Here is a 57,671-nt window from a genome sequence, read left to right as displayed (position 1 = left end):
GCAAGTCCGGACCGGGGGTGGATCAGGGCAACGTAGCCGAATGGCAGGGCGATGGCCACACCGGTGGGCACCAGTGCGCGCTCACCGGGCGCGAGCTCGACGTCGACGCGGGCGCGCAGGTCAGCGCCGGCATCCCCTGGGTGGGCGTAGGACGGCGCCTCGAGTCCGTCGTCGAGCATTTTCAGCTGGACTTTCACACTGGGTCCTGCATGCTGCACAGCTGTCTCCGGGATCTTTGTGGAACTGTTTCTTCATGGCTTACGGCCTCTGCGGCCAAAGACCAGCAGCGCCTTGATTACTTTAGCGCGTGCCGCATACGCTTCCACGCCCGGCGCGCGGGCTCCCCCGGCGGACCGGCGAGATGAAATGGTGCGGGAAAGATGGGAAGCTGGGGGTATGTCAACACCCGCTGCACAGAGCCCTGCCCAGACCGTTCTTTACTCGGAAAGGCTGCTGCCGGCGTTTTGGATCTGGCTCGTTGTTGCCGGTGTCGCGGGGACCTTCGTCCTTGCCTTCATTCCCATTAGCCTGATGGTCGGCATCCTGGTTGCACTGGTTGCCGCTGCGGCACTGACGGTGCTGCTGCTGATGTCGACGCCGGTCATCCGCGTGACGGAGCAGACCGTGCAGGTGGGCCGCGCCCAGATTGAACGCAAGTGGATCGGCGAGGTAGAGGCCTACCGCGGTGAGGACGCCACCCAGCAGCGCGGCCCGGCGCTGAACGCCACTGCGTACCTGTGCATCCGCGGCTGGATTGGTCCGGTCGTCAAGATGGAAATCACCGATCCCGCTGACCGGACCCCTTACTGGCTCACCTCCACCCGCCACCCTGAAAAGCTCGCCGCAGTGCTTTCACCTGCGGACAGCTAGTCACCTGCGGGCAGGCAGGCACCTGCAGGCATTGCGCCCGGCTTAGCCTTCGCAGTCGATGCAGTAGTAAAGCCCGTCCTTCTCCTTGGCGATCTGTGACCTGTGGCGTACCAGGAAACAGGAGGCACAGGTGAATTCGTCCTGCTGGGCAGGAAGCACCCGCACCATCAGTTCTTCGCCGGACAGGTCTGCTCCCGGCAGCTCGAAGCTGTCCGCTGCTTCGGCTTCATCTTCATCCACGACGGCGGACTGGGTGTTGGTCCGCCGCGTCTTCAGTTCTTCGATTGATTCTTCGCTGGCGTCCTCGTCGGCCTTGCGCGGCGCGTCGTAGTCTGTCGCCATAATTTTCATCCCACCATCGGTGTCGGTACTGCACGGGTAATTCCGGGCACGTACTGCCGGCCCCGGCCCCCTGGCCCGGAACCGCAGCGCGGCTCGGAGTAGTCAACGCAGCGGACCCTGCATTTGTGCCCGCAGAAGAGAGATTTTTGTCCGCCCTGAACGAAATAGCCACGCCCGCGCCGCGGGGATCAGGTTTAGGGGACAAGATTCATGCCGCCCGCGGGCCGTGGATCCGCGCCACACCGGGCCAAACGGTAGGAATTTGATGGACCGGATGGCATTGTTTCAAGAAGGAGTTGCTATCGATAGCGAGGATTTTTTCATGCAGGATCTACGGCTCGTGGGTGTCCATGAGGGCGGCGAACATCTGCTGCTGAGCGGACGGGGCGGCGAAACGTTCCGGCTCCGCATCGATGAAGCCCTGCGCGTTGCCGCTTCCCGCACCGCGCGGCGCGGCGGCTCGTCCGCCGAGCCCGAGACCGGGCCAACCATGACTCCCCGGGACATCCAGGCCCGGATCCGTGCCGGAGCCAGCGCCGAGGAAGTCGCTGAACTCTCCGGACACGATCTGGCCCATATCCGCCGGTATGAGGGCCCCGTGCTGGCAGAACGCGAATACATTGCCCGCCAGGCACAGTCCGTGGAAGTTGCCGCTCCCATGAGCGCAGCACAGGACAGCCACCGTTCAGCCTTCGGTGATTCACCGGTGAATCTGGGCGAAATGGTGGCCCACCGCCTGCGTGCCTTCGGCGTCGATCCGGAAACCGTCACCTGGGACTCCTGGCGCCGCCCTGAAGGGTCCTGGGACGTGGTTGCCAGCTTCAGCCTTGGTGAGAACTCCCGGGTCTCCGTGGGCGAAGAACCGCCTGCCCGCTGGACGTACAACCCGCTGCGCAGGCAGGTAACCAACGCCAACCGCTGGGCCCAGCTGCTTAGTGAACTCGCTCCGGTGGACTCCCCTGTTCCGGCCCGGCGCCTCTCGGCGGTCGCCGACCGTGTCTTCGACTTCGAAACGGACACCGCTCCCGAAGAGCCCGTTACGGTCAGCGATGCGGAAACCGATGAGCTGCTGAACGTCCTCCGGTCCCGGCGCGGCCAGCGTCTGGGAACCGATGAAGAGGGCGACGATGCCCTGGCTGCCCTGCTGGTCAAGGGGAGCATCCCCGCAGCCCACCCGCGTGAGGGCCAGGCTGAACTTGAAGACGAATCAGCCGCCCGCCCCCGCACCGGGCGACTGAGCCTGGCGCCGGTGGTGCCCGGCGAGCCGGAGCCCGGCACGGATTCCGCGGAGCCCGAACCCGCCGCTGATCCCCTGCGCCTGGACGAGGGCGTGAGCACCACAACAACGGAAATCAGCATTCTGGCCCGGCCGCTGCGCGGTTCGCGGGTACCGGAAACCAGTAAGCCTGCGGCGGAGCCGGAGGAACCGGCTGAGACTCCTGAGCCCAAGGAATCGACGACGGAGCGCCGTATCAAGCCAAAGCGTTCCTCCGTGCCCAGCTGGGACGAGATCGTCTTTGGAACCAAGGGCGACTAACTCGGGCTAGCTCAGACCGATCAGGTGTCCGGCTAGCTGCGTCGTTCCCCGGAGGGGCAGCCCCTTTCAGGGACAACGCGGGTGCACAGCGCAGACATCCAGGTCTGCAGCGGCCCCGGCAGCTCCCTCGGCGATCGCCTGGGCCTTGTGGGCCGTTACCCGGCGCATGTAATGGCGGCGGCACAGCGTTTCGTAACCGACCACGGGCGCAGCCACCACCGCGTCGGCGGCGAAGAGCGGTTCCTCCGTGGGAGCTTCAGCAGCACCGGGCGTTCCTGCGGCCGGAGCATGTTTACCAACGTCTCCTACTACCACCTGGTCCCCTTCCACCACCATGACCCCGTCCACGGTCCGGGCATTGTGGGTGGCGCGGCGGCCGCACCAGCACAGTGCGCGGACCTGCAGTACTTCCATGCGGTCTGCCAGCTCGATCAGGCGCTGCGAGCCAGGGAAGAGCCGGGTCCGGAAATCCGAGGTGATGCCGAAGGCGAAGACGTCAACGCACAGTTCATCCACGACCCGTGCCAGCTGCTCCACCTGGTTCGCTGAGTAAAACTGTGCTTCGTCGCAGATGAGGTAATCAACGGTCCGCCCGGCTCGCCGGCGGTCCGTGACTTCATTCCAGAAGTCGGTGGAATCGCTGACTTCCACAGCCGGTGTGCGGAGGCCCAGGCGGGAGGAAATCATCGACTCCCCCGCACGGTCGTTGCGGCTGAACAGAATTCCTCCGCGCCCGCGGGCGCTGTGGTTGTAGTCCATCTGCAGCGCCAGGGTGGACTTTCCGCAGTCCATGGTCCCGGAGAAGAAAACAAGCTCAGCCATAACCTACTTCCGCCCGCCCTTTGCCGGCCGAGCCAGCGTCAGGAGCGGGACTTCACGCTCAGCACGGGTCAGCGAGCCGTGCTGGCCCACCATCTGCAGGGCCGACGCGCTGGCCCGCCGGGAATCAAAGAGAGCAATCGGTTCACGGGCCGCGATCAGCAGGTCGCCGATGCGGGGCAGGACCTCCTCCCGGACGGGCCCGAACAACCCAGCCGAGACTGCCTGTTCCCGGGTCAGAATCCAGGTTTTGGTGCCCAGCGCCTGCTGCCAGGCCGCGGTGAGCCGTTCCAGCGTCCCCGCCGGAGCGTCCGGTTCCAGATAGAGCTGCACCATGCGCGGGTCGCCGGCGGTGTGGCGGACGCCGTCCACCAGTTCCGGGCTTGCCGAGTAGTCGATCCGGTCCGCCGGAGCGGTATCCACCATGCCGTGGTCTGCGGTGAGCAGGACCAGGGTGTCCTGCGGAAGCTTGGCGGTGAACCGCTTCATCGCCGAGTCCAGTTCCTCCAGGGCGCCGCCCCACTCCGGTGACTGTGCTCCGTAGCGGTGCCCGGTTTTGTCCAGCTCGTTGAAGTAGAAGTACATCAGCATGCGCTTCTCGGAGGCGAGGGACTCCGCGGCGGCCTGGACGCGGGCATGGATCCCCGTACCGGAGACGTGGGTTCCGCCGCGCAGGGCGGCCCTGGTCATGGCTGAGTCGGCGAACCTGGGGAGGCTGACCGTGGTGACGGGAACGTGCTCGGCGGCCTGTTCCAGCACCGTGGGGAAAGGCTGCCAGCGGTTCGGGTCTACGCCGGGATCCCAGTTGCCCAGCATGTTGACGACCTTGTCCTGTGCCGGGTCAAGGACGTCGTAGCCCACCATGCCGTGCTGTCCCGGCGGCAGGCCGGTGCCGAGCGAGGCCAGGGATGCCGCCGTCGTGGTGGGGAAAGCCGCGGTCAGGGTGCGTCCGCTGTCCTGCAGGGACCTCAGGTAGGGTGCGTGTCCGGAGCGCTGCTTGAGCAGGCTGCGTCCCAGGCCGTCCACCATGACCACACAGACCCGGCGGGCGGCGGGCAGTTCAAGGGTGTTTGCGAAGCCGGGAACCTGAAGGGCTGCGGCTGCGCTGGTGAGCACTTCGGCTACGGAACTGCGGCCGTAACCCGGTGCCTGGGGCAGGGGTTCGGAGGCGGGTGCTGCTTCCATGCCCCTTACCGCTGGTGGTGGCCGCGGTTGAACCGGCCGCCGATGCCGGGCATACGCTGCCGGTCGAGGGCGGGGTCCATGGCCCGGACATTCATGGTGTCCGTGTTGACCTTGCGCAGCGCCCGGGCGAAGGCCTTGGCGTTCTGGACGGCCTGGATGCCGTCTGCCTCAGCTGAGACCCGCAGGACGATGTCTTCCTGGGCGATGGTTCCGGTGTAGCCGTGGTCGGCTTCGCACTGGGGATCCGCACAGCCGGCCGGACCCATGTCCAGACGCTGGCCGCCGGACCAGGCGATAGCCAGCGTGAGTTCGCGGGCCTGGTCCGAAGGCTTGTAGTTCTGCGGCTGGGAGTACATGTAACCCAGCACCACGGAACGGATCTGCGTGACAGGCACGGACTCGGTGGAGACCTGCGCCATCATCTGCTCACCGGCTTCATCGAGCTGCTGGTCGTCAACGTGGGTGATCACCAGCATGTCCTCGGTCAGCACCAGGACGGTGATGTGCCGGTGCACTTCAGTCCGGTCAAAGTGCGTTTCCAGATGGATCAGATGGGAAAGCGGTTCGCGCCCGTCCAGGGCGTCATGAACAACGTCTGCCAGCAGCGTGGGGTAGAAGCCTGCGCGCTCCATGGAGGCGTCGAGGCTGCGGCGTTCAGCGGAAAGTAGCGGCGACATGCAACCAGTTTCCCCCAGATCCGCCCCGAGCACCTAAAAAGGCGCGCTGGGTGTGCATAAGTGAGGCAGGACGGCGGCGCCGGGCGCTAGTCGCGCAGGGCACGGCGGGCACTGTCGGTGCGCTGCTGCGGGTTGCCCAGCCGGACGTCGGCGCTCAGGACGGTAACGCCCTGAACCGAGACCAGCACCGGGTTGATTTCCAGCAGCGCTATTTCCGGGTGCTCGTCCTTCAGCAGCGCCACCCGGGCAATCAGGTCCTCAAGGGCCGCAACGTCCACCTTGGGCAGGCCCTGGTAGCCAAACAGCCTGCGCGAAGTACGCGGTGCCCTCACCAGATCCGCGATATCGACGCTGGTCAGCGGCGGAATGCCATGGGCCCAGTCATCCAGCAGGTTTACGGCGTCACCGGCGATTCCAAAGGACAGCACCGGCCCCAGCAGCGGGTCCTCAATGGCCCGCAGCACACATCCCTGGCCGGAGGGAGCCATGGACTGCACCTCGAGCTCAAAGCGGCCGTAGGGTTCCAGTGCGGTCCGCATTTCGGAGATGTTGCTGCGCAGGGACTGCTCGGAGGAAATGTTCAGCCGCACCCCGCCCAGGTCCAGGCGGTGCCGCAGATGTTCGTCCATGGTCTTGAGCACGACGGGCCAGCCCAGCTCATTGGCCGCCTGCACGGCTTCATCCTCGGTGCGGAAAGGCAGGGACGGAAGAACGCTGATCCCGTAGAAGCCGAGCAGCCGGGCCGTTTCGGCAGGGCCCAGCCGGAGCAGTTCGGTATTGGCCACCCGGGCCATCTGCTCGTCGATGTACGTCTGTGCACCTTCCGTGTCGACGCCGGCCGGTTCGGTGAAGTGGCCGTGTTCCCGGCCAGCCCATTCCGTGTACCGGACCAGCGCGGCCAGCGCGGTGACGGCTGCGCCCGGACTGGCAAAGCAGGGCAGGCCGGCTGGAAGCTCTGCACCGGCGGTGCTCTGCTCCCCGTCCGTCTCAGCCGGCACAGCCGGATCCCGGTTTGCCAGCACCCCTTCGCTGAGCTGGCTGGGATCCATAATCCCGGTAAACACAGCTACCACCGGTTTCCCGGCTTCGAGGGAGCAGTCGAGCAGTGTCTCGGCAATTGCGTCGTTGTGCAGTCCCGGCGCCGGAAGCAGGGTCACCACGGCGGAGTGCACCGCCTCGTCGGCAAGTGCCTTCGCTACGGCTTCCCGCAGCGCCGGCAGCGCCACGCTCTGGCCGCGGTCCAGGTCAAGGTCGGTGCACAGGTGCACCGCGTCCAGCTCGAGCGGAACGGCTGCATCCGCCAGGACCCGTCCCAGGGCAGCGGAGTTGCTCAGCACCGCCAGTCCCCTGCCGCGGGGCAGCGGCTGGCTGCAGGCGATCTGGGCAACGTCCATCAGCTGCTCGTTGGTGGGCACCCGGATGACGCCGGACTGGCGCAGCATCGCATCCAGAGCTCCCTGCGGCGCCTGGGTGAGGCGGACGGAATGCCCCGGCGGGAGCTGAAGGCCCGTGACGTCGGACTTGGCGACGATCACGGGCTTGCCGGTGGCCAGGCGGCGGGCAATGCGGGAGAACTTACGCGGGTTGCCTACAGATTCCAGGTACAGGCCCACAACCTTGGTGTCGGCGTCGTCCTCCCAGTACTGCATCACGTCATTGCCGGAGACGTCCGCGCGGTTGCCGGCTGAGATGGTGGAGGACAGTCCCAGCCGGCGGCGCTGGGCAGCGGCGTAGAGCAGGACGCCGATCGCGGCAGACTGGCTGAACAGGCCCAGTCCCCCGCGGCGGGGCAGGGCGGGCGCCATGGAGGCGTTGAGTGAGACTTCGGGGCGGGTGTTGATCAGGCCAAGGGACGCCGGCCCCAGCACGCGCATGCCGTTGGCCCGGGCGTAGCGCACCAGGCGGCGCTGGCGCGCCAGGCCTGCTTCGCCGTCGTCGAACCCTGCACTGACCACCAGCAGGTGCTTCACTCCGGCCGCAGCGCATTCCTCGGCCACGCACTGCACCTGGTCGTACGGGACGGCGATGACAGCCAGGGAGACCGGTTCCGGGATCTCGGAGATCTTGCCGTAGGAGACCATGCCCGCCAGCTCAAAGGCCTCGGGATTCACGGCGTAGACGCCGCCGGTGAAGCCGCCCTCAACGATGTGTTCCATCAGCTGGTAGCCAACGCTGCCCCACTCCCGGCTGGCACCAATCACGGCAATGGACGACGGCGCCAGCAGGTCCGCGACGCTGCGCGCCTCGGCGCGGTGTTCGCGGGACTCCATCACGGCGCGGGACTTCTCGGTGGGGTCGATGTCGAAGTCCAGGGCAATCACGCCGTCGTCGAACGCCCGGCGCACCTCATAGCCGGCATCCGCGAACACACTGAGCATCTTCCGGTTTTCCGGCAGCACTTCGGCGCTGAAGCGGCGGATCCCGTTCTCCCGCGCGGCGGCGGCGAGGTGTTCGAGCAGAATTGAACCGATTCCGCGGCCCTGGTGGTCATCGGAGATATTGAAGGCGACTTCAGCCTCGGTGGGGTCATCCAGGCGGTCGTACCGGCCGATGCCCACGATCTCGGAGCCGAGTGTGATGACAAACGCAACCCTGTCCCGGTAGTCCACGTTCGTAAAGCGCTTCAGCTCGCGGCCGCTCAGTTTAGCCTTGTAAGTAAAGAAGCGAAGATAGATGGAGCTTTGGGACTGGCGCATGTGGAATGCCTGCAACGCCTCGGCGTCGGACGGGGAAACGGGCCGCAGATGGCCTGTCCGCCCGTCCCGCAAAACGACATCAGCTTCCCAATATTCGGGGTATTGTCCCTGCTCCGCCATAGACTCAGAGTAGTGGGCATTTTTTGGAACCCGCCACCGAACCGCCACAAGGCACCGAAACCGACCCGTCACCACAACCTCAAGGACGCAAGAACTACATGGCCCGGCGCTCCGCCTCCGCACCCCCTCCCGGCGAACCCATCGCTGAGAACATCATCGACATTGATGTCACCACCGAGATGGAGGGGTCCTTCCTCGAGTACGCCTACTCGGTGATCTACTCACGCGCCCTGCCGGACGCCCGGGACGGCCTGAAACCGGTCCAGCGGCGCATCCTCTACATGATGGCGGAGATGGGACTTCGCCCGGACCGCGGGCACGTCAAGAGTGCACGCGTCGTGGGCGAGGTCATGGGCAAGCTGCATCCGCACGGCGACTCGGCCATTTACGACGCCATGGTCCGCATGGCCCAGGACTGGGCGCTGCGTCTGCCCCTGATCGACGGCCACGGCAACTTCGGCTCGCTCGACGACGGCCCCGCGGCATCGCGTTACACCGAAGCGCGGCTGGCCGCGGCGGCACTAACCCTGACGGACCACCTCGACGAAGACGTCGTGGACTTCGTTCCGAACTACGACAACCAGCTCATGCAGCCCGAAGTGCTGCCGGCCGCGTTCCCCAATCTGCTGGTCAACGGTGCCTCGGGCATCGCCGTCGGCATGGCCACGAACATGGCCCCGCACAACCTCGGCGAAGTGATCGCTGCTACCCAGCACCTGATCCGGCATCCCGAGGCAACCCTCGATGACCTGATGCGCTTTGTTCCGGGTCCGGATCTGCCCTCCGGCGGGCGGATCGTGGGCTTGGACGGCATTCGGGACGCCTACGCCACCGGACGCGGTTCCTTCAAGACCCGCGCCAAGGTGGAGGTGGAGCAGCTCACCGCCCGCCGGACCGGACTGGTGGTCACGGAACTGCCGTACATGGTGGGACCGGAGAAGGTGATCGAGAAGATCAAGGACGCGGTCACCTCCAAAAAACTGCAGGGGATTTCCGACGTCGTTGACCTCACGGACCGCCAGAACGGGCTCCGCCTGGTCATTGAACTGAAGAACGGGTTCAACCCCAAGGCCGTCCTGGCCCAGCTCTACCGCTACACCCCGATGGAAGATTCCTTCGGCATCAACAACGTTTCCCTGGTGGACGGACAGCCGCGCACCCTCGGCCTGGTTGAGCTGCTGCAGGTGTACGCATCCCACCGGCTGGGAGTTGTCCGCCGCCGCACCGCCTACCGCCTGGGCCGCAAGAAGGACCGCCTGCACCTGGTGGAGGGCCTGCTGATCGCGATCGTCGACATCGACGAAGTCATCCAGGTCATCCGGTCCTCGGAGGAGACGGCAGAGGCACGCACCCGCCTGATGTCCATCTACGACCTCACCGAAATCCAGGCCAACCACATCCTGGAACTGCGCCTGCGCCAGCTCACCAAGTACTCGCGGCTGGAACTTGAAAAGGAACAGGAAGAACTGCGCGCCGCCATCGAGGAGCTGCAGGCCATCCTGGATTCCGAGGAACGCCTGCGCGGGCTCGTGTGCGACGAACTCGGCGAAGTTGCCGCAAAGTACGCCACCCCGCGCCGTACCGTGCTGCTGGAATCCGAGGCCGTGGCCCCGCTGGCCTCCGAAGCCGTTGCTGTGAAGGCCGGCAAGGGAGCCAAGGCCGTGCTTCCGCTGCAGATTCCCGATGACCCCTGCTGGGTGATCCTCTCGGCCTCCGGGCAGCTGGCACGGACCTCCAACCAGGAACCCCTGGTCGAAGGCGGACAGCGGACCCGGCACGATGTTTTCCGCAGCGTTGTGGCTACCACGGCCCGCGGGGAAATCGGAGCGGTCACGTCCTCCGGCCGGATGATCCGCGTCCAGGTGATGGATATGCCGGCGCTTCCCCCGACCAACGGCCTGCCCAACCTTGCCGGCGGCGTGCCGGCAAAGGACTTCATGACCCTGGCCAAGGGTGAGAAGCTGATCGGTCTGGTGCCGCTGAACGCCGTCCTGGCCTTCGGCACCCGCAACGGCGTGGTGAAGCGCGTCAATCCGGACTACCCGTTGAACCGGGATGACTGGGAAGCGATTACGCTCAAGCCGCGCGATGAAGTTCTTGGCGCCGCCGTGGCCGCGAACGACGACGACGAGCTGGTCTTTGCGACCAGAGGCGCCCAGCTGCTTCGTTTCCCCGCTTCGACGGTGCGCCCGCAGGGCCGGACCGCCGGCGGCGTGGCCGGCATGAAACTCGGTGAAGGGGACGAGGTGATCTTCTTCGGCGTGGTTGCTGCCGGTGACCCGGACGCCGTCGTCGTCACTGTTGCCTCCGGCACGGAGACGATTCCGGGAACACCGGGCGGATCAGTGAAGGTGACTGATTTCTCCGAGTACCCGGCCAAGGGACGTGCCACCGCCGGTGTGCGGGCACACCGTTTCCTGAAGGGTGAAGACGCACTGGTGGTTGCCTGGGCGGGCCATGGTCCGGCCAAGGCAGCCGCAGCGAACGGCGTGGCGCGCGCGCTGCCCACCGAACACGGCCGCCGGGACGGATCCGGTGTTCCGCTGGCGAGCCCGGTGGAACACATCGGCCCCAGCCTGACGGCACCTTAACGCCCAATGGGCCGGACCTGGAATTCCAGGTCCGGCCCATTGTTTGTTCGCGGGGTGTTATTTGCCGAAGCTGCGCAGCCGAAGCGAGTTCGCCACCACCAGTACCGAGCTCGCTGCCATGGCAGCGCCGGCAATCATGGGGTTCAGCAGCCCAAAAGCAGCCACCGGGATGCCCACCGCGTTGTAGAAGAACGCCCAGAACAGGTTGACCTTGATGGTCCGCAGCGTACGGCGGGAGAGTTCGATCGCCGTCGCTACCTGCTCCAGCGAGCTGCCCATCACGGTAAGATCTGCCGCTGCCATGGCCGCGTCGGTTCCGGAGCCCATCGCAATACCCAGGTCCGCCTGGGCCAGCGCGGCGGCGTCGTTCACGCCGTCACCCGCCATGGCCACCGTGGCGCCCTCCGCCTGGAACCGGCGCACCGCCTCCACTTTGCCTTCCGGGCGGACGTCAGCGAGCACGTCCTGCGGGGCGATCCCGACTTCCCGGGCCACGGCTTGGGCCACAACGGCGTTGTCACCGGTCAGCAGAACCGGACGCAGCCCCAGGGCAACCAGCCGCGCCACTGCCCCGCGGGAACCGTCTTTGATGGTGTCCTGCAGGCTGATAACGCCCGCGGCAACCCCGTCCACAGCCACCACGACTGCGGTGGCACCGGTTTCCTGTTCCCGGCGCAGCGCGTCGGCGGCGCGTTCATCCAGGCTGATGCTGTTTTCCTCCAGCCAGCCGGGCCGGCCGGCGACCACGCTGTGTCCGGCAACCGTGCCGCGGACACCGCCGCCGGGTGAGGAAAGGAAACCGCTGACGGGTTCCAGTCCCGGTCCGGCTTCCGCTGCTGCGGCGATGGACCGGGCGATCGGGTGCTCACCGGCGTTCTCGAGGGATCCGGCCAGGCGCAGCAGAGTTGATTCGTCCGGCACGCCGGCTCCGGGCAGCAGGACTGTACGGGCCACGGCGAGCTTGCCGCTGGTGACGGTTCCGGTTTTGTCCAGCAGGATTGTGTTGACCGTGCGGGTATCCTCCAGGACCTGCGGGCCCTTGATCAGGATGCCCAGCTGGGCTCCGCGGCCGGTTCCGGTGAGCAGGCCCACCGGTGTGGCCAGGCCCAGTGCACAGGGGCAGGCGATCACCAGCACGGCAACGGCGGAGACAAACGCGCTCTGGACGTCTCCGGTGATCAGCAGCCACAGGATAAAAGTGACGACGGCGATGGCCAGGACCACCGGTACGAACACGGAGCTGATCCGGTCCGCCAGCCGCGCGATGGGCGCCTTGCCGGACTGGGCGGCGCTGACCAGCGCACCCATCTGGGCCAACGTGGTCTCACTGCCCACCCGAGTAGCCCGGACCAGCAGCCGTCCGGAAGTGTTCACCGTGGCGCCGGTGACCGGATCGCCGGCGTGTACTTCCACCGGCAGGGATTCGCCGGTGATCAGCGCGGCGTCGATCGCCGATTCTCCGTCGACCACAATTCCGTCAGTGGCAACCTTCTCCCCCGGGCGCACTACAAACACGTCGCCGGGAACCAGCTCACCGGCCGGGATCAGCACTTCGCGTCCGTCGCGGAGCACCACGGCGTCCTTGGCCCCCAGACTGAGCAGGGAGGTCAGGGCATCGGCCGCACTGGTTTTGGCGCGGGCTTCGAGGTACCTGCCCAGGAGCAGGAAGGTGGTGACTACGGCGGCGACTTCGAAGTAGAGATGCGCACCTTCGCTCATGCCCGGATCGGCCGTCAGCCCCGGATTCGCGATGAGCTGTCCCAGGGAAAACAGGTAGGCTGCGCTGACGCCGATGGACACGAGGGTGTCCATCGTTGAGGCCAGGTGGCGGGCATTGACCGCAGCGGCACGATGGAAGGGCCAGGCGGACCAGAGGACCACGGGCAGCGAAAGCGCTGCTACTACCCAGCCCCAGTTCGGGAACGCGAAGGCAGGTACCATGCTGATCAACAGGACCGGAACGGTGAGGATGGCCGCAGTAATCAGGCGTGGACGCAGCTGTGCTGCGGTGCCGCCGTGCGCCATGTGGTCCTCATGGTCGCCGTGGCCTGCGGGGACGGCTACCTTCGCGGAGTAGCCGGCCGCTTCGACGGTTGCCACCAGCTGGTCGTCTGAGACGCCGGCCGGAACCCGGACCGTAGCCGAGTTCAGCGGCAGATTGACGCTGGCCTGCACGCCTTCGATCTTTCCCAGCTTGCGCTCCACGCGGTTGACGCAGGAAGCGCAGGTCATGCCCTGAATGTCCAGCGACACCTCGCGCTCTGCGTGCAGGTGCTGCTGTTCACGGGTTGTCATGAGACTCCTTTCAGCCCACCACCGTGTAACCCGCTTCAGCGACGGCTTCGCCGAGCAGTTCGGGTGCAATGGGTTCCGTAGACGTGACGACTGCAGTGGACACGCCGTCTGCCACCAGATCCACACGGACGTCCTTCACGCCCTCGACGGCGGTGAGTTCTTCCGTGACCGATGCGACGCAGTGCCCGCAGGTCATCCCCGAAATGCTGAGCTGGGTTTCCATAGCTGTGTTCCTCCTCCGCGGGGCGCCCGCCCCGCTCTCTGTATGTTTTTTGGGCCGCTCACCGAAGGAGCCGGCCGATGGCCTGGGTTGCTTCCTGAACCTTGACGTCCACAATTGACGGATCCCCGGCTTCTTCTGCTTCCCGCGCGGCGGTCACCACGCAGTGGGAGATGTGGTCCTGGACCAGTCCAAGGCTGAGGGCATGCAGCGCCTTCGTCACGGCGGAGACCTGGGTCAGTACATCGATGCAGTACTTGTCTTCATCCACCATCCGGGCAATCCCCCGGACCTGTCCCTCAATCCGCTTCAGCCGCCGCAGGTAGGCTTCCTTGTCGCTCGAATAGCCCCGCTCCGGTTCCACATCCACAGCCACGTCCGCTGCATCGAGTGCGCTGGTGTCCATTATTCGACCTCCCGCTAAGTACCTGCCAACACCTGCGAATGTATACCCCCTATGGGTATAGGTCAAGTACCCCAAGGGGGTATCTGAGGAGCAATAGGAGCCGGTTCCACGGGACGCTGGCGTAAGGTGGGACGCGTGGCAAAGAAAGAACTGACCAGCGCGGCAGAGGACTACCTCAAAGTCATCTGGACGGCACAGGAATGGACGGACGCGCCGGTTACCGTCTCTGCCCTCTCGGCCCATCTGGGCTTCTCTGCATCCTCGGTTTCCGAGGCAGTGAAGAAACTCGCGGCCCAGGGGTTCCTGACCCACGCTCGCTACGGTTCCGTGGCCCTAACTCCCACCGGCGAGCAGGCGGCAGTGAACATGGTGCGGCGCCACCGGCTGATTGAGACGTTCCTGGTCGAGTATCTCGGGTACGGCTGGGATGAAGTGCACGACGAAGCCGAGAACCTCGAACACGCGGTCTCCGACAAGATGGTTGAAGCTCTGGCAGTACGCCTGGGCCACCCGGTCCGGGATCCGCACGGGGACCCGATTCCCGCGCCCGACGGCAGCCTTCCGGCGCTGGACGCGGCCCGCCTCAGCCACAGCGAACCGGGCACCCGGCTGCGTATTGCCCGTGTCTCGGACAACAGCCCTGAACTGCTACGCTATCTGGGCGGCATGGGTCTGGGACTGGACACGGAGGTCAGCATCCTGGAACGCCAGGCTTATGCAGGCACCATGACTCTTGAACGTGCCGGTGACCGGGTGGAACTCGGCCTCCCTGCCGCCGAGGCCATCTGGGTGGTGCAGGCTTAACCGGCTTCAGGATGCAGCGGCAGGTCGTAGACAACCTGGCGGCTCACCGGCCGGTAGCCCAGCTGTTCGTAGATGCGCAGCGCACCGGACGGGTTCTCGGTGTCCACGCCCAGGCCCGCGTTCTGCATTCCCGAGGCGGTGAAGCGGCGCATCGCTTCGGCCAGCATCGCCGGGGCAATCCCCTTGCCGCGCCAGGGGCGCAGCACGCCGAGCAGCTCGGTGTAGCCCTCGGAATAGCCAAAGATTGCCGGTGACTCCGGGTCGTAGCTGGCCAGCTGATACGCGGCAATGTCCCCGGAGGACGTCTCCAGAACCACAAAGCTCCAGTCGGGCCGGAACTGCGGATGGCCCACCGTGAACCGCCAGTTCTCCGGGTCCCGGGGTTCGCTCCCCCAGTGATCCAGGAACGCCTCGTTGTGGGCAAGGCGCAGCCGTTCAGAGATCTCCTCGGAGAAGGTTCTGAATTCCATACCCGCAGGCAGCTCCGCGTCCGGCAGATCGCCGTCGAGCGGGCGGGTCATTTCGGTGAAGTACCTGCTCACGCGGGCGCCCACGGATTCCAGCAGCGCCAGGTGGGACGGATTGTTCGCCTCGGCACAACTGCGCAGCAGGGGACCCTCGCCGTCACGCTCCTGCACCCGGACGCGGGCGCGGGCTGCCTGCCACCGGTAGACCGCCGTGCCGATCCCCCGCCGGCGCCAGGCAGGATCCACTCCGCCGAACCCGATCGCCCGGACTGAGTCCGGATTCAGGTTCACCAGACCGAAGGCCCGCGGCACGCCGTCGGCGTCTATGCCCAGCAGCGAGTCCAGTTCAGGATCATTGCCAGGGCGCTGGAGCGCGTGCTCAAGGTCCGCGCGGTCTTCTGCCCATCCCGGCTTATCCACTTCCACCATGCGGCGGATCAGGTCATGCCAGTTATCCAGGTCTGCAGCCGTGATGGGACGCCACGCCAGCTGCGTCTGCGGTCCGGGCAGGTGCACAGTGTTTGTTGAGGCCATGGCTCCTAGCGTAGGGCAAGGCTGCTTTTGGCCGCACCAAGCTCAAGCGTGCGGCTGCACCAGGCGGCATCGGCCGGATTGTGGGTCACCACCACCACGGTCTTGCCGGCCAGGCCGGAGGAAAGGTCCGCCATCAGCCGGCGTCCGGCTGCCGGGTCCAGGTGCGCCGTGGGCTCGTCCAGCAGCACAATGCCGGCTTCGGTCAGCAGGGCACGTGCCACGGCAAGGCGCTGGCGCTGCCCGCCGGAGAGCCGGTGTCCGCCGTTGCCGATCCGGGTGTCGATTCCGTCTTCCAGCTCGGCAACGAGCCCGCCAAGACCCACGGCGTCCAGGGCTGCCAGCATTTCCGCCTCGCTCGGGGCGTTGGACCGGTCGCGGCTGATCAGCAGGTTGCCGCGCAGCGTGGAATCGAACAGGTGCGCCTCCTGAGGGCACCAGGCCATGCCGCGGGCTTCCCGGCTGAACTCCGACGCCGGGCGTCCGCCGATGCGGAACGTACCGGCCTGGGGCTGCAGGAATCCAAGCAGCACACCCAGCAGGGTGGACTTGCCACTGCCGGAGGGACCAGTGACGGCCAGCCACTCCCCCGGCTCCAGGCTGAGATCGACGCCGCTGAGCACGTCGCGGGATCCGCCCGGGTAGCGGTAGCGGATGCCGGACAGTTCGATGCTGCCCGGGACCGAAACCGCCGGGGAGACAGCGCCGTCGGGCTGCGTGCCGGGATCCACCGAATCCGATCCGAGGTCCGGCAGCACTTTGTCTCCCAGCACCCGCCAGGCGGTGAGCTGCTGAATGGACCCGTTGACCGCTGCGAAGCACTCAAGCAGGGCCAGCTGCATCAGCACGATCACGGCGGCAACGGTGGCGGGGACGCCCTGTGCCAAGGTCAGGATCCACAGTGCGGACCCGGCGCAGGCCAGCGCGGTCAGGGCGTTGGCAAGTCCCTGGGCCCAGGCGCTGCGGCGGGCGGCTCCTGCTGCAGCGGCGTCCAGCAGCCGCTGGCGGGCGACCACCGGGGTGGCGGAGGTGTTGGCTTCGAGGTCACGGGAGGCGGAGAGCAGCTTGGCCATGGATGCCATGGCTTTGGACTGCAGGGTCACGGTCCGCGCGCGGGCTGCGGCGTCGGCCCAGTGCGCGAGGGCGGGGGCACCAATGAGCCCCACCAGGCATAGGCCGATCTGCACCCAGAGTGCTTCCGGAATCAGGATGCCGGTGGCGATGCAGGCGGCAACCGCCGTCACAAAGGCGGTCAACGGGGCAAAGACCACGCGGGGTGCAATGTCACGCAGTTCATCGACGTCACCCACCAGGCGTTCGAGTGCTCCGCCCCCGCGGGCCAGGCGGCGCCAGCCTTCGGGACGGTTCAGCAGCCCGTTCCAGAGCCGGATGCGGATCGAGTTGGTGGCACGGAAAACGGCGTCGTGCAGGTGGAGACGTTCACGGTAGCGCAGCACGGCACGGCCGATGCCGAAGAACCGTACGCCCACAATCGCGGTGAGCAGGTACAGGATCGGCGGCTGCTCGGAGGCGCGGACAATCAGCCAGCCGGAGAGCGCGCTGAGGGCGACGGCGAAGATGGTTGCGCCGGTGCCGTAGGCCAGCGCCTTCAGGAACTGGGGGCTCCAGGGACGCAGGACCAGCAGGTTCTTCCACAGCGGCTGGTGCACGTAGCCGGCCTGCGCCGTGGAGCCGCTGAACTGCTTCTCCTCGGGTGCCAGTGCGGCGGCAGGCAGCGGGGCAGGCTCGTCGTCAGGCGCGGAAACTTCGTTCCCGACCGGAATGCGCATGCCGGCGATTGCCGCGGTCCGCCGGTCGTGGGCGACCAGCAGGACGGTACAGCGTGGACGGAGCCGGGCCAGGGCGGCCCGCACTGCCGCGGCGCTGGATTCATCCAGATGCGCCGTGGGTTCGTCAGCCAGCAGGACGCCGACGCCGGGAACATTCCGGACGCGGGCGATGGCCCGTGCCACGGCAACCCGGCGCTGTTCGCCGGGGCTGAGGTCTGCGGTGTGTGCATCCAGCAGGTGCAGGGAGCTGATCTCTGCCAGCGCCTGCTCGGCGGCGGTGCGCTGTTCGCCGGGGTCCGCGAGTCCGGAGTAAAGACCGATCTCCGCGGCCACGGTTTCCTCCACCAGCACGGGGTGCTGCGGAATCCAGGCCACCCGGGCCCGGTCCACGCCGGAGGCTTGACCGCTGATCCGCATTCCGGCACCGTCCCGGCGCAGGCCTGCCAGCACTTCAAGGACGGTGGTCTTGCCGCTGCCGCTGGGTCCGGTAAGGGCGGCAATGGCTCCGGCGGGAACGGAGAAGGAGAGGTCTTCGAGCACGGGGTCGGGACGCCCCTCGTACTGAACGGTGAGACCGCGTACCCTCACGCCGCCGTCGTCCGCCTGTGCAGACTGAGCGAGCGGACGGGCAGCCGGGGCGTCGAGGACGGCATTGGTGCGTTTCAGGGCTTCCAGCCCGTCTTCGCTGGAGTGGTGGGCGGTGCCCAGGTCACGCAGCGGCTGGTAGCACTCCGGCGCCAGGATCAGTGCCAGAAGGCCCATTTCCAGGGACATGTCTCCGTGCACCAGGCGCACGCCGATGAAGACGGCCACCACGGCCACGGAGATCGTGGCGATCAGTTCAAGTGCCAGGGAGGACATAAAGGCCACGCGCAGGGTTTCAAGCGTGGTGACGCGGTAGCGGTCGGCGACGTCGCGCAGGGCGCGGGTCTGCGCGCGTGCCCTGCCCAGACCGACCAGCACCGGCAGGCCCTTGGCCAATTCCAGCATGTTGTCCGAGAGCCGGTTCAGGGCCTCGATGGCCTTGGCCGTTTTGTCTCCGGTGTGCAGACCAATGAGGATCATAAACACCGGCACCAGCGGAACGGTCAGGACAATAACGACGGCGCTGACCCAGTCTGCGGTAAGGATGCGGACGCCGACCAGCAGCGGCAGCACCGCACAGGTCACCAGGGCCGGCAGGTACTTGGCGTAGTAGTTGTCCAGGCCGTCCAGTCCGCGGGTCAGCAGGACGCTGAGCGCGCCCGGACCCATGCCGGGAACGCTGCCGCCGTCGGCCAGGACCCGTTCTGTGAGCTGACCGCGCAGTTCGTCCTTGACCCCGGCCGCGGCCCGCTGCGCCACGGTTTCCTGGGCCCACATGGCCAGGGACCGCAGCACTGCACCGCTGATGCCCGTCGCGGCAACGTATCCCCAGTCCGGGCTGCCGGCGGCGAGGCCGGCAATGCCGGCGGCCACGCCGGTTGCCAGCAGCACCAGGGCCAGGGCTTTGACCGCAGCGACGAGTCCCAGCAGATACAGTGCCCGGCGGCTGGTGGCACTGACGGGAAGGACAGGTTTCATTGGACAGAGATCTTATGGACGTCGGGGATGGACTGTGTGCTGACGCGCTTGCGGAAGACCCAGTAGGTCCAGCCCTGGTAGAGAAGCACAATCGGCAGACCGAACACGGAGACCCAGGTGATCACCTTGAGCGTGTACGGGGTCGAAGAGGCATTCTCCACGGTCAGGTTCCAGGCTGCATCAAGCGTGGACGGAAGCACCACGGGGTACATTGCGGCGAAGATCGAGACGGCACCGGCCAGCAGGAACACGCCGAGTAAAGCAAAGGACAGGCCCTCCTTGCCACGGTAGGCCATCAGCCAGGCCACCACTACGGCCACGACGGCCACCGCCAGCGGGATCAGGGAGAAGAGTTCACCGCTGAGGAACTGGACACCGACAGCCCAGAGCGCCAGCGGCAGAATGCCAAGCGGGAGCCAGCGCACCAGGGCGCGCCGCGCGCGGTGGCGGATCTCGCCGTCGGTCTTCAGCATCAGGAAGGCGCAGCCGTGTACCAGCGCGAATCCGACGACCGCCAGTCCGCCCAGAACCGCCCAGGGGGTCAGCCAGGCGAAGGCGCCGCCCACCCGGTCGCCGTTCTCATTCAGCGGCAGGCCGGTGGAGGTCAGGGCCAGTGCCGCACCGACGCCGAAGGCGCTGACGAAGGAACCCAGGGCCATGGCCCAGTCCCAGCGGTCGCGCCAGCGCTGGGTATGGCCCTTACCGCGGTACTCGATGGCGACGGCGCGGAAGATCAGGCCCAGCAGCACCAGCGTCAGTGGAAGGTAGAGCGCCGAGAAGAGCGAGGCGTACCAGTACGGGAACGCGGCGAACGTCATGGCGCCGGCGGTGACAAGCCAGACTTCATTGCCGTCCCAGACCGGACCGATGGTGTTCAGCAGGACCCGGCGTTCGCGCTCGTCGCGGGCGAACACCTTCATAAGCATGCCCACGCCGAGGTCGAAGCCTTCGAGGAAGAGATAGCCGACCCACAGGAAGGCGATAACGATGAACCAGAACGTTGCAAGCGTCATTTTGTGTCTCCGGTGGCGCTAGTAGGCGAAATCGAGAACGTCGTCGGACTTCCGTCCGCCTGGCTGGCCCGGGGTGTCCTCCGAGTCGGAACCCGGCCCGTCGCCGTCGTCCGCCGCATGGAGCAGCTCCGGCATGGCTGAGGGAACTCCGCCCTTGACGTACTTGAAGAGCAGCTTCACTTCAACGATCAGCAGCGCCAGGTAGATGACCGTGAAGGAGATCACCGAGAAGAGCAGCTCCGCCATGCTCACTCCCGGCGAAACGGCCGCCGCCGTGAACATAAAGACGTTGTCTATGCCGCTGAAGCTGGGGTTGGGAACCACCACGAAGGGCTGCCGGCCCATTTCGGTGAAGATCCAGCCGGCGCTGTTGGCTCCGAAGGGAGCCAGGATGCCGAACACGGCCAGCCGCATCAGCCACTTGGACTCCGGCACCGTGCCCTTGCGGGTAATCCACAGCGCTACGGCGGCCGCACCGGCGGCGATGGCGCCGAACCCGATCATGATGCGGAAGCCCCAGTAGGTCACGGACATAACCGGCAGGTAGTCGATTTCCTGGCCGGCCTGTTCGCCGTACATCGGATCATCCGGCAGGTGGGTACCGTACTTTTCCTGGTACTCCGGGATCAGGGTATTCACGCCGTCAACGGGAGTATTGAAGTCACCGTTGGCGAGGAAGGACAGGACACCCGGCACCTCAATCAGGGTCTTGACGTCCTCACAGTCCCGGGCGCCGACATCGCCGACGGAAAGGATGGAGAAGGAGGTTCCGTTGTGGCAGGCAGCTTCGGCGGCGGCCATCTTCATGGGCTGCTGTTCGAACATCAGCTTGCCCTGCAGGTCACCGGTAATCGCGGTGCCCGCGAATGCCACGACGGCGACGGCGGCGCCGATGCGCAGTGCCTTGATCCAGACGTTGTAGTCCGTCTTGTCCCGGCCGATCGCGGCGTTCTCGCCCACCACGACGCGTCCGTTCTCATCCACTGTGTCGATGCCGTCGCGGCGCCGCTTCCACAGGTGGTACCAGGAGATGCCGAGCAGGAACCCGCCGGCCACGGCGAAGGCGCCGGTGATGGTGTGCGGGAAGGCAACCAGCAGGGTGTTGTTGGTGAGGACCGCCCAGAAGTCGGTCATGACTGCGCGGCCGTCCACCAGTTCCACGCCGACGGGGTGCTGCATCCAGGAGTTGGCAGCCAGGATGAAGTAGGCAGACAGGGCCGAGGCACCGGTGGCCAGCCAGATGGTGGCGAGGTGGATCTTCTGCGGCAGTCGTTTCCAGCCGAAGATCCACAGTCCCAGGAAGACCGACTCAGTGAAGAAGGCCAGCAGGGATTCAAGCGCCAGCGGTGCGCCAAAGACGTCACCGACGAACCGGCTGTACTCGCTCCAGGCCATGCCGAACTGGAACTCCTGGACCAGGCCGGTGGCCACGCCCATGATGAAGTTGATCAGGAACAGCTTGCCCCAGAACTTGGTCAGGCGCAGGTACTCTTCCTTGCCTGTGCGGACCCAGGCGGTCTGCAGGGCGGCCACGACCAGGCCAAGGCCGATGGTCAGCGGAACCATGAGGAAGTGATACACCGTAGTAATGCCGAATTGCCACCGGGCAATGTCCAATGCTTCCACGTGCAGGTCCTTAGTTATGTAATGTTCTACAGACTGTAGAACTTCGTTCTTCTACGAATCGTAGAACACGACCTGACATATTTCTACAATCTGTAGAGAGATGTGACGAAAGCCGGTATTGTTAAGGACCGCGGTAGGGAACCTAAGGACCAGCCGCACAGGAAAACTAGGCCGGGGCGACCTCCCGGACCCGGGACCGGATGACGAAGGAAGTACGGACTATGGCTACTCTCGGAGAGCTTGAGCGAGCGATGATGGACCTGCTGTGGGAGTCATCCGAGGCGTTGACGGCCAATGAGCTCCGCGAACGCCTGGCACAGAATGACGCCGGGCGCGCCGAGGCGAAAGGCCTGGCGGTCACCACGGTCCTCACCGTGCTTTCACGCCTGGAGAAGAAGGCCCTCGTGGCCCGCGAACGTGACATCCGCCCCCACCGGTACCGTGCCGTAACGAGCCGCGCCGAGCACACCGCCGAACTTATGCATGAGGTCCTCGGCTCCGCGAACGACCGCGAGGCTGTCCTGGCCCGCTTCGTCGGTTCCGTCTCCGCAACCGAAGCGCAAACCCTGCGCAGGCTGCTCGACGGCGCCTAGGCCACCGGTCCGCGCCCCGTATGTTCTGGGCCTCGTATTTCCTCGCTGCACTGGCAGTGATCCTCGCCTGGCCGGTTCCGGTTGTGCTGTCGCGCGCCAAGTGGCCGGCGCGCTCCCCCTTTACCGCAATGGTGTTGTGGCAGTCGATCGCCCTGGCCGGCGGATTGTCCATGATCGGAGCCATGCTGACCTGGGGCCTGGAGCCCATCGGTGACAACCTGGCCCAGGGATTGCATGGACTCTGGGATATTCTCCTGCAGCAGCGCTCGGTTGAAGCCCTGGGCCTGGTCCACGTGTTTGCCATCAGCGCAGCCGTGCTGCTGAGCGTGCACCTGGTCTTCACCCTGCTGCTGACCTATTACCGCATTGTCTCCGGCCGGCGCCGCCACCGCGACATGCTGAACTTACTGAGTTCCCCGTCGCTGAATACGCCCGCAACGGTGGTCATCCCGCACCCCTCCCCCGTCGCCTACTGCCTTCCCGGCGGAGCCCAGTCCGTCACGGTCCTCTCGGACGGGCTGATGGACATCCTCTCCGAGGAGGAGCTCTCCGGGGTACTGACGCACGAGAAGGCGCACCTCAGCCAGCACCACCATCTGCTGCTCTGGGCCTTCGCGGCCTGGCGGGCGGCCCTGCCGTGGCTGCCCACCTCGCAGCTGGCCCAGCGGTCGGTGAACGAACTAATTGAGATGCTCGCCGACGATGAGGCGCTCAAGAAGGTTGACCGTCCAACACTGATCCGCGCCGTAGCCATCGTAGGCTCCGCCTCGACCTCGGGTGCCGGGGCAGACACCGCAGCGAGCCTGCCGGGTTCTTCAGCTCCTGCGGTTGCCGGCGGAGGCGTTGAAGACGAAACCGGGATGGCAGCACGGCTCAGCCGGCTGCTCACGCCCCAGCCCCCGCTGCCCCGCTGGGTGAACATCCTCATCCAGGCAGCAGCGGTGCTGCTGCTGGCGGTACCCACGGTGCTGCTGTTTGCCCCCGGCCTGATCCACGGCTGACCGGCCTGATTCTCCGGTCCGGCCTGGCCGCTAGGCGTCGATGCGGTCCCGGTCCAGCATGGCCGCACCGGCGATGATGAACTCCTTGCGCGGCGCGACGTCGCTGCCCATCAGCAGCTCAAAGGTGGCTTCATCCACGTGGCGCTCGGCTTCCGCAGCTTCGCTGAGCCGGATCCGGCGCAGGGTGCGGTGGCGGGGATCCATGGTGGTCTCGGCCAGCTGGTCGGCATCCATCTCCCCCAGGCCCTTGTAGCGCTGGATCGGTTCCTTGAAGCGCTTGCCTTCCTTCTCCAGCTTGGCAAGGAGCTGATGCAGCTCCTTCTCGCTGTACGTGTAGACCATCTCGTTGGCCTTGGATCCGTGGTTGATGACTTCCACCCGGTGCAGCGGAGGCACGGCGGCGTAGACGCGGCCGGCCTCGACCAGCGGGCGCATATAGCGGAAGAACAGCGTCAGGAGCAAGGTCCGGATGTGGGCGCCGTCGACGTCGGCGTCCGTCATAAAGATCACCTTGCCGTAACGTGCCGCATCCAACTGGAAGCTCCGGCCTGAGCCTGCACCCACCACCTGGATCAGGGCAGCACACTCGGCGTTGGACAGCATGTCCGACACAGAGGCTTTCTGGACGTTGAGGATTTTTCCGCGGATGGGCAGCAGCGCCTGGAAATCGGAGGACCGTGCCAGCTTGGCCGTTCCCAGGGCCGAGTCGCCCTCCACGATGAACAGTTCCGAGCGCTCATTGTCGTCGATCCGGCAGTCCGCGAGTTTCACGGGCATGGACGAGGTTTCCAGGGCATTCTTCCGCCGCTGGGTTTCCTTGTGGACCCGGGCGGAGATGCGGGACTTCATCTCCGAAACCACTTTTTCAAGCAGCAGGGCAGTCTGTGCCTTGTCGCCGCGTGCCGGCGAATTTAGCCTGGCCGTGATTTCCTTTTCGACAACCTTGGAGACGATCGACCGCACCGCGGAGGTGCCGAGGATCTCCTTGGTCTGGCCTTCAAACTGCGGCTCTGCCAGCCGGACGGTCAGCACGGCGGTGAGCCCGGCGAAGACGTCGTCCTTCTCGATCTTGTCATTGCCGGCCTTCAGCTTGCGGGCGTTGGCCTCAATGACCTTGCGGAAGGTCTTCAGCAGCGCCTGCTCGAAGCCGGCCTGATGCGTGCCGCCCTTGGGGGTGGCAATGATGTTCACGAAACTGCGGATGCTGGTTTCATAGCCGATCCCCCAGCGCAGGGCGATGTCCACTTCGCACTCACGCTCGACTTCGGTGATCTTGCTGTGCCCGCGCTCATCCAGGACGGGAACGGATTCCTTGAACTTGCCGGCCCCATGAAGCCGCCAGATGTCCGTAACGGCCGCGTCTGCGGCGAGGAACTCGACGAACTCCGAGATGCCGCCGTCGTGGTGGAACACTTCCTCCACCGGACCGTTCTCGCCCGGCGTTCCAGGCAGGCGGCGTTCGTCGCGGAGCGTGATCCGCAGGCCGGGAACCAGGAAAGAGGTCTGGCGGGCACGGGCCTCGAGTTCGGCGTAGGAGAACTTGGCGTCCGGGGTGAAGATCTGCCGGTCTGCCCAGTATCGGATCCGGGTGCCGGTGACCCCGCGCTTGGCTTTTCCAACCACCTCGAGCTTGCTGCTCTCCAGGAACGGAGTGAACTTCGCCTCAGGGGACGGCTTCGATCCAGTGTCGGCAAAGACGCCGGGCTCGCCGCGCCGGAAGGTCATCTGGTAGGTCTTGCCGGCACGGTCCACCTGGACGTCCAGCCGCGAGGAGAGCGCGTTGACGACGGAAGCGCCGACGCCGTGCAGGCCGCCGGAGGCTGCGTAGGAACCGCCGCCGAACTTGCCGCCTGCATGGAGCTTGGTGAAGACCACCTCCACGCCGGAGAGGCCGGTCTTGGGTTCGATGTCCACGGGGATGCCGCGGCCGTCGTCGTGGATTTCAACGGAGTTGTCTGCGTGCAGGATGATCCGGATGCTCTGCCCGTAGCCGGCCAGAGCCTCATCAACGGAGTTGTCGATGATTTCCCAAAGGCAGTGCATAAGGCCGCGGGAATCGGTGGAGCCGATGTACATGCCGGGGCGCTTCCGGACAGCCTCAAGGCCCTCGAGGACGGAAAGGTGCCGGGCGTTGTACTCAGTATCCAGGGGGACCACGGTGCTGAACTCCTAGGGCCGGTTAGGCGGCCGTGTTTTGCGTAGGGAAGCCTTGCGGCTGGGCAGCCGGCGGAAACCGGCCTTCTACAAGGTTAATGCCCCGCGGTGACAGTGCGTGGCAGCGACTCAGCCGCACCCCCCTGCCTGCCTGTCTCCCCACCTCAAACTGTGAACGCCGCCACGCCCGCGCCGGCCCTGTGTTGCTACTCATTGGTACGCGCAGAGCGAAAGACTCACCGAAATGGAAAGGGCTGCCCGGCAAAGGTGGTTATATGAAGTATCAACACCCTTAAGGAGGCACTCATGACAGCAGCAGTTGCTACACGTCAACTAAACACGCTGGACCGCTGTGACCGCTGCGGCGCTCAGGCTTACGTGCGCGCGGTATTGGAATCCTCCGGTGGGGAACTGCTCTTCTGCGCTCATCACGCCCGGGCAGTGGAGGCCAACCTTCGGCCCCTGACCTCTGAGTGGCAGGACGAAAGTGCTCGCCTGCACCAGAAGGCCGCTACGACGGAAGACTAATTCCGGACAGCAGTCCAAGACTTGGCGAGGGCCTCTCCGTTACGGAGGGGCCCTCGTTCTGTCTCTGGTTCCAGCTGGCCCAAACCCAGCCGGATCAAAGCAAAAAGCAGTGCCCCCGCGTTCACCGCGGAGGCACTGCTTTTATTGCTTAGCTATGGAGTCTTAGTCCAGGTAGTCCCGCAGGACCTGGGACCGCGACGGGTGGCGCAGCTTGGACATCGTCTTGGACTCGATCTGGCGGATCCGCTCACGGGTCACGCCGTAAACCTTGCCGATTTCGTCCAGGGTCTTCGGCTGCCCGTCGGTGAGACCAAAACGCATTGCCACAACGCCGGCTTCACGCTCGGAGAGCGTGTCGAGGACGGAGTGCAGCTGTTCCTGCAGCAGGGTGAAGCTCACGGCGTCTGCCGGGACAACCGCTTCGGAGTCCTCGATCAGGTCGCCGAACTCGGAGTCGCCGTCCTCGCCAAGCGGGGTGTGCAGGGAGATGGGCTCGCGGCCGTACTTCTGGACCTCGACAACCTTCTCCGGCGTCATGTCCAGTTCAAGTGCCAGCTCTTCGGGCGCGGGCTCGCGGCCCAGGTCCTGGAGCATCTGGCGCTGCACGCGGGCCAGCTTGTTGATGACTTCAACCATGTGCACCGGGATGCGGATGGTGCGGGCCTGGTCTGCCATGGCGCGGGTAATCGCCTGGCGGATCCACCACGTGGCGTAGGTCGAGAACTTGAAGCCCTTGGTGTAGTCGAACTTCTCGACCGCACGGATCAGGCCCAGGTTGCCTTCCTGGATGAGGTCGAGGAAGAGCATGCCGCGGCCGGTGTAGCGCTTGGCAAGCGACACAACGAGCCTCAGGTTGGCTTCCAGCAGGTGGTTCTTGGCGCGCTTGCCGTCGTGGATGATCTGCTGAAGGTCGCGCTTGAGCTTGGGATCCATGTCCGGATCAGCTGCGATCTTCTCTTCGGCGTAGAGGCCTGCCTCAATGCGCAGTGCCAGGTCCACTTCCTGCTCAGCGTTCAGCAGGGCGACCTTGCCGATCTGCTTCAGGTAGTCCTTGACCGGATCCGCGGTGGCGCCGGCCGAAACGACCTGCTGGGCAGGCGCGTCATCATCGTCGGCATCCGAGTAAACGAAACCGGAACCGGTGGGAGCTGCCTCGGGGGCATCTGCCTCGACTACTTCGACGTCAACGTCCGTGGGCTCAACGTCGGTGTCATCGGCATGGGTGTCGGCGTCTTCGGCGGGCTCGGCTGCCTTCTTGGCGGTGGTCTTTGCCGCGGAGGCCTTTGCCGTGGTCTTCCGGGCGGAAGGCTTGCGGGCAGTCTTGGCGGCCGTTTTGGTGGCTGCGGCGGGAGTCGCCTCGGCAACCTCGGCAGTCACAGTGTCAGTCTCTTTGACAGCAGTTGTCTTTCTCGCGGACACAGAAAACCTTTCAATACGGCGGGCTGCGGCGCCGCCATGGGGGCAACACCACTATGACCCTGTCAAGTCCGTGCCATAACCAGTGGTCTGTACGCGGTGGCTTTCCTAGGAAAACACACCGCGTCCTGTTCCTATTCCCCCATCAAGGGAGTGCAGAACGAACACTAGGTACACGAACCCAACCGGGTCTCGGTTCCCATTGTCGCATGCTTTCGGGCACGGCCACCACCGGACACGGCGGTTGCGGCTCCCGGCCCGTGCACCGGGAGCTGCCCTGCTGCCGGTTCAGACCGGACCTTCACCCGGCCAGGCAGTTGCCGGCGACTGCGCCCACTGAGGCAGCTCCCCTCTGCGCAGCAGCTCCCGCAGGAGAGCAGCCAACCGGTACCCGGGGACTTCCCTCAGCGCCCCGGAGAGACAGATTTCTGCTCTGGAGCTGCGTCCGCGGGCCCACTCGATCCATCCGAGCAGGGTCAGCAGTGCGGCGGCCGGCTCCCCCGCTGCGCGCTGCACCAGGGCCGTGAACGCTTCATATGTACGGTCCATTCGGCCCCAGTCCGGTGCCGTGCTGCTCCGGCCGATAAGGATCGCCCTAAACTGCCGGCCGGCCTCGGCGGACGGGGACACCCCTGCTTCTGGAGGCACCACAGGACCAGGGCTGGCAGTCTTCCAGGCAGGGGCAGAGTCACCGCGGTCAGCGGATCCTGGACGGGCAGGCGCTGTCTGCGCTCCTGGCTGAAGCCACTGCCGTGCCCCTTCCGCTGCGGCAGCCATCCCGGTGGCTGCAAGAACCAGAATGGTGTCCCGCACCGGCTTGAATTCCAGACTGGCCAGCAGCAGCGCGTCCTCGTGCATCCGCGCCCCCGTGTCCGCCGGTCCGTCCTCCAGGAGCCCTTCCCCCGCCGTCCGTGGCAGCCTGGAGATGTCCGGCGGCCCGCCGTCCCCGGCGTCCGGCGGCCTGGACAATCCGGTAGCACTTATCCGGCGTTCCCATGCCGCGAGCACCTCATCGAAAGTCTCTGGCCTGTTCCATTTCCCCTCCAGCGTTCGGCGGACTTCGTCCACCCGCGCATCAAGGGCATCGTCACGGAGCCGGCCGGCTGAGCTCAGCGCCTCCGCAGGCGACGCCGCGTAGGCGCTTCCACGGTAAACCAGTTCTGCGTTGAGCCTGCTTTCCGTGATTTCGCCCATCGGCTTGCCGGGCCAGGGACAGCACCCGCCGTCTGCGCAGAAATAGTCCCGCCAGGTGCCGTTGCCTGCCAACCAGGCGTCCCTGAGCCTCAACCCGCTGTCCTCGAGGTCATCGGCGAGGACTTCCATCAGGGCGCTGTACGGCGCTCGTGTGCCTTCGCGCCAGGGCAGATCCGTATACATCACGGCCAGCACTCCGTCTGCCCGTTTGTCACCGGACAGCAGGGCGGCGATCCGCGCGGTGTACCCCGAGATCAGCTCCAGCTGCTCGTCATCAGGCATTTCCGCGGAACATGCCGGTCCCGGAAGGTCCAGCCGAAGCGTGGCCCCCAGCCGGGAACCGCGGAGCCCGAGCAGCACCAGCGACTCGCGGGGCTGGAAGCCCAGACAGTGCGGCACAAACGCCAGGATGTCCTGCGGGGTGCCAACCCGAAGGACGTCGGCGGCGTCAGGGGCGGCAGTATCCGAGGCGGTGCCGCTGGGGCCGGTAACGGAGGCGGAGCCACGGGAGCCGCTATCCTTGCGGTCGGCGGAACCGCGGCCGGCAGCACCGCCGGTTGCGCTTCCCGCGGAGGTTGGTCGGAGAGACGCGGGGCGGCCAGCGGCCGGATGTCCCGCTTTCTGGGGTTCGCTCATGCCGCAAGAATGCCTGTCCCCGTCCGGTCCCAGGCCCGGCAGGGTCCCCCTGCGGACAACGTACCGGGGAGACATGTGGTCAGCGCCGCTGTGGAGGGAAAGAGGCCGGAGACAATGATCCGTTCCCGCCGGATCCTGTGTCGCAGTAACGTCGCTTTGGCAGCGGTGTAAGGGTGTTATTGCCACACAGGATGAGCGGGGCCGGGCCCAAGGAGCGTTACTGCCACACAGGATGAACCGGGCGCCGCGGACCAGCGGCCAGCAGCCGACTCAGCCGGCACAACCGCGCAACTTCAATCCGAACCGGCACAACCGCCCAGTTTCCAACCGCCCCGGCGCAGAACCGGGACGCCTTCGTCACCCGCCGGGTTCTGCCGCACCGCGGCTGGAGCCGGTTTCCGGTTCAGTTCCCGGATAATCGGACGAAACGCCGCCGGAGCCGGTGTCTCCGTCAGCAGCACCCGGCGTGGAGCCGGATTCCGCGGCACCGCGGCGCTCGTCCCTGCGGCGGCGCCGGTCACGGGCCAGAGCTTCCCGCAGCGGCGGAAGGCGCAGCCCGTTATCGGCCATGGCGGAACGGAGCTTCCTCCGGTTTCGCAGGATGCCCAGCACACCTGCCCCCATAACCAGGAACTGCACGGCCAGGGCAATGCGGAAGGCGGCCAGGTCATAAAGGTTGCCGCCGGAGAATCCGGTATTCAGGAGAATGTCCAGCACCAGACCCACCAGATACATCGAAATCAGCGAGGCAACAAAGCCGCCGATGTTCACAATCCCGGTGGCTGTGCCCAGGCGGGTACTGGGGTTGTAGGTCCTCGCGAAGTCGAACCCGATCATTGATCCTGGCCCGCCCACAGCAAGAACCGCAACAAGGCACAGGAGCAGCCAGAGCGGGGCTGGACCGGGCCACAGCATCACAATCAGCCACGCGCCGGCCATGGCGCCGGCGATCAGGAGGACCATGGTGGAACGGCGCAGCGGATGCCGGCCCACCCAGGAGCCAAGCCACGGCCCGCACAGAATGGCAACCGCAACGAAAAAGGTCATCAGGAAGGACGCGGCGGCCGGGGAAACCTGCTCACCGCTGACCAGGTACGGATAACCCCACATCAGCACAAACACGGTTCCGGGGAACTGGATGGTGAAGTGGGTCCACAGACCCAGCCGCGTGCCGGGCTGCCGCCAGGCCGCTGAGAGGGAGCCGCCGTCGTGGGCTGCATGGGGAGTCCGCGGCGTGCCTGCGGGCTGGTTGCGGATGAGGGCCAAGGCCAGCACAAAGGCGAGGACGGACAGTGAGGCAGCGCCAAGAAACGCCGTGTTCCAGCCGATTTCATGCAGGACGAACGCAAACGGAATGGCACTGGCAATCTGGCCCAGCTGTCCGATAATGCCGGTCCACTGCGTCAGGACGGGAATCCGCTGCGGTGGGAACCATGCCGGCAGCAGGCGCAGGACGGAGATGAATGTCAGTGCGTCGCCCGCGCCCACCAGGGAACGGCCAACAATGCCGGCGCCAACGCTGTCTGCCATGGCCAGCTGGAACTGTCCGGCGAACATCAGGACAGCCCCGGCGGTAATCAGCAGGCGGGGACCAAACCGGTCCACGAGCATCCCCACCGGGATCTGCAGGCCGGCGTAAACCAGCAGCTGCACCACGGTGAAGACCGAAAGGACGGAGGCGGTTGCCGAGAACCGTTCGGTGGCTTCAACCCCCGCAACCCCAAACGCTGTCCGCTGTGTGACGGCGACCAGATAGGCGAAGACGCCGGTGCCCCAGACGAGCCATGCTCCCCTGTGCTTCACGACCCACCGCCTGCGCGGCGGCCGGTCAGACCCGCAGCGGGGTCAGAGGGCGCCGCTCCCGGGTGTTTCCGGACGGTCGTCCCTGCCGGGAAGGCGGTCGGGGCCGTTCGGTTCAACGCTGTCCTCATCCTTGTCTGCAGCAGGATCCGCGCCGTCTCCGGCGTCGTCCTGCTCGGTTTGTCCAACAAGCAGTGCCTCGGTCTCTTCCTCGGCCTGCGGGCTGGCCAGGTACGCCTCGACGGCGGCACCCAGCTCTTCGGCGTCGGGCAGCTCGTCATTGTCCTTGACGAGCAGGGAACGCCGCACAGTGCTGCCGGTGTACTCGTCGTAGCGGCTTTCCAGCGTGGCCACGACTCCGCGCACTTCGGCCGAGGCATCGACCTGCTGTGCAATCTGCTTTTCAACCTCCCGGCCTGCTTCACGCAGCCGGTCGGTCGGCAGGACCAGATTAGCCGCTGCACCGAGGTATTCCAGTGCCGCCACGGCGGCAGGCGGGAATTCGGCGTCGGAAAGGTAGTGCGGAACATGAACCACATGGCCGACGACGTCGACGCCCGCCTCTGCGAGGCGCAGTTCCAGCAGGTGCCCCACGGCTGCCTGGATCTGTGCCGTGGGCTTCCAGGAGCTGATGCCGTCGATCAGGTCCGGCCGGTTGCCGTGGGCGGTAACGCCGATGGGGCGTGTGTGCGGCACGGGCATTGGTATCGAATGGACCCAGGCGACCAGCGAGACGTCAAGCATCTGCACCAGCCGCAGCACGGCAGCGGTAAACCGTTCCCACTGGAAATCGGGTTCGAACCCGGTCAGGAACAGGAAGGGCTCACCCAGTCCGTCATAAAAACGGTGAAGTTCGATCCTCGGCGCCTCGTAGCCGGTGAAGTGGTCTTCCACGAACGTCAGCTGCGGGCGGCGGGCACGGTAATCAATGAGCTGGTCGGCATCGAAGGTAGCTACCAGGTCATGTTCCAGGTTCTCGAAGAGCTCATCACGGACCTGGGACACCACATGGCCTGCCTCGCCGAATCCCGTGAATCCGGCCAGCAGCCGCAGTCCGCGCACTTCGGCGGAGGCAGCCAGTTCCGGATCCAGGTTGAACAGGGTCAGCGGATCAAGCATGTTGTACCTTCCTGCCACTAGTCCCGTTGGTTTGCGGGGGCGCTTATGAAACCAAGCGCATACTTGTCAATCCCTTACTCAAGGGTAAACGCCATGCACAGGCCGATTCATTCCGCAAGGCAACCATGACCGGCGGCAGCGTCCGCCGCGGAAGAGACTACGATCAAAAGAGCAAAGCACTAGAAACGCACAAATACGTGAGGATGAAGCTTCGTGAGCAAAGCCAGTGAGCCAGACCTGCAGGTAATTTCCCGGGACGCACGCAAGGTCCAGGCACAGGCCCTGGTAGTCGGCGTCGGGCAGAGCCCGGACGGCCCCGTACTGGTGGACAGCCCGCTTTCGCAGAAGTCTTCCTCCGCTGTTGCCGGCTCCTTCGCCCTGCTGGGCGTCACCGGCGCCGCTGATCAGGTTGTCCGACTTCCCGGCCTGCCCGAACTCGAAGCCGAGATGCTCGTCCTGGCCGGACTCGGTCCGGTTGCCGCCGGCGAGCCGCTGAGCAGCGAGGCACTGCGCCGGGCCGCCGGTTCCGCAGTCCGGCAGCTGGCGGGCACAACCACCGTGGCCCTGGCCCTGCCGGCCGCAACCGTGGATGACGCCGCTGCCGTAGCCGAGGGCGCGCTGCTGGGTGCGTACAGCTTTACCGAGCACCGCAGCGCCCACTCAGCCAAGGTTCCCGCCCCGGTTTCCTCAATCACCGTGGTGACATCCGCCGCCGGCGAAGCTGACTTGTCGCCGGCCCTGGACCGGGCACGGGTCGTTGCACGTGCCGTCAACGCCACGCGCACCCTGGTCAACCAGCCGCCGAGCCACCTTTACCCCGAAACCTTCGCCGCCGCGGCACGCGAGGCCGCACGGCCGCTTCCCGTCAAGGTGACCGTCTGGGACGAGAAGAAGCTCGAACGCGAAGGCTTCGGCGGCATCCTCGGCGTCGGCAAGGGCTCAGCCCGCCCGCCCCGCCTGGTCAAGGTGGAGTACTCCCCCGCACGTGCCAAGGCCAAGCTCGCCCTGGTGGGCAAGGGCATCACCTTTGACTCCGGCGGACTGTCCCTGAAGCCTGCCGCCGGCATGCAGGCCATGAAGTCGGACATGGGCGGCGCCGCCGTCGTGCTGAACTCACTCCTTGCCGTCGCCGAAATGGGACTCCCCCTCAAGGTGACCGCCTGGCTCTGCCTCGCCGAAAACATGCCCTCAGGCACCGCCCAGCGTCCCTCCGATGTTCTGACCACCTACGGCGGACGCACCGTCGAGGTCCTGAACACCGACGCCGAGGGCCGCCTGGTCATGGCCGACGGCCTGGCGATCGCCAGCGAGGAACACCCGGACGTCATCATCGACGTCGCCACCCTTACCGGGGCGCAGATGGTCGCCCTGGGCAACCGCGTCTCCGCGGTCATGGGCGAAGACGGCGTCCGCGATGCCGTCAAGTCCGCCGCTGACCGTGCCGGGGAGCTGTTCTGGCCGATGCCGCTGCCTGAAGAGCTGCGCGCAAGCCTGGACTCGCCCACCGCGGACCTCGCCAATATCGGTGAGCGCTTCGGCGGCATGATGACCGCTGCAGTGTTCCTGCGCGAATTCGTGGGTGAAGTGGACGGCGTGAAGATCCCCTGGGCACACCTGGACATCGCCGGACCCGCCTTCAACGAGGGCGCACCGTACGGTTACACCCCGAAGGAAGGCACCGGCGTCGCTGTGCGCACCCTGGTTGCCTACGCAGAGGATGTGCTGGCCCGCGCGGTATAGCACCCGTTCTTGTTTTGCGTGCAACTCCGAGGGGCAATTGTTGCGCGTGTTTCTGGTTACATTCGCCTTCCGGCCCACTTAACCGAGTGGATGCCGGGGAAACTGGGCGATAGTGTGAAACCTATTCACAACCGCCCAAATCACTAACCGACGCGCCATCAGTGCGTCAACAGATTACGCGAGGGAGCGTCCACGTGGCCGAAGAGGCAACTGCGCAAGAGTTCGACATCCTGATCCTCGGTGGAGGCAGCGGCGGCTACGCCGCAGCACTCCGCTCCGTGGAGCTGGGCTTTTCCGTTGGGCTGATCGAAAAGGGGAAGCTGGGCGGCACCTGCCTGCACAACGGCTGCATCCCGACCAAGGCTCTGCTGCACTCAGCCGAAATCGCTGAAAACGCCAAGACGGCAGAGAAGTACGGCATCAAGGCCACCTTCGATTCCGTGGACATGAACGCCGTGAACTCCTACAAGGACAACATCATTGCGGGCAAGTTCCGCGGCCTGCAGGGCCTGATCAAGTCCAAGGGGATCACCGTCATCGAGGGTGAAGGCCGCCTGACCAGCGAAAAGACCATTGAGGTCAACGGCCGGACCTACACCGGCTCCAACATCATCCTGGCCACCGGTTCCTACTCCCGTTCACTGCCGGACCTGGAAATCGGCGGACGCGTCATCACCTCCGACCAGGCTCTGACCCTGGACTACGTTCCCAAGAGCGCAGTGATCCTGGGCGGCGGCGTGATCGGCGTCGAGTTCGCTTCGGTCTGGAACTCTTTCGGTGTTGACGTCACAATCGTGGAAGGCCTGCCGTCGCTGGTCCCCAACGAAGACGCCGCCATCATCAAGAACCTGGAACGCGCCTACAAGAAGCGCGGCATCAAGTTCAGCACGGGCATCTTCTTCGAGAAGGTGGAGCAGAACGACGACGGCGTCGTCGTCACCCTGGCTGACGGCAAGACCTTCGAGGCAGAGCTGCTGCTCGTCGCCGTCGGCCGCGGACCGGTAACCGCCAACCTCGGTTACGAAGAAGCCGGCCTGACCATGGACCGCGGCTTCGTCATCACGAATGAGCGCCTCCACACCGGCGTCGGCAACGTCTACGCCGTGGGCGACATCGTTCCCGGCCTGCAGCTGGCCCACCGCGGCTTCCAGCAGGGCATCTTCGTCGCCGAGGAAATCGCCGGCCTGAAGCCGGTCGTCGTCGAGGACGTCAACATTCCCAAGGTCACTTACTGCGAGCCGGAGATTGCATCCGTCGGCCTCACCGAGGCGAAGGCCAGGGAAAAGCTGGGCGCTGAGAACGTGCAGGTCCAGGAATACAACCTGGCCGGCAACGGCAAGACCTCCATCCTGGGCAGCTCCGGCCTGATCAAGATGGTGCGCGAGAAGGACGGCCCCATCATCGGCGTCCACATGATCGGCGGCCGCATCGGCGAGCAGATCGGCGAAGCCCAGCTGATCGTGAACTGGGAAGCCTACCCGGAAGACCTGGCCGGCCTCCTGCACGCCCACCCCACCCAGAACGAAGCAATCGGCGAAGCCGCAATGGCCCTCGCCGGCAAGCCGCTGCACGGCTAGAAGCCCTGCAGCGAAGAGTTTTCCCGGTGCATCCGGCGCCAGCGGCGCCGGGTGCACTAGGCTTCAAACCAACCAGCACCAGCGGCACGGCTGGTCAAAGAACTAACAAGGAGAAACGGGGACAATATGTCTGAAACCGTGAACTTACCCGCCCTTGGTGAAAGCGTCACCGAAGGCACCGTAACCCGCTGGCTGAAGCAGGTAGGCGATACCGTCGCCGTCGACGAGCCCCTGCTGGAGGTGTCCACCGACAAGGTCGACACCGAAATCCCCTCTCCGGTAGCAGGCGTCATCGAGGAAATCCTCGTGGCTGAGGACGAAACCGCAGAGGTCGGCGAAGCGCTCGTGCGCATCGGCGACGGCTCCGGCTCCTCTGACTCCGGTTCCGCTCCCGCCGAGGAAGAAGCACCGGAAGCTGAAGAAGCTCTGGCAGCCGAGCCTGAGGCCAAGGAAGAGGCTCCGGCCCAGGAAGCACCTGCTGAGGACTCCGGCTCCGCCGATTCCGGTGACAGCACTGACGTTACGCTGCCCGCCCTGGGCGAAAGCGTCACCGAAGGCACCGTCACCCGGTGGCTGAAGGCCGTTGGCGACGACGTGGCAGTGGATGAGCCCCTCCTGGAGGTCTCCACTGACAAGGTTGACACCGAGATCCCCTCCCCCGTGGCCGGCAAGCTGCTGGAGATCAAGGTCAACGAGGACGAGACCGCCGAGGTTGGGTCCGTCCTGGCCGTCATCGGTTCCGGTTCCGCCGCACCGGCCAAGGCCGAGCCGAAGGAAGCCGAGCCCGTTGCTGCCGCTCCGTCCACCGAGCGCGACGAGCCGGTAGCCGAGCCCAAGGAAGAGGCTCCGAAGGAAGAAGCTCCCAAGCAGGAAGCCCCGAAGGAAGAGGCTCCGAAGCAGGAAGCTCCCAAGCAGCAGGAAGCCGCGAAGGAAGAGTCCGGCTCCGGCACCTACGTCACCCCGCTGGTCCGCAAACTGGCCAACGAGCACGGCGTGGACCTCTCCACCGTCAAGGGCTCCGGCGTGGCCGGCCGCATCCGCAAGCAGGATGTGCTGGACGCCGCCGAAGCCGCCAAGGCTGAGGAACCGGCACCCGCCGCAGCGCCGTCCTCCTCTGACAAGGCTGCCCCGTCCAAGATCAGCGAAGAGAGCGCCAAGCTGCGCGGCACCACGGTCAAGGCACCGCGGATCCGCCAGACGATCGCCCGCCGCATGAAGGAGTCCCTGGACACCTCGGCACAGCTGACCCAGGTCCAGGAAGTCGACATGACGCGCATCGCCACGATGCGCCAGAAGGCCAAGGCCGGCTTCAAGGAACAGAACGGTGCCAACCTGACGTTCCTGCCGTTCATTGCCAAGGCCGTCGTGGAGGCGCTGAAGGCGCACCCGAAGCTCAACGCTTCCTATGACAGCGACTCGCAGGAGATCACCTACCACGACGCCGAGCACCTGGCGATCGCCGTTGATACCGAAAAGGGCCTGCTGGTTCCGGTCATCAACGACGCCGGCGACCTGAACCTCGCTGGCCTGGCCAAGCGCATTGCCGACGTCGGTGCACGCACCCGCAGCGGCAAGATCGGTCCGGATGAGCTCTCCGGCGGCACCTTCACGATCACGAACATCGGCAGCGTCGGAGCCCTCTTCGATACGCCGATCATCAACCAGCCCCAGGTAGGCATCCTGGGTACCGGTGCGATCGTCAAGCGCCCGGTTGTGCGTACGGACGAGGACGGCAATGACACCATTGCCATCCGCTCCATGATGTACCTGTCGCTGACGTACGATCACCGCCTGGTGGACGGCGCCGACGCAGGCCGCTTCCTGCAGACCCTGAAGGCACGGCTGGAAGAAGGCAGCTTCGAAGCCGATCTGGGCCTCTAAGCGCTAAAGCACACGAAGGCGGGTGTCCTCTTGGGAACACCCGCCTTCGGTGTGTTAACCGGCCTGCGGCCTGCAATTTTCTACCCGTTGTAGAATAGTTATCGGAAAATTTACGCACCCTGACACTCTGTCGGTAAGATCGAAACCATGGACTTCCTTCTCAGCTTCCTCGTTTTCCTTCACATCCTTGGAGCCGGTGTCATCGTTGGCATCTGGCTGGCCAAGATCAAGAACCCCACCGTGATGCCTGGCCAGTTCCACGCTGCACTGCTGCAGCTGGTCACCGGCATCCTGCTGGTCGGCGTCAACGAAATGGCCGACAACGAGGTCAACCACATCAAGGTTGCCGTCAAGCTCACCATCGCACTGGTGATCGCAGTCATGGCCTTCATCGGCCAGCGCAAGTACAAGAAGGACCAGCCTGTCTCCGGCGGCCTGGCCAACGGCGTGGGTATCCTGACCGTGGTCAACGTGGCCCTGGCCACCATGTGGTAACCAAACCCCAAACAGCAGCACGCGGTTGATCCGCGGCCGGCCTGCACAGTCCCTCCCCTCCGCTTTGGAGGGGAGGGACTTTTTTATGCCCGTGCCGGGACGCCGGACCCCGGGTGTGCCTTAGGGGTCTGGCAGTTGACTGCCGTGCCTGCAAGGATGGGCGCCAGCGCCTCCGGCAGTCCCGCCCCCGGCGCCCATTCCCCGAAGGAGCTTCCATGGCCACGGTCCGCTCAGCACACACCATCTGGAACGGGGACCTGTTCCACGGCAAGGGTGAGGTCACCCTCGATTCATCCCAGCTAGGTACGTTCGACGTCACCTGGAAGGCACGCGCAGAGGAGGCTGAGGGACGGACCAGTCCCGAGGAACTGATCGCTGCCGCACATTCGGCCTGCTTCTCCATGGCCTTCAGCAATGCCCTGGCAGAGGCAGGCAAAACGGCAGAACGCATTGAAACCTCAGCCGAAGTCACCTTCGTTCCGGGTACCGGAATTACGGGCAGCCACCTGAGGGTCAAGGCCGTGGTGCCGGATCTGACGGCCGAAGAGTTCACGGACATCGCCGAGGCCGCGAAGACCGGATGCCCCGTCTCGCAGGCGCTGGCCGGCATCAGCATCACCATGGATGCCGCACTGGAAACCTAGGCCCTGCGCCGCCCCGGCACCTCCAAGGCAAAAAGGACCTCTCCCGCCCGGGAGGGGTCCTTTGGGGTATTGCCGGGCCACAGTGGGCGCGTACTCTCGCTTACAAGCGAGCTTGGCAGGGGGCCAAGGGAGCGGTTTCGACACGATCGCAACTGCGTCTGAAGGTGAAGATATGAACCTCACGCCGAAAGAAATCGACAAACTCTACGTGTACCAAGTGGCTGATCTGGCCCGCAAACGCCGGGACCGGGGAACCAAACTCAACGTCAGCGAAGCCACCGCCCTGATCTGCGAGGCAATCCTGGAAGGTGCCCGGGACGGCCGGACGGTTGCCGAGGTGATGGAGCTCGGCAAGACCATCGTCTCCGAAAGCCAGTGCATGGACGGAGTGCGCGAACGGCTGCCGCTGCTGCAGATCGAAGCAACCTTCGTCGACGGCAGCAAGCTGGTTTCCTGCCACGATCCCATCGGGGTGTGAGTTGACCCAGCCCACCGAGCCGCGTGCGGCGGTGGTGCTGGTCGGAGGACACGAGAGCGGCAACGGGGCGGATCTCTCATTCGTGCCGGAGATAATGCCAGGCGCTCTTGTGACCCCGGCCGGCCGTCCCCTGCATAATCTGCTCACCCGGCTGCTTGGGCGGAACCGGGAAGCTCCCGCTTCCGGCACTCCCCCGGTCGTGGTGCTTCCGATGACCTTCGGCCGCAACCCCACTCTCATCGCCGATACGGCGAAGACGCTTCACTGGCTCGGCTCGGAAGCGGCCGCCCGCGGCACTGCTGCGGCACTGGCCCTGGCTGATCCTTTTGGAACGGCCGACCACCTCACGGCCTGGCTGAGAACCGCAGCCACGGAAGTGCGCCGGCGGGCACCGGACGCCGCAGTGCTGATCGCCGCGGATGCTGCCAACCCGTTTGACGACGCCGACCTCTACCGCATCACGCATCTGGTGCGGACGCACGGAGCAGGCATCCCCGTCGAGACGGCAGCAGTCGGCAGTGCGGGCGCGCTGCTGGAAGCGGTCGAGCGGCTCCGGATGCTTGGCAGTACCCGCACAGTCGTAGTTCCGGCCGGGTTCCGGCGGGAGGCAACCGTGCGCTCAGAGGCTGTGCCCTACGGTGCCGGAGGTTTTTCCGACGCCGAGTTCTACGGCCCGCTGCTGAGCGAGCGGGCAGTGCTGCGGGTCATCGGTGACCGTATCCGCGACGCCCTGCACGCCCTCAGCCACGGACGGACCGGAGTGGAAGCGGGACTGGAGGCCGACCACGGCCACGGTTACGCCCATTCGCATGCCTTCGAAGAGGCCGCCGGACACTCCCATCCGCACAGCCACGGTACGGCCGCCGGCCATCCGCACAGCCACCCCGCCCCGATCGGCAGGAATTGACCGGGTCCCACCAACACCACCTGCAGCAACCTGCACCGCTAGGGAAGGACAGATCATGCTGGGCACCCCCACTTATGACCACAAGCAAGAGGACATTGAGATCAACGCCGGCCGCCCAAGCGTCACGCTGCTGGTAAGCAACACCGGAGACCGGGCAGTGCAGGTCGGCTCGCACTTCCATTTCTTCGAAACCAACAAGGCGCTGCTGTTCGAACGCGAACTCGCCTACGGAATGCATCTGGACCTTCCCGCCGGCACCGGCGTCCGGATCGAGGCAGGCGACACGCGTGAAGTAACGCTTACTGCCTTCGCAGGTTCCCGGCGGGTCATCGGCTTCAACAACCTGGTCGACGGCAGCCTCGACGCCACGGACACCAAAATCCGCGCCATGGCACGAATGAAGGAACTCGGGTTCCAGGACGGCAAGCCGACCGCCAAACCCACTGCGAACAACCAGGGCAGCGCGGCTAAAGCCGGCTCCGCAAAAGAGGGGAAGAAGTGATGGCGAAGATCTCGCGCAAGCAGTACACCGACCTCTTCGGTCCGACCACCGGCGACCGGGTGCGCCTGGCTGACACCAACCTGGTGATCGAGATTGAGAAGGATTTCAATGAGGGCCACTACGGCGACGAGGTCGTCTACGGCGGCGGAAAGACCGCCCGCGACGGCATGGCCGCCGATCCGCAGGCCACCTCCGACGAGGGGGTGCTGGACCTGGTTATCACCAACGCCATCATCCTCGATCCCATCCTGGGTGTGGTCAAGGGTGACATCGGCATCCGTGACGGCAAAATTGCCGGGGTCGGCAAGTCCGGGAACCCGCACACCCAGAGCGGAGTTGACCCGCGCCTGGTGGTGGGCCCCGGGACGGAACTGCTGGCAGGCGAGCACTTTATCGCCACCGCCGGAGGCATCGATTCGCACGTGCACTACATTTCACCGGAGCAGGCCCTGGCTGCCCTGTCCAACGGCATCACCACCCTCTTCGGCGGCGGCACGGGCCCTACCGACGGCACCAACGGCGTCACCACCACGCCCGGTGTCTGGAACCTCGGCAGGATACTCCAGTCGATCGAGGGCATGCCGGTGAACATGGGCGTGCTCGGCAAGGGCAACGGATCGCTGCCCGAGGCCCTCGTTGAGCAGGTTGAGGGCGGGGCAGCCGGGCTCAAGGTACACGAGGACTACGGCACGACGCCGGCAGCGCTGAGCATGGCGCTCTCCGTCGCCGACGACTATGACGTCCAGATCTCGGTGCACACTGACAGCCTCAATGAGGCCGGCTACGTGGAAAACACCATCGATGCGATCGACGGCCGCACCATCCACACCTTCCATACCGAGGGTGCCGGCGGCGGGCACGCACCGGACATCATCAAGGTGGCCGGCTACCCCAACGTCCTGCCGTCCTCAACGAACCCCACGCTGCCTTACACGGCCAACTCCGTGGATGAACTGCTGGACATGGTGATGGTCTGCCACCACCTCTCCCACGACATCCCCGAAGACGTTGCCTTCGCGGACTCCCGGGTCCGCGCCGAGACAATCTCCGCCGAGACGGTCTTCCATGACGAGGGCATCATCTCCATGGTCTCCTCCGATTCCCAGGCAATGGGGCGTATCGGTGAATCCTTTATGCGCACCTTCCAGATAGCGCACCACTGCAAGGACCAGCGCGGCAAGCTGCCGGAAGACAGCCCGGACAACGACAACTTCCGAGTGCTGCGCTTTCTCGCCAAGATCACCATCAACCCGGCAATCACCCAGGGTGTATCCGACTACATCGGATCGCTTGAAGCGGGGAAGATGGCGGACATTGTGCTCTGGCCCGTTCAGTCCTTCGCGGCCAAGCCCCGGCTGATCGTCAAGGGTGGCCTGATCAACTGGGCCCTTATGGGAGATCCGAATGCGTCCCTGCCGACCCCGCAGCCGGTGTTCTACCGGCCCATGTTCGGTGCTCAGGGAAGGGCGCTGCAGAGCACCCGGGCAACCTTCATGTCCAAGGCCGCCATCGAGAAGGGCGTTCCGGAACAACTCGGGCTGGAGAGCCAGATTCTCCCGGTGCACCGCTGCCGCGGGATCGGGAAGGAACACATGGTCCGCAACAACGCCACCCCGGACATCACGGTGGATCCGGAAACGTACGACGTGACCTACAACGGCACGCTGGCGAAAATACCGCCGGCACAGTCGCTGCCGCTGACCCAGCTGTTCTTCCTTGCCTAGGGGCGCAGCATGTCAGATGTAGCTCAGCTGCTGACCAGCCTCCAGTTCGCGGACTCTGCCTTCCCGAGCGGCTTCTACACCATGTCACACGGACTGGAGGGCTACAGCCAGGCCCGGCTCGTCTCGCGCGGTGACGTCCAGCCGCTCCTGGCCGAACTTCTGCTGCACTCCGTCGGTCCCGGGGACGCTACGGCCCTCGCCGCGGCGCACCGTGCGGCGGCCGACGGCGACGTCGAGCTTGTGCAGGAGGTCGACCAGCGCCTGTTCGCTTCCAAACTGAACGCGGAAATGCGCAGGGCCTCCGTACGCAGCGGCCACCAGCTGATCGATCTGGGTGCGGAGCTGATCGGTCAGCCGCTGCTCACCGAATACGGCGGCCGGGTGCGCAGGCGGGCCACACCCGGCTGCCAGCCGGTCGCCACGGCAGTGATTTACGCGGCCAACGGCGTCCAGACCCGGCAGGCCGTGGCCTCGGACCTGTTCGCCTTCTCCGCAAGTTTCGTCGGAGCCGCGCTCCGGCTGCGGCTGACGGACCACCGGCACGCCCAGGCCATGCTGCTGGAAACAGCCGGCGTCATAGAGCAGGCGACCGATGCAGCGCTCGAACGGGACCTCGCTGACTTGGGCGGCTGCGCACCAATGGCAGACGTCATGTCCGCCCAGCATGAAAAAGCTGAGGCACGGCTCTTCGCCAGCTGAGGCAGCGCAGGGGGATGAAACGGGACGGCACCGGCAGGTGCGCAGATACCAAAGATGCTGAAAAACCGGAAAGAAGGAAGTTATGAGCGAGAACGTGTTGAGGATCGGAATCGGCGGCCCCGTAGGCAGCGGCAAGACTGCGCTCACGGAAGCCCTCGTTCCCCGGCTCATCGCGGCCGGCCGGACCCCGGGCGTGATCACGAACGACATCTACACCCAGGAGGACGCCCACCACGTCCGCAGGGAACTGGACGGCATACTCGATCCGGAGCGCGTGGTTGGCGTCGAAACCGGATCCTGCCCGCACACGGCAGTGCGGGACGACCCGACCATGAACCTGGCGGCCGGCGCGGAAATGCTGGAGCGGTTCCCCGAGATCGACACGCTCATCTATGAGTCGGGTGGGGACAACCTGACGCTGACCTTCTCCCCTGCACTGGCCGATGTTTTTGTGTTTGTGCTGGACACCGCCGAGGGGGAGAAAATGCCGCGCAAGCGCGGGCCGGGCATCACGGACAGCGACATCCTGGTGATCAACAAAATCGACATCGCCCAGTACGTGCGCACGGATCTGGACGTCATGGAATCCGATGCGCACCGGGTACGCGAGGACAGGCCGGTGGTGCTGACCAACTCACTCACCGGGCATGGCGTCGATGAACTGCACGAGCAGATCATGACGCAGTGGAACGGCGCCAGAACCGAGCTCATCGGATGACGGTCAAGGCAGCGGAACCGCAGAGCGCTCCGCTCCCCGGCCCCGGCGCCGCCGCTGTCCCCGGACCGGCGGCCGCCCGGACGGGCGGACGGCCGCCCAGCGCAGGCGGCTACCGGCTGGAACCGGCGTACTACGAACCGGTCCGGGTGCCGGAGGAAGTGCTGCGCCATGCAGGGAATCCAGTGGGCCTGCCGGTCGGCAGCCCGGGAAAGGTAGGCATCCTGCAGCTCGGCTTTGACCGCAACCGAGGCCGCACCGAGCTGGTGCAGCACTATCAGAAGTCTCCGCTGCAGATCATGCACCCGCTGTACTTCAACCAGCTGCGCCCCGACATGGCGTACACCTACCTCATGTCATCCGGCGGAGGCATCCTGCAGGGCGACCGGCAGCGCACCGACCTGCGTTTCGGCGCCGGAACGTCAGCGCATGTGACCACACAGGCGCACACACGCATCTACCGGATGGACGCCGGGTACGCCACCGCCGTCGTGAACCTCGCGGCCGAAGAGGGCGCCTACGTTGAATACCTGCCTGACCCCGTAGTTCCCTTCGCGGATTCACGCTTCTACCAGCACACTTCGGTGGTGCTGGACGCGTCCGCGACGCTGCTGCTCGGTGAGACCGTCTATGCCGGCCGGCTGGCCCGCGGCGAACGGCACGCCTATGACGTCTATGCCTCGGACCTCGAGGTGCGCAGACCCGACGGCCGGCTGGTCGCCCTGGACCGGGTGAGGCTCTCACCCAAGGCAGAGAACGGAGAGGACAGCCGGGGCAACGGAGTGAACGGCCTCGGCGTGCTTGCCGGGCACGACGTACTCGCCATGCTCTATGTCTTCACGCCCCTCGCTCCCCCAGCTGAACTGGCAGACACGCTGGCCCGCGCGGTTCAGGGGAGCGGCGGTGACCTGATCTTCGGTGTGAGCACTCTGCCGGGTGACACCGGCGTGTGGATGCGCCTGGTGGGTAACGACACCGTGGCAGTGGCAGCAGCAAACACAGCGGCGGCAGCCGCCGTGCATGAGCTGCTGACCGGGAAGCAGGCCCCCGTCATTCGGAAAACCTAGGAAGGGGTCTGACCGTGCGGATACAGACTAACCCGCAGGAGGAAGCGGTACGGCCGCAGCGCTCCTACCGGGCACAAGTGGTGCGGGCTTTTATTCCGGTGGTCCTGCTGCACATCGCCGGATTTGGGCTCTTCTTTTTCCTGGTGGAGCCGCTGCACCTGCAGCTGGGTTCCTCCGTCTTCGGCGTTGGAATTGCCGTAGTGGCGTACGTACTCGGCGTCCGGCACGCTTTCGACGCCGACCACATTGCCGCTATCGACAACACCACCCGCAAACTGGTGGACCTGCGCAGGCCGGCTGCCGGCGTCGGCCTGTTCTTCTCCCTGGGGCACTCCACCATCGTTTTCCTGATGGCGGCGCTCCTGGCCCTCGGGGTGAGCTGGGCCGTGGGCCTGAGTGATGACGGCAATGAGGTCCGCAACGGACTGGGCGTCTTCGGGACGGTTGTCTCCGGTGTCTTCCTGCTGCTGATCGGGCTGATCAACGCCGTGGCGTTTATCGGAATCCTCAAGGTGTGGCGGGCCTCGCGCAACGGCGAAATGGACGAACTGGAGCTTGAACGGCACCTGCAGGGGCGCGGCTTCATCACGCGGATTCTCAAGCCGCTGATGCGGACAATCGACCGGCCGGGAAAGATGTACGCCGTCGGTTTCCTGTTCGGACTCGGTTTCGATACGGCCAGCGAAATCGCGCTCCTTGTGCTGGCCGGTACGGGGGCCGCGACGGGACTGCCGTGGTACGCCATCCTTTGTCTGCCGCTCATCTTCGCTGCCGGCATGAGCCTGTTCGACACCCTCGATTCGTCGGTGATGGTGCGAGCCTACGGCTGGGCGAGCGTCAACGCCATCCGCAAGGTCTACTACAACCTCACCATCACAGGGCTCTCCGTGATGATCGCCGTGATGATCGGCGGCATCGAGCTCGTCGGGCTGCTGAATGAGAAGCTCGGGCTGCGCGACCCGCTGACCAATTGGATAGCCGGCATCGACCTGGAGAACGTGGGTTACATCATCGTCGGCACGCTCGTGCTGGTCTGGATCATCTCCACCGCTTACTGGAGGTTCGGCCGGGTTGAAGAGAAGTGGGCCCGGCCGCCGGACAACGCGGCCGGGGAGGAGAAGCCATGAGCAGCGCAGCGGCAAGCACACCGAGACCCGCCGTTTCAGGGACCGGCTGGCTGAAGGGCTGGTGCGAGGGACTCTCCCAGATCTTCTTCCAGAGCAACATATACACGGCACTGCTGATTCTGGCTGCCTTCGCCGTGGCGGACTGGCGCATGGCACTGCTCGTGCTGATAGGCGCTGCGGGAAACGTGGTGGGCGGGCAGCTCCTCAGGGCCGACTCAACCTCGGTGACAACGGGTATGCAGGGCTTTTGCGGCGCCCTGGTTGGTGCCGGGACCTTCTCGGCCATCGGCGGCCAGTGGGCCGCCTACCCGATCGCCCTTGTGGGCGGGTTGCTTTGTGCCCCGGTGACGTGGCTGGTTGTGGCCCTGTTCACGAAGACACCGCTGAGGATCTACGCGCTGCCCTCCACGACGGCGCCGTTCTGCATCGTGGCAACCGGGATTCTGCTCAGCACCCAGGCGCTGCACGTCAGTGCGCCTGCATCGGCCACCATCGATTCGCCGGCGGTCGCCTTCGTCCGCTCGCTGCTGACGAACGTCTCCGAGGTGGTGCTTATCAACAACGAGTGGTCCGGTGCGCTCATCCTGCTCGGCCTGTTTGTTGCGGGCTGGAAGGTCGGCCTGGCCGCTGTGCTCGGCAGTGTGGTGGGGAGCCTGTGCGCGCTGGCAATGGGAGAGGCCCTCACTGAGACCGCAAACGGCCTGGCCGGGTATTCCGGTGTACTCACCGCCATTGCGCTGGCCGTGGTGTTTCTGCGCAGCACCCCGGTGTCCTGGGTACTGGCCGTGATTGGAACTGTGGTGACCGCCGTCGTCACGGTGGTGATGCACCGCCTGGACGCTCCCACCTACACCTGGCCGTACATCCTCACCACCTGGGTATTCCTGGTGATCGCCTACTACATTCCGGCGGCCAAGCGTCCGTAGGCGGTTAGATCGACGTACCAATCCAGAGGCCGGTTACGGCTGCGGCAACGGAAAGCACGAGCATCACGATGCCGCTGATGAAAGATGCGCCGTAGCGTCCCTTTTTGAGGAGCTGCACCGTCTCATAGCTGGCCGTGCTGAAGGTGGTGTAACCGCCGAGGAACCCGGTGCCGATGACGATGCTGATATCGGTGGGCACAAAACGTTCAACGGTGAGCCCGGTGAGAAAGCCGAGCACAAGGGAACCGGAGACGTTGATGATCGTCGTCGCCCACGCGAACCGGGTCTTTGAGTGGGCGCGGATGAATCCGTCCAGCATAAACCGCACGGTGGCGCCAAGCCCGCCGGCCAGGGCCAGCAGCAGGAAAATTCCGGGGGTCATGTAGCGTCCTCCTGCTCATCCTTGCGCGGGGTCGAGGCGCGGTCATTGACCGCGGTCGCAATGGCGATGCCCGCCCAGGTGGCGCAGGCGCCGACGATCACCGTTGCCAGAGCGTAGATCACGGCAGATCCGGGCAGCCCGTCACGAAAGAGCACCGCGGTATCTGTGGCCAGTGAGCTGTAGGTGGTGAAGCCGCCGCAGAAGCCGGTGCCGAGCAGCAGCTTGAGGTTCGCGCCGGTTGGGCGCGCCTTGTCCAGGCGGGTGACGGCTTCGTAAAGGTAGCCAAGCAGGAAGGCGCCAACCACATTGATGATCGGGATGGCGATGGGAACCTCGCCGAGGTTCGGGATGACGCGCGAAAGGCCCTCGCGGCTGCCGGCACCAAAGGCGCCGCCCACGAAGACGAGCGCGATCGCTGCCCCGCGCAGGTAGGACGGGCGGCCGCTCATGGCCCGCACCAACCCGTCCGGGGAATATTCATCAGGCAGCCAGGCGGCTCGGTGCAGACGGAGCGGCCGGCATTTAGGTATGCACGGATCAACTCGGTGCCTAACTCTTCGAAGAAGCGGGCGGTCTAGGACGATGTGCCCAGCTTCGAACGGTACTCCTGCCCGCTCAGGGCTTTCAATCATGAAGCGGTCCGCGGCGGGGCAGAGCGGCGGAAAACGGACGGAGGGACCCCTTCCGCGAGGAAAGGGGGCCCTCCGAGTTGTTCCGGCTAGCCGTTTTGGGCAGCAGTGTCCTGCGGCCGCGGCGGCAGCGGTGCCGGGCGCAGGCTGGGATAGCCTTCGCGGGCCGGCGGCTCGTCGGTGGGGATCTCCGCCAGCATTTCCTTAAGGATGGCCACGCCCTGCTCCAGCTGCGGATCTTCCCCGGCCGCGTAGGCGTGCGGCGGGTAGGGAACCTCGATGTCCGGTTCCACGCCGCGGTTCTCCACGCCGAAGCCCACCCCCTGGGTGAACCAGAACGCGTAGCGCGGCTGGGTCACCGAGGTGCCGTCGGCCAGGTCGAAGCGTCCATCGACGCCGACGACGCCGCCCCACGTCCGGGTGCCAACCACGGGTCCGATCCCCCGCAGCTTGGCCACCTGGGTCACGATGTCCCCGTCCGAGCCGGCGAACTCGTCGGTGAGGATCACGACGGGGCCGCGCGGAGACTGCTCAGGGTAGGTTCCGGCCTGGTCACCGCGCGGAAGCATCCACGCCGTCACCTTCCGGCCAATCAGTTCAGCCACCAGCTGGGACGTATGTCCGCCGCGGTTGTGCCGGACATCGATGATCAGCCCGTTCTTCGCCGCCTCGCTGTCCAGGTCACGGTGCAGCTGCGCCCAGCCGCTGGCCACCATGTCCGGGATGTGCAGGTAGCCGAACGAGCCGTCAGAGGCAGCGCGCACCGCGCGGCGGTTCGCATTGACCCAGTTCTGGTAGCGCAGGCGTTCTTCACTGCGCAGGGGTACGACGGCGATGCGGCGCTGGGCAGACCCGTCCTCGCCGCTGCGGATCACCGTCAGTTCCACGACCCGTCCGCCTGCGCCGACCAGCAGCGCAGCCGGGCCCTTGTCCGCCGGGACGGGCAGGCCGTCCACAGCCGCGATGATGTCTCCGGGCCGCACGTCGGCGCCCGGTGCGCTCAGCGGGGAAATGGCTTTGGGGTCAGAGGATTCCGGGTCCAGGATACGAACTATTTCCCAGCCGCCTGTTCCCGGCCGGAGGTCCGCACCCAGGAAGCCCTGTGCCCCTCCCCCGGGCTCCGCTGCGCCTGCAGCCGTGACGTAGGCGTGGGAAGTGCCCAGCTCGCCGTGCAGTTCCCACAGCAGGTCCACCAGGTCATCATGCGAGCCCAGGTTCTCTACCAGCGGGCGGTAGCGGGCGTGCACTGCGTCCCAGTCCAGGCCGCCCATGTCCGGGGTCCAGAAGAACTCCCGCTGCAGCCGCCAGGCTTCGTCGAACGCCTGTCCCCAGACCTTCAGCGGCTCCAGCAGGACACGGATGCGGGTCAGGTCCACGGTTACGTTCTCGGGTGAATCTTCATCTGCACGGGCGCCGGCCGGCACAGCGCGAACGCGGTGCTCATGCTGAAGCACCACGGTGGAGGCGTCCCCGGAGAGCTCGTAGTCATCCAGCGCAGGCACCAGCACGGACACTTCTTTTTTGGTCAGGTCAAAGCGCTCCAGGCGCTTGCCCGGAGCCCGGTCGGAGGAGGAAGCCCGCCCGTCTCCGGTCACGCCGTAGACGTCTTCGGCCAGCCATAGCAAGGCACCCTCCGCAGCGCGCAGCTTGGCGTAGCTGCCCTGGGGAACGGGGACTGCGATGATGCGCTCTGCCAGGCGGTCCAGATCTACGGACGTCCCTGGTGCCTGTGCAGGAGCGTCCCGGGGGTCATCTGATTCTGTGGTGTCCCCAGCTGCGGGTTCCACCACGTGGGCGGAGGGACCAAAGGGAGAGGCCGTCTCCGCTGACAGGGCGATCAGGAACGGCTTGGTGGACGTCGGGAACCCGAGATCGAATCCGTGGGTGTCATAAACCGGATCAAAGCTGCGTTCGGAGAGGAACGCCAGGAACTTTCCGTCCGGGGTGAAGGAGGGACTGTGATCGTGGAACCTGCCGTCGGTCACATCGGTGACTGCCGTCTTGTCTGCCGCCGCTTCCCGGAGCCGGATCCTGCTGCGCGCGCCGTGGACGGTAACCGGTTCGGCCCACGCCAGCCACTGCGAATCAGGGCTGAACGCCAGGTCCTCTACTGCCCCGTGCCCGCTGTCAGCTATCTCAAGAAGTTCTGCGGATTCGACGTCGAGCAGGTAGACCTTGCCGAACTCGGTGGCGACGGCCACGAGTTTGCCGTCCGGGCTGGGGACCAGCTGCGAGGTGCGGGTGGGCGCCGGGAACGGGACACGGACCAGGCCGGTTCCCGCCGCCTTTTCCTGGGACGTGAGCACCGCCTCGGAAGCGCCCTGTGACGTCCCCTGGTCCTCGCTGCCGCTGGGCTGAACCGGTGCAGGGGCAGCTGCCGGCACGGCCGTGCTGCCGGCAGCAGGGCGGCCGAGAGCTGAAACCGGGCGGGGCAGCTCGGGCTCATCCTGTCCCTTTCCGGACTGGGCAGGGGCCGGCGCCGGCACTGCAACCGGGCGAGGGCCTTCGCCGGCGGGGAGGGACGCGAAAACGTCCTTGATAAACAGGGCTTCTTCGTTGTCCGGATCAGCGACGAATACCGCACGGCCGCCGGGCAGTGGCCGTCCCAGCCGGGCACGCACACCGGGAGTTGCTTCGATGACCCGGGACGGACCGTCCTTGTGGGTCAGCCAGTGAAGGGTGCCGTGGGTTTCCACCACACTGGAGGAACCTGCGGTGTCCGGAACGGCCGCCCTAAGGTGCTGCGCGGCATTCAGCGGGCGCGGGCGGCGGCTGGTCCCGGCGGAACCCAGCGTGATGTCCAGGCGTTCCGGCTCGGCGTCGAGGCTGGGCAGGAGCCACAGGGAACCGGCGGATTCGAAGATGATCCGGCTGCCGTCCGAGGACGGATGGCGGACGTAGAAGTCCTGGAAATCGGTATGCCGACGCAGGTCGGTACCGGACGGCGTCACGGAGTAGATATTGCCGTAGCCCTCATGGTCGGAGAAGAAGGCGATCCGGCCGTCAATCCACATGGGGTAGGCCAGGTTGCCGTCCAGTTCCGGGACCAGCCGGACAAACTCGCCGTTGCCGTCGGCGTCGATCCACAGTTTTCCGGCTGTACCGCCGCGGTAACGCTTCCAGCGGGCGGGCTCCCGGCTGAGCACCGATCCGATGACCAGCGGCTGCTCGTCGCCAAGTGCCGGACCATGGGCCAGGGTATCCAGCGGACCGTAGGGCAGCCGGGACGGAGCGGAGCCGTCAAGGGGGACCTCATAGGCCCAGCGGAGCCGAAGGTCCTCGAATTCGAAGGGGCTCGTTGCGATCACGGCGCCCGATGGGGAGAACCCGCGGACAGTGGTGTTGGGGTTGCCCCAGAACGTGAGCTGGCGGAAGTCCCCGCCGTCGGTATCAGCGGTGACAACTTCAGGAGCGGCACCCTGCGCAACGCTCCAGGCGATTCTTGAACCGTCGGGAGAGAATCGCGGATTGCGGGCAGGCAGCTGCATCGAGGAAACACGCCAGGCCCGGCCACCTGAGACCGGAGCAACCCACACGTCGTCCTCAGCAACGAAGGTCACGCGGTCGCCGTGCAGGTCAGGATAGCGAAGGTAGGGAGTTGAACTCATACCTCCGATCCTATCTTTCGGTGCCTGCACGCTCCTGAAGGCTTGCCGCCGCCGGAAGCACAGCAGTTATCCGCCACTGCTCACCGATCCGCTCCAGTTCCAGGAGCACTTCCTGCCGCACCGGGCCGCCCGGCTGCGCGGCAGTGGATCCGTCGCCGCGCACCTGCTCCCACGCCGAGAGGCGTGCTGAGACAGCTACGCGGGCACGGCTTCCGGACGGCTCCGCAACGGCAGCGGTCCGGAAGACTTCAATGTCCAGTCCTGCCAGCCGCTCACCGCGTTCCGCCAGTGCCCGAACCTGTTCCAGGTCTGCTGACCCGGCAGGCGAACCGGGAGAGTTGACCCAGTCCAGGAGCTGCACACTGCCCTGTTCAAACGCCCGGGCACGAAGTTCCGAGAGCACGTGGGCAGCCGCGGCAGGGTCTTCACCAGCCAGCACCGCCAATTCCTCAGCGGATGGTTCGTCCGGGGTTCCGGGTGCGGACGAAGCTGCAGTCGGGGGCTCGGCGGTGTCCGAAGCTCCTGCCGGAGCCTGTGTTCCCCCGGCTGCAGGAATGACCTCCGCAGTCTCCGGCCTCAGCAGCTGGGGCGCTGCCAGCGCCACAGCTGCAAGCACCGCCGTCGCGCCCACCAGCAGTGTGGCCGCGGTCAGCCAGGCTCTGCTGGCTGCGGCCCCGGCGCGCCTTCGTCCACCTTCCTCCCAGGGCGGTTTGAATCTCCGCTTTCCCCGCCGTTGCCTTCGCCGCGGGTTCCTGGTGCTCCCGGAAGACCGGCGGGTTCGCAGCTCCGGGCGGACGGCAGGATGTACGGCGGGCAGCAGGTCAACCGGTTCCGCCGGGCAGGTCCTCAGTACGCGTGCGGCGAAGTCCCCCGCCTGCGGCCGCAGTGCCGGATCTTCCTCGAGAGCGGAGTCCACCAGGTCCCGCAGCGCCGCCGGAAGCTCAGGGAGCAGCACGCTGAGCGGAGGGCGCAGGCCCGGCACCAGTGGCCTTCCGGTCAGCATGAACCACCCCAGCGCACCCAGCGCGTAGACGTCGGCTGCCGGCCCGGCCTCCTCGGCCGGCGGATCCGCTGCGCCCGCCGGCATAAAACCAGGAGTCCCGGTTGCCTGGTTTGCCGGCTCCGCGAGGAGCCTTCCAGTGCCAAAGTCGGCCAGCAGGGGCTTCCCGTTTGCGCTGAAGAGGACATTGCCGGGGGCCACGTCCCCGTGTGTTGCCCCCTCGGCATGCAGGCAGGCCAGCGCCCTTCCCACGGCAACCAGCACGGTAACCGCTTCACCTGCACCCAGCGTTCCGCGGGCAGCGATGAGCCGGGACAGGCTGTCTCCGGGGGCGTACTCCAGCAGCAGGCCCGGACCGGATGCCGTAGAAAGGACCCCTTCCACGCCCAGCAGGTTCTCGTGGTGGTATCTGGAGAGGATGGCCAGCTCACGGCGCAGTTCAAAGTCCTCCGAGAGGCTGTCCCGCTCCAGGGGCATCTTCAGGGCGTACCGTCTGCCCTCCCCCGGATTCTCTAGCAGCCACACGGATGAGCTGCTTCCCGTTCCCAGGCACCGGCCCACCCGCCACTGGCCCTCGGGCAGCACAGGCGCGGGCGGAGTTCCGGCGTCGCCTGCCGAAACTGACTGCCGTGCTGGATTCATCTGCATGCCGACAGTTCTAGCCGGTCCTGGACACAGGCGCAGAAGTTATCCACAGCAGGGAGAGAACGTGACGGGAAACACATCTGCTTTCCGGTCCATTCCCGGCTAGGGTAGCCCCTATGGATTTGCAGTTTCTGCGCGCTGGCCTTGCTCCGGAGTACCTGGATTACCGGGAGGGCTGGGAGCTCCAGCGCACGGCTCACCGGGACGTCCTTGACGGCAGCCGGCTGAATACGGTCTTCCTGCTGGAACACACCCCCGTCTACACCGCAGGACGGCGCACCGAACCGCATGAACGCCCCTTCGACGGCACTGAGGTGGTCAACGTAGACCGCGGCGGCAAACTCACCTGGCACGGCCCGGGCCAGCTGGTGGGCTATCCGATCCTCCGGCTGCCTGATCCTGTGCTGGTAGTGGACTACGTGGCAGCGCTGGAAGATGCAATCATCGCCGTGCTGGCTGACTACGGGGTTTCCGGCCGGCGTGTAGACGGCCGGTCCGGTGTCTGGATCACCGGAGGCGACGGCGGGCAGGACCGCAAGATAGCCGCCGTCGGAATCCGGGTGGACCACGGCGTCACCATGCACGGTTTCTCCCTAAACTGCAGCAATGACCTGGCACCGTACGCGCAGATCATTGCCTGCGGCATCACTGATGCCGGAACAACCTCCCTCAGCCAGGAAACGGGCACCCTGGTGACCCCCGCCGACGTCGTCCAGCGGGTGGAAGAAGAGCTGCAGCGCACCCTCGGGAGCCTGCTGAACCGCCCCGGAGCATCCGGACCCGCGCCTGCGGGCACCGCCACAGCCGAAAAAGCACAAGGAGCCATGACGTGACACTTGCCCCCGAAGGCCGCCGCCTGCTGCGCATCGAGCAGCGAAACGTCGCCGTTCCAGTGGAACGCAAGCCCGACTGGATCAAAGCCAAGGTCAACATCGGCCCGGAGTACGTCCATCTGAAGGGCCAGGTCAAAAAGGAAGGCCTTCACACCGTCTGCGAAGAAGCAGGCTGTCCCAACATCTTCGAATGCTGGGAAGACAAGGAGGCCACGTTCCTGATCGGCGGCTCGGAATGCACACGCCGCTGTGACTTCTGCCAGATCGATACCGGCAAGCCCTCACCCCTGGACCGCATGGAGCCGCTCAAGGTTGCGCGGTCCGTCCAGTCCATGAACCTGCGCTACGCCACCGTCACCGGCGTCGCGCGCGATGACCTGGAGGATGAAGGCACCTGGCTCTACGCGGAGACCATCCGGCAGATCCATGCGCTGAACCCGGGCACCGGCGTCGAAATCCTGATCCCTGACTTCTCCGGCAAGCCCGAATACATCCAGGCAATCTGCGACGCCGCACCTGAGGTGTTCGCCCACAACGTGGAAACGGTGCCCCGCCTGTTCAAGCGGATCCGTCCGGCGTTCCGCTACGAGCGCTCACTTGACGTGATCACGCAGGGCCAGGCCCTGGGCATGGTCACCAAATCCAACCTCATCCTCGGCATGGGTGAAACCCGGGAGGAAATCTCCGGAGCCCTGCGCGACCTGCGCGAGGCCGGCTGTGACCTGCTGACCATCACCCAGTACCTGCGCCCCAGTGAGCGTCACCTGCCGGTGGACCGGTGGGTAAAGCCGGAGGAATTCGTTGAACTGAGCGCCGAAGCCGAAGAGCTCGGTTTCCTCGGTGTGATGAGCGGACCGCTGGTCCGTTCCTCCTACCGTGCCGGCCGGCTCTGGGCAGGGGCCATGCGCAAAAAGGGCCGTGTCCTGCCGCCAAACCTGGCTCATATTGCCGATTCCGGAACTGCAGCACAGGAGGCATCCGCCGTGCTGGCCCGCCAGTAAAGCGGAGCTTTCCACCAGTCTCAGCAGGCCCGGCGCCTCCCTGTGTCACGGGGAGATTGCGCCGGGCCGTCATCACGTAGAATTGACGCATTATGGCCAACAGCACTGATTCCGACGCATCCAAGGGCGCCCGCCGCGGCCTCTTCTCCCGCAAGCCGAAGGCGGAAAAGAAGAACAAGCAGCCCGGCCGCATGAAACAGATCGCCGATGTCTTCAAAATGACCCGGCGGAACGATCCCAGCGTTATCTGGCGGATGGTTGGTGCCTTCCTCGGCATCATCGCCATCGGCCTGATCATTGGGTTCCTGATCGACAACTGGGTCACGATGCTCATCATCGCGATCCCGCTTGGTCTGCTGGCCGCCATGTTTATTCTCTCCCGCCGCGCCGAGCGGGCCGCCTTTGCCCAGATCGAGGGCCAGCCCGGAGCCTCCGGCGCTGCTCTCTCGGTTTTGCGCCGCGGCTGGATCCTTGAGGAACAGCCCGTGGCCGTCAGCCCCCGCACCCAGGACGCTGTCTTCCGTGCCATCGGCCGTCCCGGCATCGTCCTGGTGACCGAAGGCCCGTCCAACCGTGTGAAGGCCCTGGTTGACGGTGAACGCCGCAAGATGAACCGTATTGTTCCCAACGTTCCGGTCCACGTCATCCAGACCGGCCGCGGCGAGGGCCAGGTTCCCCTGCAGCAGGTGGCCAAGAAGGTCAAGAAGCTCAAGAAGTCCCTGACGAAGCAGGAAGTCCAGGCCGTCAACAAACGGCTCTCGGCCATTGGCCAGCGCCTGCCGATTCCCAAGGGAATCGACCCGTACAAGGCACGCCCGGACCGCAAGGCCGCACGCGGCCGGTAAACGAAGCCAAACAGAACGCCCCCGGCAGATTATGCCGGGGGCGTTCTTTCGTTTACGGGAGGATCAGCGTCCGTGCCTGACCTTCACCAGGACTGTTTTCATGGCCCGGTCATGCAGGCCGCGCTGGTCGGCGTCGAATATCAGGGCCGGAATAACCAGGCATAGCAGGACAGTGCGTACGACGCCGGCGAGGGGGCCCGCTGCTCCGCCGTCCAGTTTCTGGACCTGCAGGCTGAAGACGCGGTGGCCGATGCTGTAGCCCAGCAGGCCAACGAGCAGGATCTGCTCCGCCGCGAACACCAGCAGGATCGAGTTTCCGGTGCCGCCGAAGAACGCGTAGGCGATGAGGGATGCCACGGCCCAGTCGACCACCAGGGCACCCAGCCGCGGGCCAACCCGGGCAATGGAGCCGGGGCCGGTGCGGGGCCTTCCCAGCCTGCGGCCCGGCCAGTTGCTTTCATCTGACGGGGGGCCTTCGAGCCATGAACCTAAGCTTCTTCTGTCAACCACCGTTTAAGACTACCGGGTTGTGCCGGCCCTGCGGACGGACTGTGAAGCGGCCAATTATGCCTGTCACAGCGCGCACAGGCTAGGGTGGTCACAGGAGCATGATGCACGTAACGTTGCCGAAACATTGGTGACACGGGCGGGTAATGGGGTGCTCCTAGACTATTTTCAGTTGCCGGATCCTGCGGGAATCACCGACTGGCGCCTGGACAGGCCACCGCCCGAGGCCTTCCAACCAAACATGTATAAGGAGCATAGACACGATGTTCAAGAATGCGGACGAGGTCCTCAAGTTCATCGCTGACGAAGATGTGAAGTTCGTCGACATCCGGTTCACCGACCTTCCCGGCGTGCAGCAGCACTTCAATGTGCCGGCCAAGTCTGTGGACGCCGACTTCTTCGTCAACGGCCAGCTCTTCGACGGGTCCTCCATCCGCGGTTTCCAGGGAATCGCCGAGTCCGACATGCAGCTGATCCCCGACGTCACCACCGCGTTCCTGGACCCGTTCCGCATCGAGAAGACCCTGGCGCTGAACTTTTCCATCGTCAACCCGCGCACCGGCGAGCCCTACCACCGCGATCCCCGCGGCGTGGCTGAGCGTGCCGAGGCCTACCTGGCTTCCACCGGCATCGCCGACACCGCGTTCTTCGCTCCCGAAGCCGAGTTCTTCATCTTTGACAACGTCCAGTACGAATCCGCCCCGCAGGGCAGCTTCTACAAGGTCGACTCGATCGAGGCACCCTGGAACAGCGGCCGCGAAGAAGAAGGCGGCAACCTGGGCAACAAGACCCCGTTCAAGGGCGGCTACTTCCCCGTTGCTCCCGTCGACAAGCAGGCCGACCTCCGCGACGCCATCTGCGTCGAGCTGGACAACGCCGGCCTTGAGGTCGAGCGCTCCCACCACGAGGTTGGCGGTGCCGGCCAGGCTGAAATCAACTACAAGTTCACCACGCTGACCCACGCGGCTGACGACCTGATGAAGTTCAAGTACATCGTCAAGAACGTTGCCGATGCCTGGGGCAAGTCCGCCACGTTCATGCCGAAGCCGGTCTTCAACGACAACGGCTCGGGCATGCACTGCCACCAGTCGCTCTGGAACGGCGGCGAGCCGCTGTTCTACGACGAGAAGGGCTACGCCGGCCTCTCTGACGTTGCCCGCTGGTACATCGGCGGCCTGCTGAAGCACGCCTCTGCTGTCCTGGCCTTCACCAACCCGACGGTGAACTCCTACCGCCGCCTGGTCAAGGGCTTCGAAGCCCCGGTCAACATGGTCTACTCGCAGGGCAACCGCTCCGCCGGTATCCGCATCCCGATCACCGGTTCCAACCCGAAGGCCAAGCGCATCGAGTTCCGCGCTCCGGACCCCTCCTCCAACCCGTACCTGGCATTCGCTGCACAGCTGATGGCAGGCCTGGACGGAATCAAGAACCGCATCGAGCCGGCAGATCCGATCGACAAGGACCTCTACGAGCTCCCGGCCGAGGAAGCCAAGGACATCCAGAAGGCTCCGGGCTCCCTCGAGGAAGCCCTGGATGCCCTCGAAGCTGACAATGAGTTCCTGCAGGCAGGCGGCGTGTTCACCCAGGACATGATCGAGGCCTGGATCGCTTACAAGCGTGAGAAGGAAATCTTCCCGCTCTCCCTGCGCCCGAACCCCTACGAGTTCGAGCTCTACTACGGCGTCTAGGACGTTCCGCGGCTGACCCCAGCTGCTTCAAAGGCCCGCACTGCCGCTTCGGCGGCCG

Annotated in this window: 47 protein-coding genes and 1 pseudogene (1 of these 48 running past the window's edge); 25 read left to right on the top strand and 23 right to left on the bottom strand. The window is 65.8% G+C overall.

Annotated elements, in window-relative coordinates:
- Positions 1 to 233: the start of a dUTP diphosphatase gene (gene dut / locus ACWGQ2_RS06445; protein ID WP_452016060.1), read on the bottom strand. Its footprint begins 253 nt before the window's first position; only the first 233 of its 486 coding nucleotides appear in the window; the start codon lies at positions 231 to 233; the stop codon falls past the left edge of the window.
- A 163-nt stretch (positions 234 to 396) separates the two neighbouring features.
- Here dut and ACWGQ2_RS06440 point away from each other — a divergent pair, with 163 nt between their 5' ends.
- The gene (locus ACWGQ2_RS06440) at positions 397 to 870 is read left to right on the top strand and encodes a DUF3093 domain-containing protein (RefSeq protein ID WP_452015467.1); all 474 of its coding nucleotides are present in this window, start codon (positions 397 to 399) and stop codon (positions 868 to 870) included.
- 42 nt (positions 871 to 912) lie between these two features.
- Here ACWGQ2_RS06440 and ACWGQ2_RS06435 read toward each other — a convergent pair whose 3' ends face one another.
- Positions 913 to 1,212 carry a DUF4193 domain-containing protein gene (locus ACWGQ2_RS06435; protein WP_325789892.1) on the bottom strand — a complete coding sequence of 100 codons (300 nt, stop codon included), beginning with the start codon at positions 1,210 to 1,212 and terminating at the stop codon, positions 913 to 915.
- 322 nt (positions 1,213 to 1,534) lie between these two features.
- Between ACWGQ2_RS06435 and sepH the strand changes: the two genes are divergently transcribed.
- Complete coding sequence (sepH, locus tag ACWGQ2_RS06430; RefSeq protein ID WP_452015465.1) at positions 1,535 to 2,749, top strand: septation protein SepH; 1,215 nt, start codon at positions 1,535 to 1,537, stop codon at positions 2,747 to 2,749.
- Between the two features lie 66 nt (positions 2,750 to 2,815).
- Here the strand turns inward: sepH and ACWGQ2_RS06425 are convergent, their stop codons facing one another.
- The 4 genes from ACWGQ2_RS06425 to ACWGQ2_RS06410 all read right to left on the bottom strand — a co-directional run bounded on the left by ACWGQ2_RS06425 (position 2,816) and on the right by ACWGQ2_RS06410 (position 8,246).
- Positions 2,816 to 3,571, bottom strand: coding sequence for a thymidine kinase (locus ACWGQ2_RS06425; protein ID WP_452015463.1), 756 nt, complete (start codon positions 3,569 to 3,571; stop codon positions 2,816 to 2,818).
- Between the two features lie 3 nt (positions 3,572 to 3,574).
- The gene (locus ACWGQ2_RS06420; protein ID WP_452015461.1) at positions 3,575 to 4,753 is read right to left on the bottom strand and encodes an alkaline phosphatase family protein; all 1,179 of its coding nucleotides are present in this window, start codon (positions 4,751 to 4,753) and stop codon (positions 3,575 to 3,577) included.
- 5 nt (positions 4,754 to 4,758) lie between these two features.
- Positions 4,759 to 5,430 carry a DUF5998 family protein gene (locus ACWGQ2_RS06415; protein WP_422399233.1) on the bottom strand — a complete coding sequence of 224 codons (672 nt, stop codon included), beginning with the start codon at positions 5,428 to 5,430 and terminating at the stop codon, positions 4,759 to 4,761.
- A gap of 86 nt (positions 5,431 to 5,516) precedes the next feature.
- Positions 5,517 to 8,246, bottom strand: coding sequence for a bifunctional acetate--CoA ligase family protein/GNAT family N-acetyltransferase (locus ACWGQ2_RS06410; RefSeq protein ID WP_452015458.1), 2,730 nt, complete (start codon positions 8,244 to 8,246; stop codon positions 5,517 to 5,519).
- A gap of 98 nt (positions 8,247 to 8,344) precedes the next feature.
- Here ACWGQ2_RS06410 and ACWGQ2_RS06405 point away from each other — a divergent pair, with 98 nt between their 5' ends.
- Positions 8,345 to 10,837, top strand: coding sequence for a DNA gyrase/topoisomerase IV subunit A (locus tag ACWGQ2_RS06405; protein WP_452015456.1), 2,493 nt, complete (start codon positions 8,345 to 8,347; stop codon positions 10,835 to 10,837).
- A 57-nt stretch (positions 10,838 to 10,894) separates the two neighbouring features.
- On the opposite strand, the gene ACWGQ2_RS06400 is transcribed toward ACWGQ2_RS06405, so the two are convergent.
- From ACWGQ2_RS06400 to ACWGQ2_RS06390, 3 genes are read right to left on the bottom strand one after another with little or no spacing between them, the layout of a single operon-like run.
- Positions 10,895 to 13,132: a heavy metal translocating P-type ATPase gene (locus tag ACWGQ2_RS06400; RefSeq protein WP_452015454.1), complete on the bottom strand. Its 2,238-nt coding sequence runs from the start codon at positions 13,130 to 13,132 to the stop codon at positions 10,895 to 10,897.
- A 10-nt stretch (positions 13,133 to 13,142) separates the two neighbouring features.
- The gene (locus ACWGQ2_RS06395; protein WP_452015452.1) at positions 13,143 to 13,355 is read right to left on the bottom strand and encodes a heavy-metal-associated domain-containing protein; all 213 of its coding nucleotides are present in this window, start codon (positions 13,353 to 13,355) and stop codon (positions 13,143 to 13,145) included.
- A 58-nt stretch (positions 13,356 to 13,413) separates the two neighbouring features.
- A complete protein-coding gene (locus ACWGQ2_RS06390; RefSeq protein WP_452015450.1) occupies positions 13,414 to 13,758 on the bottom strand; it encodes a metal-sensitive transcriptional regulator in 345 nt (114 codons plus the stop codon).
- 135 nt (positions 13,759 to 13,893) lie between these two features.
- On the opposite strand from ACWGQ2_RS06390, the gene ACWGQ2_RS06385 reads away from it, so the two are divergent.
- Positions 13,894 to 14,562 carry a metal-dependent transcriptional regulator gene (locus ACWGQ2_RS06385; RefSeq protein ID WP_452015448.1) on the top strand — a complete coding sequence of 223 codons (669 nt, stop codon included), beginning with the start codon at positions 13,894 to 13,896 and terminating at the stop codon, positions 14,560 to 14,562.
- On the opposite strand, the gene ACWGQ2_RS06380 is transcribed toward ACWGQ2_RS06385, so the two are convergent.
- From ACWGQ2_RS06380 to ACWGQ2_RS06365, 4 genes are read right to left on the bottom strand one after another with little or no spacing between them, the layout of a single operon-like run.
- Positions 14,559 to 15,563, bottom strand: coding sequence for a GNAT family N-acetyltransferase (locus ACWGQ2_RS06380; RefSeq protein WP_452015446.1), 1,005 nt, complete (start codon positions 15,561 to 15,563; stop codon positions 14,559 to 14,561). The two genes, ACWGQ2_RS06385 and ACWGQ2_RS06380, sit on opposite strands and share 4 nt — an antisense overlap.
- A 5-nt stretch (positions 15,564 to 15,568) precedes the next feature.
- Complete coding sequence (gene cydD, locus ACWGQ2_RS06375) at positions 15,569 to 18,913, bottom strand: thiol reductant ABC exporter subunit CydD (protein ID WP_452015444.1); 3,345 nt, start codon at positions 18,911 to 18,913, stop codon at positions 15,569 to 15,571.
- A complete protein-coding gene (gene cydB, locus ACWGQ2_RS06370) occupies positions 18,910 to 19,926 on the bottom strand; it encodes a cytochrome d ubiquinol oxidase subunit II (RefSeq protein ID WP_452015442.1) in 1,017 nt (338 codons plus the stop codon). Before cydB ends, cydD begins: the two co-directional genes overlap by 4 nt.
- Positions 19,927 to 19,944: 18 nt before the next feature.
- Positions 19,945 to 21,552: a cytochrome ubiquinol oxidase subunit I gene (locus tag ACWGQ2_RS06365; RefSeq protein WP_452015440.1), complete on the bottom strand. Its 1,608-nt coding sequence runs from the start codon at positions 21,550 to 21,552 to the stop codon at positions 19,945 to 19,947.
- Positions 21,553 to 21,773: 221 nt separating this feature from the next.
- On the opposite strand from ACWGQ2_RS06365, the gene ACWGQ2_RS06360 reads away from it, so the two are divergent.
- On the top strand, positions 21,774 to 22,145 hold the full coding sequence (locus ACWGQ2_RS06360; protein ID WP_452015438.1) for a BlaI/MecI/CopY family transcriptional regulator: 372 nt from the start codon (positions 21,774 to 21,776) through the stop codon (positions 22,143 to 22,145).
- A gap of 20 nt (positions 22,146 to 22,165) precedes the next feature.
- On the top strand, positions 22,166 to 23,146 hold the full coding sequence (locus tag ACWGQ2_RS06355) for a M56 family metallopeptidase (RefSeq protein ID WP_452015436.1): 981 nt from the start codon (positions 22,166 to 22,168) through the stop codon (positions 23,144 to 23,146).
- A gap of 30 nt (positions 23,147 to 23,176) precedes the next feature.
- Here ACWGQ2_RS06355 and ACWGQ2_RS06350 read toward each other — a convergent pair whose 3' ends face one another.
- Positions 23,177 to 25,303, bottom strand: coding sequence for a DNA gyrase/topoisomerase IV subunit B (locus ACWGQ2_RS06350; protein WP_452015434.1), 2,127 nt, complete (start codon positions 25,301 to 25,303; stop codon positions 23,177 to 23,179).
- A gap of 303 nt (positions 25,304 to 25,606) precedes the next feature.
- Here ACWGQ2_RS06350 and ACWGQ2_RS06345 point away from each other — a divergent pair, with 303 nt between their 5' ends.
- Positions 25,607 to 25,828, top strand: a complete 222-nt coding sequence (locus ACWGQ2_RS06345) for a DUF7455 domain-containing protein (protein ID WP_452015432.1) — start codon at positions 25,607 to 25,609, stop codon at positions 25,826 to 25,828.
- 162 nt (positions 25,829 to 25,990) lie between these two features.
- Here ACWGQ2_RS06345 and ACWGQ2_RS06340 read toward each other — a convergent pair whose 3' ends face one another.
- From ACWGQ2_RS06340 to ACWGQ2_RS06325, 4 genes and pseudogenes are all read right to left on the bottom strand, one after another.
- On the bottom strand, positions 25,991 to 27,247 hold the full coding sequence (locus ACWGQ2_RS06340) for an RNA polymerase sigma factor (RefSeq protein WP_452015430.1): 1,257 nt from the start codon (positions 27,245 to 27,247) through the stop codon (positions 25,991 to 25,993).
- 285 nt (positions 27,248 to 27,532) lie between these two features.
- The gene (locus ACWGQ2_RS06335) at positions 27,533 to 29,074 is read right to left on the bottom strand and encodes a DUF4192 family protein (protein WP_452015428.1); all 1,542 of its coding nucleotides are present in this window, start codon (positions 29,072 to 29,074) and stop codon (positions 27,533 to 27,535) included.
- Between the two features lie 357 nt (positions 29,075 to 29,431).
- Positions 29,432 to 30,877, bottom strand: coding sequence for an MFS transporter (locus ACWGQ2_RS06330; protein ID WP_452015426.1), 1,446 nt, complete (start codon positions 30,875 to 30,877; stop codon positions 29,432 to 29,434).
- 222 nt (positions 30,878 to 31,099) lie between these two features.
- Positions 31,100 to 31,993, bottom strand: a pseudogene (locus ACWGQ2_RS06325) (proteasome assembly chaperone family protein); the annotation flags it as partial.
- A gap of 213 nt (positions 31,994 to 32,206) precedes the next feature.
- Between ACWGQ2_RS06325 and ACWGQ2_RS06320 the strand changes: the two are divergent.
- From ACWGQ2_RS06320 to ACWGQ2_RS06255, 14 genes are all read left to right on the top strand, one after another.
- Entirely contained in the window at positions 32,207 to 33,733 is a 1,527-nt protein-coding gene (locus ACWGQ2_RS06320) for a leucyl aminopeptidase (RefSeq protein WP_452015424.1), read from the top strand.
- 194 nt (positions 33,734 to 33,927) lie between these two features.
- On the top strand, positions 33,928 to 35,310 hold the full coding sequence (gene lpdA / locus ACWGQ2_RS06315; RefSeq protein ID WP_452015422.1) for a dihydrolipoyl dehydrogenase: 1,383 nt from the start codon (positions 33,928 to 33,930) through the stop codon (positions 35,308 to 35,310).
- Between the two features lie 126 nt (positions 35,311 to 35,436).
- Entirely contained in the window at positions 35,437 to 37,191 is a 1,755-nt protein-coding gene (sucB, locus tag ACWGQ2_RS06310) for a 2-oxoglutarate dehydrogenase, E2 component, dihydrolipoamide succinyltransferase (RefSeq protein WP_452015420.1), read from the top strand.
- Between the two features lie 147 nt (positions 37,192 to 37,338).
- Entirely contained in the window at positions 37,339 to 37,686 is a 348-nt protein-coding gene (locus ACWGQ2_RS06305) for a hypothetical protein (RefSeq protein ID WP_452015418.1), read from the top strand.
- Between the two features lie 215 nt (positions 37,687 to 37,901).
- The gene (locus ACWGQ2_RS06300; RefSeq protein ID WP_452015416.1) at positions 37,902 to 38,330 is read left to right on the top strand and encodes an OsmC family protein; all 429 of its coding nucleotides are present in this window, start codon (positions 37,902 to 37,904) and stop codon (positions 38,328 to 38,330) included.
- A gap of 172 nt (positions 38,331 to 38,502) precedes the next feature.
- Positions 38,503 to 38,808, top strand: coding sequence for an urease subunit gamma (locus ACWGQ2_RS06295; protein WP_227897094.1), 306 nt, complete (start codon positions 38,503 to 38,505; stop codon positions 38,806 to 38,808).
- 1 nt (position 38,809) lies between these two features.
- A complete protein-coding gene (locus ACWGQ2_RS06290; RefSeq protein ID WP_452015414.1) occupies positions 38,810 to 39,715 on the top strand; it encodes a hypothetical protein in 906 nt (301 codons plus the stop codon).
- A 55-nt stretch (positions 39,716 to 39,770) separates the two neighbouring features.
- Positions 39,771 to 40,217, top strand: coding sequence for an urease subunit beta (locus ACWGQ2_RS06285; protein WP_452015412.1), 447 nt, complete (start codon positions 39,771 to 39,773; stop codon positions 40,215 to 40,217).
- A complete protein-coding gene (gene ureC, locus ACWGQ2_RS06280; RefSeq protein WP_452015410.1) occupies positions 40,217 to 41,941 on the top strand; it encodes an urease subunit alpha in 1,725 nt (574 codons plus the stop codon). Before ACWGQ2_RS06285 ends, ureC begins: the two co-directional genes overlap by 1 nt.
- Positions 41,942 to 41,950: 9 nt before the next feature.
- Positions 41,951 to 42,640: an urease accessory protein UreF gene (locus ACWGQ2_RS06275; RefSeq protein ID WP_452015408.1), complete on the top strand. Its 690-nt coding sequence runs from the start codon at positions 41,951 to 41,953 to the stop codon at positions 42,638 to 42,640.
- A gap of 82 nt (positions 42,641 to 42,722) precedes the next feature.
- Entirely contained in the window at positions 42,723 to 43,358 is a 636-nt protein-coding gene (ureG, locus tag ACWGQ2_RS06270) for an urease accessory protein UreG (protein ID WP_452015406.1), read from the top strand.
- Positions 43,355 to 44,422 carry an urease accessory protein UreD gene (locus tag ACWGQ2_RS06265; protein WP_452015404.1) on the top strand — a complete coding sequence of 356 codons (1,068 nt, stop codon included), beginning with the start codon at positions 43,355 to 43,357 and terminating at the stop codon, positions 44,420 to 44,422. The genes ureG and ACWGQ2_RS06265 overlap by 4 nt, the downstream gene beginning before the upstream one ends.
- Positions 44,423 to 44,436: 14 nt before the next feature.
- On the top strand, positions 44,437 to 45,549 hold the full coding sequence (locus ACWGQ2_RS06260) for a HoxN/HupN/NixA family nickel/cobalt transporter (RefSeq protein ID WP_452015402.1): 1,113 nt from the start codon (positions 44,437 to 44,439) through the stop codon (positions 45,547 to 45,549).
- Entirely contained in the window at positions 45,546 to 46,475 is a 930-nt protein-coding gene (locus ACWGQ2_RS06255) for an urea transporter (protein WP_452015400.1), read from the top strand. Before ACWGQ2_RS06260 ends, ACWGQ2_RS06255 begins: the two co-directional genes overlap by 4 nt.
- A 4-nt stretch (positions 46,476 to 46,479) precedes the next feature.
- Here the strand turns inward: ACWGQ2_RS06255 and crcB are convergent, their stop codons facing one another.
- The 4 genes from crcB to ACWGQ2_RS06235 form a co-directional block, all read right to left on the bottom strand.
- Positions 46,480 to 46,857, bottom strand: coding sequence for a fluoride efflux transporter CrcB (crcB, locus tag ACWGQ2_RS06250; protein WP_452015398.1), 378 nt, complete (start codon positions 46,855 to 46,857; stop codon positions 46,480 to 46,482).
- On the bottom strand, positions 46,854 to 47,306 hold the full coding sequence (locus ACWGQ2_RS06245; RefSeq protein ID WP_452015396.1) for a fluoride efflux transporter FluC: 453 nt from the start codon (positions 47,304 to 47,306) through the stop codon (positions 46,854 to 46,856). Before ACWGQ2_RS06245 ends, crcB begins: the two co-directional genes overlap by 4 nt.
- 269 nt (positions 47,307 to 47,575) lie before the next feature.
- Complete coding sequence (locus ACWGQ2_RS06240) at positions 47,576 to 51,094, bottom strand: S41 family peptidase (RefSeq protein WP_452015394.1); 3,519 nt, start codon at positions 51,092 to 51,094, stop codon at positions 47,576 to 47,578.
- Positions 51,095 to 51,104: 10 nt separating this feature from the next.
- Entirely contained in the window at positions 51,105 to 52,742 is a 1,638-nt protein-coding gene (locus tag ACWGQ2_RS06235; protein WP_452015392.1) for a protein kinase domain-containing protein, read from the bottom strand.
- Between the two features lie 113 nt (positions 52,743 to 52,855).
- Here ACWGQ2_RS06235 and lipB point away from each other — a divergent pair, with 113 nt between their 5' ends.
- The 3 genes from lipB to ACWGQ2_RS06220 all read left to right on the top strand — a co-directional run bounded on the left by lipB (position 52,856) and on the right by ACWGQ2_RS06220 (position 55,418).
- Positions 52,856 to 53,572: a lipoyl(octanoyl) transferase LipB gene (lipB, locus tag ACWGQ2_RS06230; protein WP_452015390.1), complete on the top strand. Its 717-nt coding sequence runs from the start codon at positions 52,856 to 52,858 to the stop codon at positions 53,570 to 53,572.
- Positions 53,569 to 54,573: a lipoyl synthase gene (gene lipA, locus ACWGQ2_RS06225; protein WP_452015388.1), complete on the top strand. Its 1,005-nt coding sequence runs from the start codon at positions 53,569 to 53,571 to the stop codon at positions 54,571 to 54,573. Before lipB ends, lipA begins: the two co-directional genes overlap by 4 nt.
- Before the next feature lie 92 nt (positions 54,574 to 54,665).
- Positions 54,666 to 55,418, top strand: coding sequence for a DUF4191 domain-containing protein (locus tag ACWGQ2_RS06220; RefSeq protein ID WP_452015386.1), 753 nt, complete (start codon positions 54,666 to 54,668; stop codon positions 55,416 to 55,418).
- A 63-nt stretch (positions 55,419 to 55,481) separates the two neighbouring features.
- Here ACWGQ2_RS06220 and ACWGQ2_RS06215 read toward each other — a convergent pair whose 3' ends face one another.
- Entirely contained in the window at positions 55,482 to 55,928 is a 447-nt protein-coding gene (locus ACWGQ2_RS06215) for an RDD family protein (RefSeq protein ID WP_452015384.1), read from the bottom strand.
- A 260-nt stretch (positions 55,929 to 56,188) separates the two neighbouring features.
- Between ACWGQ2_RS06215 and glnA the strand changes: the two genes are divergently transcribed.
- On the top strand, positions 56,189 to 57,613 hold the full coding sequence (gene glnA / locus ACWGQ2_RS06210; protein ID WP_452015382.1) for a type I glutamate--ammonia ligase: 1,425 nt from the start codon (positions 56,189 to 56,191) through the stop codon (positions 57,611 to 57,613).
- Positions 57,614 to 57,671 lie beyond the last annotated feature (58 nt).

This window comes from Arthrobacter sp. NPDC055585, assembly GCF_053619115.1.
The sequence above is the reverse complement of the archived record's forward strand: the minus strand, read 5'-3'. Positions and strand labels throughout refer to the sequence as shown.

What these genes read in the sequence shown, in the direction of transcription:
- ACWGQ2_RS06440 (WP_452015467.1), top strand. Translation starts at nt 397, where the DNA reads ATGTCAACACCCGCTGCACAGAGCCCTGCCCAGACCGTTCTTTACTCG.
- ACWGQ2_RS06285 (WP_452015412.1), top strand. Translation starts at nt 39,771, where the DNA reads ATGCTGGGCACCCCCACTTATGACCACAAGCAAGAGGACATTGAGATC.
- ACWGQ2_RS06300 (WP_452015416.1), top strand. Translation starts at nt 37,902, where the DNA reads ATGGCCACGGTCCGCTCAGCACACACCATCTGGAACGGGGACCTGTTC.
- cydB (WP_452015442.1), bottom strand. Translation starts at nt 19,926, where the DNA reads ATGACGCTTGCAACGTTCTGGTTCATCGTTATCGCCTTCCTGTGGGTC.
- ACWGQ2_RS06380 (WP_452015446.1), bottom strand. Translation starts at nt 15,563, where the DNA reads ATGGCCTCAACAAACACTGTGCACCTGCCCGGACCGCAGACGCAGCTG.
- ACWGQ2_RS06295 (WP_227897094.1), top strand. Translation starts at nt 38,503, where the DNA reads ATGAACCTCACGCCGAAAGAAATCGACAAACTCTACGTGTACCAAGTG.
- ACWGQ2_RS06220 (WP_452015386.1), top strand. Translation starts at nt 54,666, where the DNA reads ATGGCCAACAGCACTGATTCCGACGCATCCAAGGGCGCCCGCCGCGGC.
- ACWGQ2_RS06395 (WP_452015452.1), bottom strand. Translation starts at nt 13,355, where the DNA reads ATGGAAACCCAGCTCAGCATTTCGGGGATGACCTGCGGGCACTGCGTC.
- ACWGQ2_RS06400 (WP_452015454.1), bottom strand. Translation starts at nt 13,132, where the DNA reads ATGACAACCCGTGAACAGCAGCACCTGCACGCAGAGCGCGAGGTGTCG.
- ACWGQ2_RS06245 (WP_452015396.1), bottom strand. Translation starts at nt 47,306, where the DNA reads ATGAGCGGCCGCCCGTCCTACCTGCGCGGGGCAGCGATCGCGCTCGTC.
- ACWGQ2_RS06235 (WP_452015392.1), bottom strand. Translation starts at nt 52,742, where the DNA reads ATGCAGATGAATCCAGCACGGCAGTCAGTTTCGGCAGGCGACGCCGGA.
- ACWGQ2_RS06345 (WP_452015432.1), top strand. Translation starts at nt 25,607, where the DNA reads ATGACAGCAGCAGTTGCTACACGTCAACTAAACACGCTGGACCGCTGT.
- sepH (WP_452015465.1), top strand. Translation starts at nt 1,535, where the DNA reads ATGCAGGATCTACGGCTCGTGGGTGTCCATGAGGGCGGCGAACATCTG.
- ACWGQ2_RS06255 (WP_452015400.1), top strand. Translation starts at nt 45,546, where the DNA reads ATGAGCAGCGCAGCGGCAAGCACACCGAGACCCGCCGTTTCAGGGACC.
- crcB (WP_452015398.1), bottom strand. Translation starts at nt 46,857, where the DNA reads ATGACCCCCGGAATTTTCCTGCTGCTGGCCCTGGCCGGCGGGCTTGGC.
- ACWGQ2_RS06335 (WP_452015428.1), bottom strand. Translation starts at nt 29,074, where the DNA reads ATGAGCGAACCCCAGAAAGCGGGACATCCGGCCGCTGGCCGCCCCGCG.
- sucB (WP_452015420.1), top strand. Translation starts at nt 35,437, where the DNA reads ATGTCTGAAACCGTGAACTTACCCGCCCTTGGTGAAAGCGTCACCGAA.
- ACWGQ2_RS06405 (WP_452015456.1), top strand. Translation starts at nt 8,345, where the DNA reads ATGGCCCGGCGCTCCGCCTCCGCACCCCCTCCCGGCGAACCCATCGCT.
- cydD (WP_452015444.1), bottom strand. Translation starts at nt 18,913, where the DNA reads ATGAAACCTGTCCTTCCCGTCAGTGCCACCAGCCGCCGGGCACTGTAT.
- lipB (WP_452015390.1), top strand. Translation starts at nt 52,856, where the DNA reads ATGGATTTGCAGTTTCTGCGCGCTGGCCTTGCTCCGGAGTACCTGGAT.
- ACWGQ2_RS06410 (WP_452015458.1), bottom strand. Translation starts at nt 8,246, where the DNA reads ATGGCGGAGCAGGGACAATACCCCGAATATTGGGAAGCTGATGTCGTT.
- ACWGQ2_RS06415 (WP_422399233.1), bottom strand. Translation starts at nt 5,430, where the DNA reads ATGTCGCCGCTACTTTCCGCTGAACGCCGCAGCCTCGACGCCTCCATG.
- ACWGQ2_RS06390 (WP_452015450.1), bottom strand. Translation starts at nt 13,758, where the DNA reads ATGGACACCAGCGCACTCGATGCAGCGGACGTGGCTGTGGATGTGGAA.
- glnA (WP_452015382.1), top strand. Translation starts at nt 56,189, where the DNA reads ATGTTCAAGAATGCGGACGAGGTCCTCAAGTTCATCGCTGACGAAGAT.
- ACWGQ2_RS06305 (WP_452015418.1), top strand. Translation starts at nt 37,339, where the DNA reads ATGGACTTCCTTCTCAGCTTCCTCGTTTTCCTTCACATCCTTGGAGCC.
- ACWGQ2_RS06420 (WP_452015461.1), bottom strand. Translation starts at nt 4,753, where the DNA reads ATGGAAGCAGCACCCGCCTCCGAACCCCTGCCCCAGGCACCGGGTTAC.
- ACWGQ2_RS06425 (WP_452015463.1), bottom strand. Translation starts at nt 3,571, where the DNA reads ATGGCTGAGCTTGTTTTCTTCTCCGGGACCATGGACTGCGGAAAGTCC.
- ureC (WP_452015410.1), top strand. Translation starts at nt 40,217, where the DNA reads ATGGCGAAGATCTCGCGCAAGCAGTACACCGACCTCTTCGGTCCGACC.
- ACWGQ2_RS06435 (WP_325789892.1), bottom strand. Translation starts at nt 1,212, where the DNA reads ATGGCGACAGACTACGACGCGCCGCGCAAGGCCGACGAGGACGCCAGC.
- ACWGQ2_RS06265 (WP_452015404.1), top strand. Translation starts at nt 43,355, where the DNA reads ATGACGGTCAAGGCAGCGGAACCGCAGAGCGCTCCGCTCCCCGGCCCC.
- ACWGQ2_RS06275 (WP_452015408.1), top strand. Translation starts at nt 41,951, where the DNA reads ATGTCAGATGTAGCTCAGCTGCTGACCAGCCTCCAGTTCGCGGACTCT.
- ACWGQ2_RS06240 (WP_452015394.1), bottom strand. Translation starts at nt 51,094, where the DNA reads ATGAGTTCAACTCCCTACCTTCGCTATCCTGACCTGCACGGCGACCGC.
- ACWGQ2_RS06355 (WP_452015436.1), top strand. Translation starts at nt 22,166, where the DNA reads ATGTTCTGGGCCTCGTATTTCCTCGCTGCACTGGCAGTGATCCTCGCC.
- ACWGQ2_RS06360 (WP_452015438.1), top strand. Translation starts at nt 21,774, where the DNA reads ATGGCTACTCTCGGAGAGCTTGAGCGAGCGATGATGGACCTGCTGTGG.
- ureG (WP_452015406.1), top strand. Translation starts at nt 42,723, where the DNA reads ATGAGCGAGAACGTGTTGAGGATCGGAATCGGCGGCCCCGTAGGCAGC.